This is a genomic window from bacterium, assembly GCA_039961635.1.
In the GTDB taxonomy this organism is placed as follows: Bacteria; 4484-113; 4484-113; order JAGGVC01; family JAGGVC01; genus JABRWB01.
The window spans coordinates 1-57,671 of record JABRWB010000012.1 but is presented as its reverse complement, the minus strand read 5'-3'; the positions used below and the strand labels follow the sequence as shown (position 1 = coordinate 57,671).

General features: G+C 57.3%; 39 protein-coding genes, 1 tRNA gene, 1 pseudogene and 1 riboswitch (1 of these 42 running past the window's edge). Of the genes and pseudogenes, 19 read left to right on the top strand and 22 right to left on the bottom strand.

Translation table 11 applies throughout. From position 1 onward, the window contains the following. Positions 1 to 393, top strand: partial view of an RluA family pseudouridine synthase gene (locus tag HRF49_02120; protein ID MEP0813447.1) — the end only. The gene continues 945 nt to the left of window position 1, outside the view; only the last 393 of its 1,338 coding nucleotides appear in the window; the start codon falls outside the window, past its left edge; it ends in the stop codon at positions 391 to 393. Positions 394 to 447: 54 nt separating this feature from the next. Then, positions 448 to 2,034, top strand: a complete 1,587-nt coding sequence (locus tag HRF49_02115; GenBank protein MEP0813446.1) for a DUF1957 domain-containing protein — start codon at positions 448 to 450, stop codon at positions 2,032 to 2,034. 93 nt (positions 2,035 to 2,127) lie between these two features. Here HRF49_02115 and HRF49_02110 read toward each other — a convergent pair whose 3' ends face one another. Together HRF49_02110 and HRF49_02105 are read right to left on the bottom strand one after the other, a co-directional pair. Next, positions 2,128 to 4,608 (bottom strand): carbamoyltransferase HypF, encoded by a 2,481-nt coding sequence (locus tag HRF49_02110; GenBank protein ID MEP0813445.1) that lies wholly within the window; start codon positions 4,606 to 4,608, stop codon positions 2,128 to 2,130. 136 nt (positions 4,609 to 4,744) lie between these two features. Beyond that, positions 4,745 to 5,482: a YjbH domain-containing protein gene (locus HRF49_02105; protein MEP0813444.1), complete on the bottom strand. Its 738-nt coding sequence runs from the start codon at positions 5,480 to 5,482 to the stop codon at positions 4,745 to 4,747. Positions 5,483 to 5,686: 204 nt separating this feature from the next. On the opposite strand from HRF49_02105, the gene HRF49_02100 reads away from it, so the two are divergent. Genes HRF49_02100 through HRF49_02090 form a run of 3 tightly spaced genes read left to right on the top strand, consistent with a single transcriptional unit; the run spans position 5,687 to position 9,777 of the window. Beyond that, entirely contained in the window at positions 5,687 to 7,501 is a 1,815-nt protein-coding gene (locus tag HRF49_02100) for a carbon starvation protein A (protein ID MEP0813443.1), read from the top strand. Positions 7,502 to 7,537: 36 nt separating this feature from the next. Next, entirely contained in the window at positions 7,538 to 8,524 is a 987-nt protein-coding gene (locus tag HRF49_02095; protein ID MEP0813442.1) for an NAD-dependent epimerase/dehydratase family protein, read from the top strand. A 17-nt stretch (positions 8,525 to 8,541) separates the two neighbouring features. After that, complete coding sequence (locus HRF49_02090; GenBank protein ID MEP0813441.1) at positions 8,542 to 9,777, top strand: ATP-dependent Clp protease ATP-binding subunit; 1,236 nt, start codon at positions 8,542 to 8,544, stop codon at positions 9,775 to 9,777. A 46-nt stretch (positions 9,778 to 9,823) separates the two neighbouring features. On the opposite strand, the gene HRF49_02085 is transcribed toward HRF49_02090, so the two are convergent. Then, positions 9,824 to 10,729 carry a hypothetical protein gene (locus tag HRF49_02085; GenBank protein MEP0813440.1) on the bottom strand — a complete coding sequence of 302 codons (906 nt, stop codon included), beginning with the start codon at positions 10,727 to 10,729 and terminating at the stop codon, positions 9,824 to 9,826. A 118-nt stretch (positions 10,730 to 10,847) separates the two neighbouring features. Between HRF49_02085 and rmuC the strand changes: the two genes are divergently transcribed. The 3 genes from rmuC to HRF49_02070 all read left to right on the top strand — a co-directional run bounded on the left by rmuC (position 10,848) and on the right by HRF49_02070 (position 15,943). Then, positions 10,848 to 12,383: a DNA recombination protein RmuC gene (rmuC, locus tag HRF49_02080; GenBank protein MEP0813439.1), complete on the top strand. Its 1,536-nt coding sequence runs from the start codon at positions 10,848 to 10,850 to the stop codon at positions 12,381 to 12,383. 88 nt (positions 12,384 to 12,471) lie between these two features. Then, a complete protein-coding gene (locus HRF49_02075) occupies positions 12,472 to 13,563 on the top strand; it encodes a glycosyltransferase family 4 protein (protein MEP0813438.1) in 1,092 nt (363 codons plus the stop codon). Positions 13,564 to 13,732: 169 nt separating this feature from the next. Next, on the top strand, positions 13,733 to 15,943 hold the full coding sequence (locus HRF49_02070; GenBank protein ID MEP0813437.1) for a hypothetical protein: 2,211 nt from the start codon (positions 13,733 to 13,735) through the stop codon (positions 15,941 to 15,943). 82 nt (positions 15,944 to 16,025) lie between these two features. On the opposite strand, the gene HRF49_02065 is transcribed toward HRF49_02070, so the two are convergent. The 12 genes from HRF49_02065 to HRF49_02010 form a co-directional block, all read right to left on the bottom strand. Continuing rightward, positions 16,026 to 18,101: an elongation factor G gene (locus HRF49_02065; GenBank protein MEP0813436.1), complete on the bottom strand. Its 2,076-nt coding sequence runs from the start codon at positions 18,099 to 18,101 to the stop codon at positions 16,026 to 16,028. Positions 18,102 to 18,202: 101 nt separating this feature from the next. Then, a complete protein-coding gene (locus HRF49_02060; protein MEP0813435.1) occupies positions 18,203 to 19,123 on the bottom strand; it encodes an NAD(+)/NADH kinase in 921 nt (306 codons plus the stop codon). 4 nt (positions 19,124 to 19,127) lie between these two features. Then, positions 19,128 to 19,934 (bottom strand): TlyA family RNA methyltransferase, encoded by an 807-nt coding sequence (locus HRF49_02055; GenBank protein MEP0813434.1) that lies wholly within the window; start codon positions 19,932 to 19,934, stop codon positions 19,128 to 19,130. Between the two features lie 3 nt (positions 19,935 to 19,937). Continuing rightward, complete coding sequence (locus HRF49_02050) at positions 19,938 to 20,411, bottom strand: divergent PAP2 family protein (protein ID MEP0813433.1); 474 nt, start codon at positions 20,409 to 20,411, stop codon at positions 19,938 to 19,940. A gap of 74 nt (positions 20,412 to 20,485) precedes the next feature. After that, complete coding sequence (locus HRF49_02045; GenBank protein MEP0813432.1) at positions 20,486 to 21,709, bottom strand: hypothetical protein; 1,224 nt, start codon at positions 21,707 to 21,709, stop codon at positions 20,486 to 20,488. A gap of 48 nt (positions 21,710 to 21,757) precedes the next feature. After that, positions 21,758 to 23,662, bottom strand: a complete 1,905-nt coding sequence (locus HRF49_02040; protein MEP0813431.1) for a TonB-dependent receptor — start codon at positions 23,660 to 23,662, stop codon at positions 21,758 to 21,760. Continuing rightward, the gene (locus tag HRF49_02035; protein MEP0813430.1) at positions 23,659 to 24,690 is read right to left on the bottom strand and encodes an iron ABC transporter permease; all 1,032 of its coding nucleotides are present in this window, start codon (positions 24,688 to 24,690) and stop codon (positions 23,659 to 23,661) included. Before HRF49_02035 ends, HRF49_02040 begins: the two co-directional genes overlap by 4 nt. Next, positions 24,687 to 25,724: an ABC transporter substrate-binding protein gene (locus HRF49_02030; GenBank protein ID MEP0813429.1), complete on the bottom strand. Its 1,038-nt coding sequence runs from the start codon at positions 25,722 to 25,724 to the stop codon at positions 24,687 to 24,689. Before HRF49_02030 ends, HRF49_02035 begins: the two co-directional genes overlap by 4 nt. Next, the gene (locus HRF49_02025; GenBank protein MEP0813428.1) at positions 25,717 to 26,577 is read right to left on the bottom strand and encodes an ABC transporter ATP-binding protein; all 861 of its coding nucleotides are present in this window, start codon (positions 26,575 to 26,577) and stop codon (positions 25,717 to 25,719) included. The genes HRF49_02030 and HRF49_02025 overlap by 8 nt, the downstream gene beginning before the upstream one ends. Before the next feature lie 109 nt (positions 26,578 to 26,686). Next, positions 26,687 to 26,853: riboswitch (cobalamin riboswitch) on the bottom strand. Positions 26,854 to 26,930: 77 nt separating this feature from the next. After that, positions 26,931 to 30,923, bottom strand: coding sequence for a PKD domain-containing protein (locus HRF49_02020; GenBank protein ID MEP0813427.1), 3,993 nt, complete (start codon positions 30,921 to 30,923; stop codon positions 26,931 to 26,933). Positions 30,924 to 31,129: 206 nt separating this feature from the next. Continuing rightward, complete coding sequence (locus HRF49_02015; protein ID MEP0813426.1) at positions 31,130 to 32,188, bottom strand: alcohol dehydrogenase catalytic domain-containing protein; 1,059 nt, start codon at positions 32,186 to 32,188, stop codon at positions 31,130 to 31,132. A 173-nt stretch (positions 32,189 to 32,361) separates the two neighbouring features. Then, complete coding sequence (locus HRF49_02010) at positions 32,362 to 33,021, bottom strand: hypothetical protein (GenBank protein MEP0813425.1); 660 nt, start codon at positions 33,019 to 33,021, stop codon at positions 32,362 to 32,364. Positions 33,022 to 33,255: 234 nt separating this feature from the next. Here HRF49_02010 and HRF49_02005 point away from each other — a divergent pair, with 234 nt between their 5' ends. Beyond that, the gene (locus tag HRF49_02005; protein MEP0813424.1) at positions 33,256 to 36,441 is read left to right on the top strand and encodes a SpoIIE family protein phosphatase; all 3,186 of its coding nucleotides are present in this window, start codon (positions 33,256 to 33,258) and stop codon (positions 36,439 to 36,441) included. Here HRF49_02005 and HRF49_02000 read toward each other — a convergent pair. Then, a complete protein-coding gene (locus HRF49_02000) occupies positions 36,438 to 37,169 on the bottom strand; it encodes a redox-sensing transcriptional repressor Rex (protein ID MEP0813423.1) in 732 nt (243 codons plus the stop codon). The two genes, HRF49_02005 and HRF49_02000, sit on opposite strands and share 4 nt — an antisense overlap. A 291-nt stretch (positions 37,170 to 37,460) precedes the next feature. On the opposite strand from HRF49_02000, the gene HRF49_01995 reads away from it, so the two are divergent. Next, positions 37,461 to 38,135 carry a hypothetical protein gene (locus HRF49_01995; protein ID MEP0813422.1) on the top strand — a complete coding sequence of 225 codons (675 nt, stop codon included), beginning with the start codon at positions 37,461 to 37,463 and terminating at the stop codon, positions 38,133 to 38,135. An 83-nt stretch (positions 38,136 to 38,218) separates the two neighbouring features. Here the strand turns inward: HRF49_01995 and HRF49_01990 are convergent, their stop codons facing one another. Further along, positions 38,219 to 39,130: a hypothetical protein gene (locus tag HRF49_01990; protein MEP0813421.1), complete on the bottom strand. Its 912-nt coding sequence runs from the start codon at positions 39,128 to 39,130 to the stop codon at positions 38,219 to 38,221. A gap of 151 nt (positions 39,131 to 39,281) precedes the next feature. Here HRF49_01990 and HRF49_01985 point away from each other — a divergent pair, with 151 nt between their 5' ends. The 8 genes from HRF49_01985 (at position 39,282) to HRF49_01950 (ending at position 48,015) form a co-directional block, all read left to right on the top strand. Next, positions 39,282 to 40,265, top strand: a complete 984-nt coding sequence (locus HRF49_01985) for a M28 family peptidase (protein MEP0813420.1) — start codon at positions 39,282 to 39,284, stop codon at positions 40,263 to 40,265. 40 nt (positions 40,266 to 40,305) lie between these two features. Next, a complete protein-coding gene (gene ychF / locus HRF49_01980; GenBank protein MEP0813419.1) occupies positions 40,306 to 41,367 on the top strand; it encodes a redox-regulated ATPase YchF in 1,062 nt (353 codons plus the stop codon). A 173-nt stretch (positions 41,368 to 41,540) separates the two neighbouring features. After that, a complete protein-coding gene (locus tag HRF49_01975; GenBank protein MEP0813418.1) occupies positions 41,541 to 41,987 on the top strand; it encodes a S1 RNA-binding domain-containing protein in 447 nt (148 codons plus the stop codon). A 23-nt stretch (positions 41,988 to 42,010) separates the two neighbouring features. Beyond that, a tRNA-Leu gene (locus tag HRF49_01970) sits at positions 42,011 to 42,093 on the top strand. A 117-nt stretch (positions 42,094 to 42,210) separates the two neighbouring features. Then, positions 42,211 to 45,528 (top strand): isoleucine--tRNA ligase, encoded by a 3,318-nt coding sequence (locus HRF49_01965; protein ID MEP0813417.1) that lies wholly within the window; start codon positions 42,211 to 42,213, stop codon positions 45,526 to 45,528. Positions 45,529 to 45,558: 30 nt separating this feature from the next. Further along, positions 45,559 to 46,173 carry a hypothetical protein gene (locus tag HRF49_01960; protein MEP0813416.1) on the top strand — a complete coding sequence of 205 codons (615 nt, stop codon included), beginning with the start codon at positions 45,559 to 45,561 and terminating at the stop codon, positions 46,171 to 46,173. 160 nt (positions 46,174 to 46,333) lie between these two features. Then, positions 46,334 to 47,158, top strand: coding sequence for an enoyl-CoA hydratase/isomerase family protein (locus tag HRF49_01955; GenBank protein MEP0813415.1), 825 nt, complete (start codon positions 46,334 to 46,336; stop codon positions 47,156 to 47,158). Positions 47,159 to 47,169: 11 nt separating this feature from the next. Then, positions 47,170 to 48,015, top strand: coding sequence for a fumarate hydratase (locus HRF49_01950; GenBank protein MEP0813414.1), 846 nt, complete (start codon positions 47,170 to 47,172; stop codon positions 48,013 to 48,015). Between the two features lie 488 nt (positions 48,016 to 48,503). Here the strand turns inward: HRF49_01950 and HRF49_01945 are convergent, their stop codons facing one another. The 4 genes and pseudogenes from HRF49_01945 to HRF49_01930 form a co-directional block, all read right to left on the bottom strand. Beyond that, positions 48,504 to 49,703, bottom strand: coding sequence for a site-specific DNA-methyltransferase (locus tag HRF49_01945; protein ID MEP0813413.1), 1,200 nt, complete (start codon positions 49,701 to 49,703; stop codon positions 48,504 to 48,506). A 51-nt stretch (positions 49,704 to 49,754) separates the two neighbouring features. Further along, positions 49,755 to 50,102, bottom strand: a pseudogene (locus tag HRF49_01940) (type II toxin-antitoxin system PemK/MazF family toxin). Next, positions 50,065 to 50,361, bottom strand: coding sequence for a hypothetical protein (locus HRF49_01935; GenBank protein MEP0813412.1), 297 nt, complete (start codon positions 50,359 to 50,361; stop codon positions 50,065 to 50,067). Before HRF49_01935 ends, HRF49_01940 begins: the two are co-directional and overlap by 38 nt. A gap of 35 nt (positions 50,362 to 50,396) precedes the next feature. After that, positions 50,397 to 53,720 carry a methylmalonyl-CoA mutase family protein gene (locus tag HRF49_01930; protein ID MEP0813411.1) on the bottom strand — a complete coding sequence of 1,108 codons (3,324 nt, stop codon included), beginning with the start codon at positions 53,718 to 53,720 and terminating at the stop codon, positions 50,397 to 50,399. 121 nt (positions 53,721 to 53,841) lie between these two features. Here HRF49_01930 and HRF49_01925 point away from each other — a divergent pair, with 121 nt between their 5' ends. Then, positions 53,842 to 55,392 carry a glutamine synthetase gene (locus HRF49_01925; GenBank protein MEP0813410.1) on the top strand — a complete coding sequence of 517 codons (1,551 nt, stop codon included), beginning with the start codon at positions 53,842 to 53,844 and terminating at the stop codon, positions 55,390 to 55,392. A gap of 896 nt (positions 55,393 to 56,288) precedes the next feature. On the opposite strand, the gene HRF49_01920 is transcribed toward HRF49_01925, so the two are convergent. Beyond that, the gene (locus tag HRF49_01920; protein ID MEP0813409.1) at positions 56,289 to 57,365 is read right to left on the bottom strand and encodes a hypothetical protein; all 1,077 of its coding nucleotides are present in this window, start codon (positions 57,363 to 57,365) and stop codon (positions 56,289 to 56,291) included. Positions 57,366 to 57,671: the final 306 nt, after the last annotated feature.

Genomic DNA, 57,671 nt, shown 5'->3' with positions numbered 1-57,671 from the left:
TCGCTCCTGCGATGCATTCTTCATACAGGCAGAACGCACCAAATCCGCGTCCACCTCAAATCAATCGGGCTGGAAATCGTGGGCGACGTGCTGTATGGAACAGGCATAAATGCGCGGTTCGTTCGAGCGGTCGACACCGGAAGAAAGCGCGATATCGAAGCGCTGCCTCCCGCGCTTTCCGGGCTTGTTTCAGATAATGAAGAAAGGATTCGGATACGAGGGCTTCTAGGAATCGAGGACGGCTATCCCTACGGCGGCCATCTGTTGCACGCGTGGAGGCTGGGATTCATCCATCCGGACACAGGAGTGCACACCGTATACACAGCGCCGCCGCCGCCCTCGTTCGGGATAACCCGCTTCCGATTTCTCCATCCCGACCCGGACGACGATTGACAGGCCGGTGGTATCATACCTTGCCCGCCGCACCATGCACCGGGCGAATCTCTTATGCCGAAGGATAATTTGCCCGGCCTTCTTATGTTCGTGCTCCACGCGCACCTGCCTTACGTGCGCCATCCAGAGCACGAGCACCACCTAGAGGAACGCTGGCTGTACGAAGCTATCACGGAAACATACATTCCGCTCCTCGATATGATGGAGCGCTTGGAACGCGACGGCATCCCCTTCCGAATCACGATGTCGCTCACGCCGACGCTTCTCGCGATGCTCGAGGACGAGCTTCTGCGCATGCGCTATCTTCGATTCCTCGACTCGCACATCGAGCTTGCAAACCGCGAGGCGGAGCGCACATGGAATAACGACCGCGAATTCCACAACCTGGCGCTGATGTACCGCTCCCGCCTCGAGCATTGCCGCGCGGTATTCGCGGAGCAATACCAAACCTTCCTCGTCCGCGGCTTCCGCCGCTTCAGAGAATCCGGCGCGCTCGAAATCATCACCTGCGCGGCCACCCACATGTTCCTCCCGCTTGCGCAGCCCACCCCGTCCGCGATACGCCGCCAAGTGGCGGTCGCGTGTGCGTATCACGAGCGCGTCCTCGGTGAGCGCCCGGAAGGCATCTGGCTGCCTGAATGCGGCTACTTTCCCGGGCTCGAGAGCTTCTTGTTGGACGAAGGCTTGCGCTATTTCTTCCTTGACACGCACGGACTGGAACATGCGTCCCCCCCGCCAGTATACGGCGTGCATGCGCCCGTCTACTGCGAAAACGGCGTCGCCGCGTTCGGAAGGGACAAGGAGTCCTCCAAGTCCGTGTGGAGCGCGCAGGAAGGCTACCCCGGCGACCGGAATTACCGCGATTTTTACCGCGACATCGGCTTCGATCTGCCGCTGGAATACGTCGCTCCCTATATTCACGAGGGACGAGTCCGCATCCACACCGGTTTCAAGTACTACGCGATAACCGGCAAAACGGCGCACAAACGCATATACGATCCCGTTGCCGCATGGAACAAGCTTAACGAGCACGCGTCCAATTTCCACTTCAACCGCACGGAGCAGTTCAAGCATCTCGCGGCGGTGATTGACCGCCCCCCCCTTGTGGTGGCGCCATACGACGCGGAGCTTTTCGGCCACTGGTGGTACGAAGGCCCGCTGTGGCTGGAAGCCGTCATCCGCCGCTGCGCGGAGCATCCCGGCGCCGTCGCTCTTTGCACCGCGCCGGACTATCTCGACGCGTTCCCCGCGAATCAAGTTGCGGTGCCGGCGCAATCAAGCTGGGGGGACAAAGGCTACTGCGAGTTTTGGCTGTCCGCATCGAACGAGTGGATATATCCGCACTTTTTCCAACTGGCGCGCAGGATGGACGAACTGGAAGTCCATTTCGGCCACTGGGAAGACGGGTTTGTCCGCCGCGCGCTGGCCCAGGCGCGGCGGGAGCTGCTTTTATTGCAGGCCAGCGATTGGGCGTTCATAATGCAGACGGGAACAATGGTGTCCTATGCGGTAATGCGCACGAAATCGCATATCGCCAATTTCAACCATATATACGAAGGGCTGCGCACGGGCACGCTTTCCGACGAGTTTCTTCGCGATTGCGAATGGAAAAACAACATTTTTCCTGATGATTTGATGTGATGTTTATGCATTTACTTGCTGCACAGGTTTTATAAATTAATATAATCAGCTCGTACCACCGTCGATATGCCCCAATTAAAACGTCTTCTCAAATCAACCCTGCGCACCGGATTTACCAATCGCCGCACGCGCGGATGCCACTTGACCGAGAGATACTCCCGCGTCGTTGGGCGGCACGAGCGAGCCGGTGAGAACGCGGAACCGCGTTTTCGGCAGGCGGCGCGTTATTTCTTCCACCAAAAAGGCGTTCTGGAAACATCCGCCGGAAAGCGCGACGATTTCCGCTCCGAGAACGGTGTGCGCGCGAAAAGCCGCGTCGCATACTATGTCCACAATCGCAAGGTGGAACCTCGCCGAAATGCGCGCGAGCGACAATCCCGAAAGCAGATCCTTGCAAGCATCCTCGACGAGCGGGCGCCAGTCCAGCACTATCGGCGGCGGATGCCCGCCTCCGTCTTCGCTTGAAAGAAAGCCGGCGATGGCCTCCGTCGGCCGCGCCTCCCGCCACCGCCAGCGGTACGGATCAAGTTCGCCCCGCCAGGCCAGCGGATCGCCCATCGCCTCCTCCAGCAGCATCGCCGCCTGACCTTCATAGCTTGCGGTATGGCATAACCCGACGAGCGCGCTGATGGCGTCGAACAAGCGGCCGCAGGACGAAGTGGCAACGCAGTTCGCGTTTCGATCGATCATCCGGCGTACGTCGGCGATTTTGTCAACGGGGATTGCGTCCGCAGAAAGCCGCTTTTCCAGAAGCGACCGCGCGGCTCCGGCGAGTTCCCCGTCGTCGAGCGTGGACAAAGCCGCGAGCGCGACGCGCCATGGCTCCTTGATTGCACCCTCGCCCCCCGGCAGTTTGAGCGGAAAAAACTTGCCGAATCGACGGTAATCCGAAAGACCGCCCCATAGAAACTCCCCCCCCCACAGCGTACCGTCCGGGCCGTAGCCGGTGCCGTCGAATGATACGCCCAGCGCGGGGCCGGCCTCGCCATGCTCCGCAAGGACGGACGCCATGTGCGCGTGGTGGTGCTGGACGCGGTAAAGCGGCAGCCCGTTGCGTGCGGTGTATTCCTCCGCCCACTTCGTCGCGAGGTAATCCGGATGAAGGTCGCACGCGACCGCTTCGGGCTCGATTGAAAAAAGCGATTTGTAATGTTCCAGCGTTTCCTCGAAAAACCGCATCGTTTCGAGATTTTCCATATCACCCATGTGCGGAGAGAGAAAACCGAAGCGGCCGCGCGAAAGCGCGAAGGTGTTTTTTTTCTCGGCGCCCACTCCCAAAACCTGCGGTCCGTCCGATGCGAAACTGACTGGATGCGGCGAAAAGCCCCGGCTGTGGCGGATCAGCTGGATGCGTCCCGAAACCACGCGCGCAACGCTGTCGTCGCATTTCGCGTGGATGTCCCGGTTGTGCATAAGCAAAGCGTCCGCAAGGCCGGAAAGTTTTTCCAGCGCTTCGCGGTTTTGCGAGACCAGCGGCTCTTCGGAAATATTCGCGCTGGTCATGACCAGGATGATGGAACGGGGGACACCCGCTTTGTCCAGACGCGTATCCTTGGATTCAAGCGGAGAAACGCGCAATCGCTCAAGCCAGTGGAAAATCACGTGATGCAGCGGCGCGTACGCAATCATAACGCCCAGCCTGGATTGGCCCGGGGCGACTTCGGAAGCGACCGGATGCCGCTCCAAGCGCGCGCGCTTTAGAAGCATAATCGGCGCTGCGGTGGAAGAAATCAGCGACGCCTCAAGTTCCGAAACATCGCAGATTTCAAGCGCGGATTTGAGATCGCGCACCATTACGGCAAAAGGTTTTGCCCGGGCTCGACGTTTGCGGGCGCGCAGAAGGCCGACCGCCGCGGGATTCGACGCGTCGCATGCCAGGTGGAATCCACCGACGCCTTTAATCGCGACGATTTTGCCGTCCAGGATCATGCGCGCGCAGACCGCAATCGCACCGGTTTCATCTGACTCCCCCCCCGCAATTTTAACACCGGTGAAATCCACAAGCTCGACCGACGGACCGCAGGCGGGGCAGCAATCAGGCTGGGCGTGATAGCGGCGGTCGCCGACGTCGGAGTATTCCGCCGCGCACGCATCGCACATCGTAAACGCGGCCATCGTTGTGTTCGGCCGGTCGTAGGGAATCGAGCGGATTATCGAATAGCGCGGCCCGCAGTTTGTGCAGTTGATGAACGGATACAGATGGCGCCGGTCGCCCGGATCGAACAGCTCGGCTTTGCAGTCCGCGCAAAGCGCGACGTCCGGGCTTATAAGCGTAAGCTCGCCGGGAAGCCGCTCGCTGTCGCGGATTTCGAATCCGGCGAAACCGACGGCCGGAAGCTCGATGGCTTCAATCGTAAGGATTTTCGCAAGCGGCGGAGCTTCGTCCTTTAGGGCAAGCAGGAAGCGCGTCAGCTCGTTTTTTCCGCCCCCGGGAGGCGGCTCGATCTCCATCGTGACGCCGCTTGAATTGTTGAGCACCCAGCCGCGGATTCCGAAGCGCTCCGCCAGCTTGTGAACGTTCGGACGAAAGCCGACGCCCTGGACGATGCCCGTAATGGAAACGCGGAACCGCAAGACCCACCAAGATTATTATTTTGCCACCGCTCCGTCAACGCGAGGTTCGGGTCAAAGACCCGGTGCAGACCGCAACGAATCGGCTCCGATTGCGGCCTGCACCGGATTAGTTCTCCAAATGAAACGCCGGCAAGGACTAGATGCTGTTCCAGGCGACTTCCACGACGTACAGATTATCGAACGGATTGTTGTCCCCGTCCACGAAGAAGCCCTTCGCGATGATGTCGAACATCGGGAAGCCCTGCCACTTTACGCCGAGGCCGAACACGCCCTGGTCAAGCTCGTCGCCGTCGTTGTTTTGCCAGTCGGCCATTAGTTCCAGCATGCCGGGGATAACCTTGGCGTTCGCGCCGGCGAAGAACTGTATGTCGTCGTCCATGCCGAAGGTGTTCCCCTGTGCGCCTGCATGCAGTCCGACCAGCTCGGTGAAGTGCTTGGAAACGACGACGAAGTAATTGGCATCCGCGTCGCTGGCTATGTTGCGCATACCGACCGAAACGCCCGGCATCGTAAGGCTTTCCTCGATAACGTTGAACTTGAACTCGAACTGCGCGTCGGTCTGGGAAGGCGCCTCCGGCCAGAAACCCGCTCCGATGTCGAATTCTTCGAACGGGACGGTGACTCCCACTTCAAGCTTGGGGAAAACTCCCGCAGTCGCGCCGAGAAGGAAGCCGGTGCCGTCCTCGGTGATGCTGCCGATGGTGTTCTCGCCGCCTGTGAAACTCACGTCGAAATTGATTCTGAATTTGGCGACCCCGATTACGTCCGCAGTCGGAATCTGGTTCAACTCGGTTATTTTCGCCTGCGCGGGCCTAGGCGCGCATACGGCCCCGATAACGGCGAAAAGCACTGCAACAAGGGCAAACTTCTTCATCAACCACTCCCGGAATGAGCATATCCCCGCGGGGATGCCGCATTTTAGCCGAAGACTGCAGCCTCGTAAAGATACCGGAGCGCCAAGTCCGGAATTGGCAGGCCGTGCGCTTTTCAGTGATAAAATATGGGACGGCCGCCGGATAAGGCCGCTGGAACCGCTGTTCCGGCGACAGATGGGGGGAGGCGCCCATGGAGGTGCTCGGTGAACATCGGCTTGATTTTGCTAATTTCGATCGCGATCGGCGTAGCAGGATACAAGTTCTACGCCCGCTTCATAGCCCGCCAGTTCGAGGAAAACGACGGCAATCCCACCCCCGCAAAAGCCATGGAAGACGGCGTGGATTACGTTCCTACCCGTCCGACGATTCTGTTCAGCCACCATTTCGCGACGATCGCGGGAGCCGGGCCGATTGTCGGGCCGACTCTCGCTCTTGTTTACGGATTCCTTCCCGCGTGGGCTTGGATCGTCGTCGGCAGCGTGTTCTTCGGCGCGGTGCACGACTACACGGCTTTGTTCGCAAGCTTACGCGAGAAGGGCAGAAGCGTTGCGGAAATAACTGGCAAAACGACCGGCAAGCTGGGATTTTTTCTTTACATCGCATTCACGATATTGCTGATACTGCTCGTGACGAGCGCGTTTCTTGATTTGACCGTCGTTTCGCTGACTTCGATAGTTGACGGAAAGTATTTCGGAAACGCCGAGGGTACCGCTCTTTTCCCTTTGCACAAAACCATGGTTGACGGCGCGGAAATGGTGCGCATCGGCGGCATCGCGACGACGTCCGTGATTATCATCACGCTGATTGCGCCCATAGTCGGATTCATAGTTTACCGGCGCGGGATTAAAACCTGGGCCGCGGTTGCCATCGCGCTTTGCGTTTCGCTTGGAAGCATCCTTGTCGGAATGCAGCTTCCAGTTGTCATAGGCGACGGGACATACGAGCACATCAAGCTGCCCTGGATGCTAATTCTCACGGTATACACATTCGTCGCCGCGGGCATTCCGGTCTGGATCGTTCTTCAGCCGCGCGATTTCATCAACAGCTTCATACTATACACCGGCGTCGCCGTGTTGTTGATTGCAGGATTGGCTGGCGGAGTTATGGGCATAACAGCCGACCCCGAGCTGTTCAAGCTCGGCGACAACGTAGCCAAGGGAACCGCTCTGCTCGGGCCGATCTGGCCGATTTTGTTCATCACAATCGCCTGCGGCGCGATAAGCGGATTCCATTCGCTGGTCGCCGGCGGCACCACTGCAAAGCAGTGCGCGACCGAGTCCGACGCCAAGCGCATCGCGTACGGCGGGATGCTTCTCGAAGGGCTTTTGGCGACCGGAGTGATCATCGCGCTGGCAGCCGGACTGGGGCACGGCGGATATATGGCGAACATGTATCCCGAGGCGGGCAAAGGAAACCCGATACTCACATTCGCCCTGGGATTCGGCGGCCTGGCCAACAAAGCTCTGGGAATCCCGCTTTACCTTGCGACAATTTTCGGCATACTCGCGGTCGAGGGATTCATTGTAACGACGCTGGACAGCGCGGTCAGGCTCAACCGGTATCTTTTCGAGGAATTGTGGCGGTTCATCTGGAAGACGCCGCCCGCGTTATTGATGAACTATATGTTCAACGCCGGATTGAGCGTGGGACTTATGTTTCTGCTTGCGGTAAACAACGGATACAAAATCATCTGGCCCGTATTCGGCACCGCGAACCAGATGATGGCCGCGCTCGCGCTTATAGCGATAAGCATCTGGCTGGTCAACAGAAAGAAAACCGCCTGGTATACGCTCATTCCCGCGGTGTTTATGACCGCGACCACGCTTTATTCGCTCATTTACCAGCTCCAGGGGCTGTTCAAGAAGGCGCCCGCGGACCTGGTGCAGCGCAACGTGCTCGCCGTGACCATCGTACTTTTAATCCTGTTCAGCGTCGGCGTGATAATCGTCGGCGCGACAAGGTTGATACAGCTCGGCTCGCACAAGCCCGGCGGGCCGAAGCTCGAGACGGCACGTTAGCCTGCCATTCCGGATGCAATGCGGTAGAATCGGGCCGTGCGCGTTGCGGTAACCGGCGGAGCTGGATTCATAGGGAGTCATCTTGTCGACGCGCTCGTCGGCCTGCGGCACGCGGTACTGGTGATTGACGACCTTTCGACGGGAAAACGGGAAAATCTTAACGCCTCCGTGAAGTTCGAGCAGGCGGACATCCGCGAGGATCGCCTTTCGGATTTGCTTTCGGCATTCAAACCGGACGCAGTATTTCATCTCGCCGCGCAGGTGAGCGTCCCGGACAGCATCCGCGATCCGGACAGGGATTTCTCGATAAATGCCGGCGGAAGCCAGAACGTGCTCGCGGCGGCCATTCTGTCAGGCGCGGAATATTTCGTCAATGTTTCAACCGGCATCGTGTACGGCGACCAAACTCCGTTCGTCGAATATCCGATCTCCGAAACCGCGGACAAGCGATTGCCGTTTCCTTACAGCCGCTCGAAGTACGAGTTCGAGAGGGTGCTCGTATACGCGGCGGAGCGCAAGAAAATCCGCGGCGTATCAGTCAGACCCGGCAACGTTTACGGCCCGCGACAGGATCCCTGCGGAGAAGCCGGCGTGGTGGCGATTTTTTGCAGCAGGATTATCGCGGGAAAGCCGCTCGTGATCCACGGCACCGGTGAAGCTACACGGGATTACGTATACGTTGATGACGCGGTCGATGCATTGCTGCTCGCGTTGACCTATCTCGAAAGCGGGCGCTGGCGCCCGCCGACCTCGATAAGCGATCTGGCGTACAACGTCGGCGCTGGCGTCGAAACTCCCGTAACGCAAATAGCGGCATTGCTGGAAGATGTTGCAAGGTCACGCGGCATCGAGCCCTCGGGAAGAGATAACGGCCCGCCCAGATCGGGCGAAGTGATGCGGATCGCGCTCGATTCTTCAAAGGCGGCGCGGGATTTCGAATGGAATCCCAAAACGGATTTGAAATCCGGACTCGTGCGCACATTCGACTGGTTTTTGCAATCGAGCCCAAGCGGGGTAAAATGAGCGCGGTGGAAAACTGAATGTACGAACCCGAAAAAGCGCCGGCCGAGCCGGAGAAGGAAAAACCCAAGCCCGGCCATCCGGCGAAGCACAAGGATGAGGGCGAAGCCCCCGACACCGCTTTGCCCGGCGGCCCGACCGAAGGCGGCGGCGGGAAGCGCGTGGACATTATCCCCAAAGCGACCGTTCCGCTGAAAATAAAAGAAGACCAGCCCGGCCCCGTTGACAGCATCCGGCGTATTTTGACGGAAGAAGTCATTGGCCAGGAGCGCGCGATCGAAGCGATATGCCGCGCTTTGATTAGAAACTATGCCGGATTCCGCAATCCTTACAAGCCTATAGCGGTCATGTACTTCGCCGGGCCGACCGGGGTCGGCAAAACCGAAACCGCCCGCGCGCTGGCGCGCGCTTTGCACGGCGACTACCGCAAGATGATCAAGGTGGACTGCAGCGAATACAGCGAGCCGCACGCCATTTCGCGTCTGATCGGCAGCCCTCCGGGATACGTGGGAAGCGACCTTCCGGTGATTTTTTCAAAGGAGGCCGTCGAGGGCAAGCCCAACACGATCGTTCTGTTCGACGAAATCGAAAAGGCGCACTTCCGGCTGCATAACCTTCTCTTGCAGATTATGGACGAGGGCAGGCTGACTCTGGCCAGGCGCACCAAGGACGACGACGGTATCGTGGATTTCACGAATACGATCCCGATCATGACCTCCAACGTAGGCGCGCCGGAAATCGACCGGCTCATGAAGGAGCAGCGCATCGGATTCAAGCACCAGACCGTTTCGATGGACAAGGCCGACCAGGACATTTACGAAACCGTCAAGGAAGCGATGAAACGCGCCTTCACGCCGGAGTTCCGCAACCGCATAACCGACTTCATTGTTTTCCGCGCGTTAAACCGAGAAGCGCTGTATAAAATCCTGCAGAAATTGCTGAACATAAGCGCGACGAGGTTCGCGCATCTCGGATTCCAGGTGCAGCTTACGCAGGCCGCGCGCGACTGGCTGGTGGACCGCGGGCTTGACCTCGAAATGGGCGTTCGGCCTTTGGTCAAGGCCGTAGAGCGTTACATTGAAACGAAGCTGGCCGAGCACCTGGGCTACGGCAATATCAAGCCGGGCGATTTCATCGTGGCCGACGTCGCGTTCGACGCGCAGCATGACGAGGACAGGATAGTCTTCAGGCGCGCCAAGCGCGTTGGAAAGGCCAAGAAGCCGTCAAAGACGGAGATTACCGTCGAAAGGTATTAGGCGGATTTTCGCGGAGTAACCGCAGCGCAATCAAGCAGTTCCACGTTCATTCCACGCGGCATCTTCCAAATCGAGCGATGAAGCTTCCGTAGTTTGCACGCCACAAAAATACGTTGATGATCGTTTGCCCGGCGAATGCCAACGCAACTTTATACATTGGATACAAGGCGGACGGCGCGGTTCCAGGAGACAAAAAAGGCTGACTGCGGAGAAAGGATGCGGATATCGCGGCCGCGCTCGAAAAGGGATTCAAAATCCTGAGTGCATCTAATAGGGAATAGGATTCAGTCGACGCGCCGCTAATATTCGTGGTGACCGCGAATGCAGTCAACATCGTGCACACAAGAATCGCCCTGGCCCAAGGAAACGGAATGTACATATGCGCCAGCACCGAATATGAAAGCAGCTGGAATCCCGCCAATAATGCCGAAATCGAAACAAGCACATTCAGCTGAAATATATTCGCATAACCCGTGTCCAATCTCCATGCCGCCGTCCCATATTCATACATGAATATTGCAATCGCAAAAAACGGAATTACGGCAATCCTTGGAAGAAGCCTTCCCCAAAAAACGCGCCGCGAAATCGACTGCGCAATCGGGGGATCGGAATAAATCAAGTTTTGAGTGCCATTTCCGAGAGGGCTGACCAGGCTAAGCAGCACAATCGAAAAATAATGCAGCAATGCGATTGCGGCGACCGCATACGTCAACATGTTTAGGCAGCTTGTTAAATATTCCGGCGGCATTTGCGTGTAACCTGCCGCCAAATAGTTTTGATAAACGACAAACGCAGATACCGAAGTAGGAAAAACCAGATACATAATCATTGTAAGCAAAAAATAATGAAGGCGCTTTTTGCGAAAATCGTGCCTGAACACCCTCCAGTCCGCCACAATCACCGGATTGAATCCGACTTCCGAATCGTACAGATACGGGATGCGCCGAAGCACCGGGGCGAATAATCTCTCAAGTCGTTCGGCGAAGCGCACGGCCAAAGTATAGCCTCATTTCGCGGCGCCTTGACATGGCGCCTTGATATAATGGATTCCCGTATTTTAAGAGGAAAAAATGGACTGGATATTTTACTTGATTTTTCTGATCGTCGGTTTGGCCGTAGGGTATGGCTCATGCTGGCTCGGCTCCAAAGCAAAACTTGACGCGGCGGTCAGGAATGCTGTTTCCAGGGCGGAATCGGAAATCGTTTTGCTGAACGAAAGGCTTGGCAGCCGCGACGCGGAGCTCCAGTCGGCGCTCAATGAAAACCAAGAACGTATTCAAAGAATAGACGAACTGACGGCCGCCGCCAAAGCGGACGCGGAAGAAATTTCGAAGCTGCGCGAAAGAGCATCGTCCCAGGAGGCGTTTTTGGAGCATTCTCGAAATGAAGCGCTCGAATGGAAAACCAAGTACGCGGAACAAATCGAATTAACCAAAAACCTGGAAAAAGCCCTTGCCGCGGCGAGTACCGCGCTTGACGACGAAAAAAGAAATTCGGAAGAAAAACTTGCGCTTTTGGAAGCGGCCAAACAGCAACTGAAAGACGCTTTTTCAACCTTGTCGGCGGACGCGTTAAGCAGAAACGCCAGAAGTTTCCTGGAACTTGCCAAGGAAAATCTGGGCAGCTTTAACGAGCAAGCCAAAAACGAGCTTGAATTGGGCAGGGAAAAAGTGGAATCGCTGGTAAAACCGCTCAAAGAAAAACTTGAGGAATTTTCGGCGCATGTCAGGGAGATCGAGGAAAGCAGAATCAAGGCGTACGCCACTCTTACCGAGCAAATCAGAAACCTTCAAGAAGCCGAAAAAGATTTGCACGCAAAGGCCGACAGTTTGACTTCAGCGCTGCGCGGCAAACCTACCATGTGGGGGAGCTGGGGCGAAATGCAGCTGAAAAGAGTAGTCGAACTGGCGGGAATGACGGCTTACTGCGACTTTGCGGAACAGGTCACCGTGTCCGCGGGCGAGGCCAGGTTCAGGCCCGATATGGTTATTAAAATGCCGGCTGGTCACGGCATTCCTGTCGATTCAAAAGCCCCGCTGGAGGCATATATTTCAGCCTACGAAGCCGAAAGCGAGGAGATGAAGGCCGAATGCCTGAAAAGGCACGCGGCCAATTTGAAAACCCATATCAACCAGCTTGCGTCAAAAGGATATTGGGATTTCGTCCAGGGCAGCCCCGATTTCGTAATCATGTTTTTGCCTTTCGAGGATTTGTTGATGTCGGCGCTTAAGGTTGACCCTGATTTGATTTCATATGCCCTCGACAAACGGGTTCTCCCTGCGAATCCTGCAATGCTTATGGGGCTGCTCAAAACCGTTGCGTTTGGCTGGCGCCAGGAGCAGATTGCGGAAAACGCAAAGCAAATCAGCAATCTCGGCAAGGAGCTGTACAACCGGATAAGAGTTATGGCCGAGCACTTCAACGGAGTCAAAAAGGGGCTTGACGGGGCGGTTGAATCTTACAACCGGGCGGTAGGCTCCCTTGAATCCAGGGTTTTGCCGCAGGCCAGGAAATTCAAAGAGCTTGATGCGGGAATCAAGGACGATATTTTGGAACTCGAGCAAGTGGAACGCACACCGAAATCCATTTCGATTCCGGACGCTTGAAAGATATGTCGTTCCGCCTGAAATCTAACGGCGGGCTGCCTTTTCGCTTATAATCCTTCTCGTGCGCGTCGGTTTTTTCACTATCAGGATGCGCAAGGGATTCGGGGTCGATCTAGTCGTCGACCAGTGGGCGCGGCGGCTCTGCGACGACGGCCATTCGGTCCGCGTCTACTGTTTCGACACGGACAGCGACACATACAAGGGCGCTCCATACGCAATCGTCCCGCTTCATCTGGAAAACGACCAGGCCAACCGCGTGCTGCAGGTGTTCGAGGCGGACGCGACGAACACGCTTAGAAAGCTTAAAAGCGATTTGGGCCAGTCGGGAAAGCTCGACCTCGCCCTGCCCGCTTCGTTTCCGTTTTACGGCGCCGGAAAGGTGCTGGGCTGCCCATCCATTCATCTGCATTTCGGCAATCCTCCGACAACCGGGTTGCCCGCAGCGGCGCGGCTTAACCGGGCGTACCTCGACATAAGCGACGCCGGGCATCTTCGCCGGGCCGGCAAAATCCTCGCGATATCCAAATTTCTCGCGGACGGCCTGCCGCGCGAGGCCAAACCGAAAGCGATCGTGATTTATCCCGGAGGCGACCATCTTCCGAAGCCGGGAGCTTACGCGAGAAACCTTATGCGATCGCGGCTGGAATTGGACGACAGCCGCGTGATGTTGTTTTCGATTTCGCGGCTGGATTACAAATCGCATCCGTACAAGGGAGTGATGGAGCTGGCCCAGGTTGCGGCCAAACTCAAAGAAGGCGGCGCGCCGGTTGAGTTGGTGCTTGCCGGAATGGGCCGCGCCGACCAAATCGCGTCTCTGAAGCAAACCGGCGCGATCATAGTGGAAGCGCCGGATTGGAACGAACTTGCGCAGCTTTACGCAGCCGCCGACATTTTCGTATCGCTGTCCCGATGGGAAGGATTCGGACTGCCGGTCGCAGAAGCGGCTTTCGCCGGATTGCCGACGGTCGCGCTGAACGTGGCTGCGCACAGGGAAAACGCGGTTTCCTGTCCCGCGGAATCCGATTTGGACGCGGCGCGCATCATCGGCGAACTTGCATCCAGCACGGAGCTGCGGAAGCAAAAGGGCGAAGAAGCGCGCAGCTTGGCCGCCAGGTTCACCTGGAACGAATCCCGCGAGAAATTCGGATTGCTGGCCGCCGAAACCGCCCGCGCCGGATAGTTGAAAGCTTGCTGACGGACGCGCCGAATTTCGGTCCGGCGGGATGTTCCCAGACGGCAAATTATGGGGTAGAATCTATCCGGATGCACGGCGCGGACGTGAACAGCGCGCCCGCCGGTGCGTCTTTGAAAATGTTTGCCATTTCAAGGCAAGGAGCTGGGCGCAAGTGATGCATATCAGGAATTATTTCAGGGAGCATGCGACGAAGTTCGCTGGTTCCGCATTGATTCTGGCGTTTTCGGCCGCGGTCGCGTACGGTTCGGCCTGCACCTCGTCCGGAAGCAACCTTCAGACGAATCCGAGTTACAACCAAAACATGAATACGCCGAACCGAAACTCGCAGAGTTACGGCAATCCCTCTGGGCAGTCCGAGACATCCGGCCAGCGCGCGCCCGAGCGGCCGGTCACGATTATGCAAATCAGCTTCGAGGTCGGCCAGGTCGAGGTTAATCAGCCTTACAACGTTTACGCCATAGTGGACAACCCCGACAAAAAAGACATCCGCTACGAATGGCACGTGACCGGCGGCAAGCTTTTGCCGGTCAACGAATCGGATCGCGAAAGGCTGAAAGCGCTTGCAGTCCCGCCGGCTTCGTCCGCACCAGAAAGCGAAACTCCCGCGGCGCCCGCGGGAACCGATACGGGCGCTCCGGTTCCGGCCGGCGGCGCTCCGGCTACGGTGGATGGCAAAACCATCCCCGCAACGGTATCGCCGGACAAAGTTATGGACCAGAAACCGGCCGCGCCCAGCGGCGGCAACCAGCAGTTCAAAACCGGCGAGCCGGTGCCGCCGCCGCAGCTTGCGCCGAAACCGGCCGAGCCGACCAGAACCGAGCCTGCTGCGCCGCCGGTCACCGTCGCATCGAGGAACGAACGCAGTACGATTTTCGCAAGCCTGTTCGGCAACTACAGCCAAATCAAGTATGCGGTATTGGCGCTTCAGGACGATGGCGTGGTGAATTCCGTCGAAGCGGTTGACTCCGCAGATGATACTGCGGATGAAACGGCATCCGATACCGAAATTGAATCCGGGTCAACGGAACTTGAGCGGCCCGCGGACGGGATGGAATCCGGCGAGGCGGCTTCCGCCGAAGCGGAAATAGCACCTGCAGAGGAAACACCTTCGACCGAAACCGATGCAGCAAGCGGAGAAGATGCAAATGACTCCGATTCCGTCGCCCCCGAAACGGCTTCGGACGACACCGGCGCGGGTTTGAAGGAGCGAAACTCCTGGCCGACGCCTTGGGAATTCACGATGCCGGGCAAGCGGGATGCAGGCGAAAAGCTGATTGACGACATTCAAAAGCAGATCACCGACGAAATTGCCGCGAAGGAAGCCGAAGCCGTTGAAGTCAAGGACAAGCCGACGGTCACATTGACGCTTTCGGAGCCGTTCGTCCGGTTCATTCCCGATACCGCGGAATCCGTCACGGTCAGCCTGATAATCGTAAATCCGAAAGGAGTTCCTCTGACGGAGCCCACGGTGCTGGATTTGGAGGTGAAAACACCTCAACCGGCGGCGGAATTGAAATATGATAAGCCCAAGTCCGGAATGGATCCCGGGGATTCGTTGGAAGTTTCACTCGATGTCCGCAATATCCCCGATTTTCGCCGCGGACTGTTTGGAGTAACGTTCGACGTGAACAACTTCAGCCTTACAAAAGTCAAAATCGGCTCTATGTTTGACGGCGGGCGCGATGCAACGATGTTTTATGCCCAGCCGGACAAATCCAGCGGATTGGTCACAATCGCTATTTCGCTTGACGACATCATACGGACTGTGCGGGGCAGCGGCCAGGCGGCCACTCTCACATTCGAAGCTCGTGCGCCGATTCCGGGAGACATTGAAGATCTCGGATTCGGACTTACAGACGATCCGAATTTCAGATACATCCAGGACAGCGCCGGGGAGAATCAGCTTCCGCCGCCGGCATCCGGCCTGCCAAAGCTTCAGACTGAACTGAAACAGCCGCCGGCGCCCGAGACTCCCGCAACGCCCGCTGCTGGAGCCGGGGAAGCCGCTCCCGGCGCGCCGGTTGAAGGCGGTCCGGTCACGGCCGGAACCCCGGCGCCCGCCGGCCAGGGTCCCGTCACGCCAGGGGCTCCAGCTCCGACTTACGGCGGCGGCGAGATGGGGCCGGTTGTACCCGGCCCAGACGGAAGCGGCAAAGTCGTTCCGCGCGGCGCGCCCACACCCCCCGTCACCGGCGATGCGACCGCCGCTCCTCAGCAGGCACCGGTCAACACCGGAGATCAATCGAATGTCCAGCAGGCTCCGCCCCCGGAGTCCGGCCAGCAGGCGCCTCCGCAGGATTCCAGCCAAAAAATCCCTCCGCCCGCCGAAGGCGCGCAATCGGCTGCCGGCAGCCGGAACAGATGATTTCGTTGGTAAATATTTGGGCGATGCGGTTGTACGCATCGCCCGTTTTTTTTCTTGGCAATCAGCGACCGGTGACAGCCGGCTAGCCTTCCTCTTTGGAACGCTTGTAGTCTTCAATCACCTTTTGCGCGACGTCGCTGGGAACGTCCTCGTAATGTGAAAACTCCATTTCGAAGCTGCCGCGGCCTTGCGTCATGGAGCGGAGGTGATTGACGTACTTGTACAATTCGGCGAGAGGAACATTCGCCTTGATCACCTGCGCGCCGTCCTTCGAATCCATACCCTGAAGCCTGCCCCGGCGGCTGTTCAAATCCCCCATTACATCGCCCATAAAAGCTTCCGGAACCGTAACCTTTACGGCGTAAATCGGCTCCAGCAACACCGGATTGGCCTTTTCGAAAGCGGCTTTGAAACCGAGCGCCGCCGCAAGCTTGAACGCCATTTCGGACGAATCCACCGAGTGATGACTTCCGTCAAACAACTTCACCTGTACGTCCACAACCTGGCAGCCGGCCAAAATGCCGCCGGCCATCGTTTCAACCACGCCTTTTTCGACGGCGGGGATGAACTTGCCCGGCACTACACCGCCGACGATCGCATCAATGAATTTGAATCCTTCGCCGCGGGCAAGCGGAGATAACTCCAGCCAAACGTCGCCATATTGGCCGCGCCCGCCCGTTTGCTTCTTGTGTTTTCCTTGCGAAGAAGCGGTTGACCTGATTGTTTCCCGGTAGGGAATCTTGGGCTCGACATAAGTGAAATTGACTTTAAACTTGTCGGAGACAAGGGAGCGGGCGACATCCAACTGCAGCTCGCCCATCGCCCGCACAACCATTTGGCGTGTGTCCGAGTCCTGCCCGAAATTGAGCGTCGGATCTTCGAGCGCTATCGCCGACAATCCGGCAGAGATTTTTTCCAGATCGCCCTTGCTTTCCACGTGGATCGCTTCGAAGGCGAGCGGCGTCGGATATTGAATCGGCTGAAACAAAAACGGGTGTTCCTTGTCGCAAATCGTGTCGTCGCGGTGGGTATCCTTCAGTTTGACCGTCGCGACGATGTCGCCCGCCTCGGCCTCGTTTACATCCTTTCTGTTTTTCCCGGTCATTTCCAGCAAAGTGGAAATCTTTTCGCTGGATTTGCGCACGGGATTGTAGAACTGGTCACCTGCCTTAATCTTGCCCGAAAAAATCCGGAAGTAGGTGATCGAACCCATTGGGGATTCCTCGACCTTGAAAACGCGAGCCGCAAAAGGCGCACCCGGATCGATCGGCCTCGAATCCTCGCCCGAACCATCCGGTTTCAAGCCGACAATCTTGCCACGATGCAGCGGACCGGGCAGTAATTCCTTAACAAGGTCGAGCAGCGGATGCACTCCGATTAGCTGCTCGGCAACGCCGGCAATGCACGGCACGAGACTTCCCGCCAGGGTCGCCGCGCGCATCGCCTGTATCAAGCGCTCGTCCGGGATTTTTTCATCCGCAAGGTACATCTCCATCAACTCGTCGTCGTTTTCGACGATGGCTTCGAGCAGGCTCTGCCTCGTTTCCTCGACGCGGTCGGATTCGCCGGAGGGCACCTCGCCGCTTCGCGCGTTTTTGCCGTCCACGAACCACGCCTTGCGGGCCATGACGTCAATCACGCCGTTTATTCCGTGCTGCTCGCCGATTGGAATGACAAGCGGGGCGACTTTTGTTCCGAGCCTGGAGCGAAGCTCGCCCACGACGCGGAAGTAATCGGCTCCTTCCTTTTCGAGTTGCGAAATAAAAATCAGCCTCGGCAGCACAAGCTTTTCACAATATTCCCAGGCCTTCTCCGCCTGGCTTTCCAACCCCGCATGCCCGTTGATGACGAGAACGGCCGCGTCCGACGAATAAAGCGCACCAATCATCTCGCCGATGAAATCCTGATAGCCCGGCGTATCCAGAATGTTCAAACGGAATCCGCCGTCGTCCACAGGAATCACCGTGGTGAAAATCGAGTACTTGCGCTTGATTTCTTCGGGATGGTGGTCGCTGACGGTGTTTCCGTCCTGGATTTTGCCCATTCTAGTGGTTGCGCCGGTGGCGTAAAGCAGTGCTTCCGCGAGGGTGGTCTTACCCGACCCGCCGTGCCCGACGAGGGCGAAATTGCGCTTGTTTGCTATCGAAACGTGCGACATGACATCTCCAACAGTGATTTGGGAACGACGATATTAGCACAGGGGATGCCCGTGCGCTAACCTGCGCGGCGGCTTGTGAAGCTCGGCAGGCAACCTTCGCTTCAGGCTCCGCCCGAAGTATATTCGTTTGAGTACTTGAAGCCCCATTTAAACTTCTTCATTAACGTGTTGATAAAGTTGAAATCGCGCAGTTTGATCATTTTTAGCGGCTTCGAATAGCGGGAGATCCTTACTTCGTCGCCCTCTTCCAGGTTGTAAAAAACCTGTCCGTCGAATGTCGCCATCAACGGAGGGCCGCCCGGCTCCGGCAGGATGCGCACGGTTTTGTCTTCGGGCACGACCAGAGGCCGGATGTAAAGCGAGTGCGCGCAAATGGGCGTAACCATTATCGTACGCAGCGTCGGATCGATAATGGGGCCGCCCGCCGCCATCGCGTACGCGGTGCTGCCGGTGGGGGTGGAAACGATCAAGCCGTCCGCGTAATAGCTGACCAGAAAATTGTCGTCAATGTAACAATCCAAATCCAGCATCCGCGGGATTGTCGCGTTGCCTATAACCACGTCGTTGAGCGCTATGTCGCTTGCGGCCTTCGCTCCCCCGCGGATAATCGAGCCTTGAAGCAGTATCCGTTTCTCGGTCTCGTAACCGCCGCTGGCCAGCAACGCGGCAAGAGGCTCCAGTTCCTCGAGCTTCGCCTGACAGAGAAAGCCCATTTTGCCCATTTCGACGCCGATAATGGGAATCCCCGCGCGCGCGGCCAGCCTGGATGCTCCCAAATATGTTCCGTCGCCGCCGAATACCATCAAATACGACAGGCCGTGATCTTTCGGCAGCGCGGCGGGCCGCGGCGGATTCGTTTCGTTCAGCGTTGGCGACAGAAATTCAGGCGCGAACCCGTGGCGTTCCAGCACGGGAAACACCTTCCGCTCGATGAAGCTGCGCTTCACCCTGAACGGATGAAGGACTACGCCGATTTTGGATGTTTTTCTCAACTTGCCTGTCCGGGCATTCGCCCCGGCCATTGAATCATATCACCGGGGGTTTTCCAGCATGAGCCAAAGCGGGCTTGAGAAGCGCGAAATATTCGCGGTTTCCTTTGTGGCCGGCAACCGGACATTCGAACAGCCCTTGACAAGACAACCCCTCGCGTTCCAGCCTTTCCACCGAGTAATCCAGAATCCGTTTTCTAAGCGCATCGCCCTTGACCACTCCGCCTTGCCAATCCGGCTGGACGCACCACTGTTTCGGGATTTCGAATTGGGGTTTGACCAGCGCCAGTACCGCGCCTCCTTCGACCAATAGCTTCGCCGGAGCGGGCAGCGCAACCGCAAGCGAAATGTGATTGAGATCTGCCGTGATCAAATCAACCGATTCGCCCACCTGTTCAGCCGTAAGAAACCTTGCATTTGTCCTTTCGTGAACGGCCACCCTGGGATGATTTCGCAACACCCAGTCCAAAACTCCGTATCCCACGTCAACAGCATGCACTTTCGCCGCGCCGTAAGCCAGCAGCACGTCGGTGAACCCCCCCGTCGAGCAGCCTAGATCCAGGCAGACCTTGTCCGCGGGCGATACTCCGAAATGCAGCAGTGCCGCTTCCAGCTTCAATCCTCCGCGGCTCGCCCACTCGCCCGGTTTGCAAAGAGCCTTTATTGCGGCATCCGGATTGACCGGCATTTCCTCGTCGTACGCGTTTTTTCCGTTTACCGTCACCCTGCCCCTGCGAATCAGCATTCGGGCCGCCTTCAAATCATCCGCGGCCCCGTTCGTAACCAGGAGTTGCGCCAGATTGTCCACATTCATTTCAATCGGGCGGCGCAGATACCCGCGCACGGATTATCGAACCACCCCGTAGCCGTAGAGAAACAGCAATGTGACGATTGCGCCCAGTATCGAGCCCACCACGACTTCCGCGGGATTGTGGCCCAAAAGCTCCCGGTATTCCTCGCGGAACTTGGTGTCGGGCTTTAAGAACTTGCCCGCAAGAAGCTGCGGAATGATGTCGTTCAGCGCCGCCGCATGCTCCCCGGCGCTGCGCCTGATTCCGGTGGCGTCGTACAAAACGATTGCGGTGAACACAGCTGTGATAGCGAACTCGATGCTGTCCCAGCCGCGGATCAGCCCCACGCTGGTGCAAATGCTCGCGACGAGCGCGCTGTGCGAAGAGGGCATGCCTCCCGTGTCGATAAGCTTGGCGACGTTGATACGCCCTTCCTGAACGAGCGAAATCACCAGCTTTATGCACTGGGCGAGAACCCATGAAAACAGCGCTGCCCAAAGCGGCGCGTACTTCACGAATAATTCGGCCATCTGTCTTCCTTGCGGATTTAGACGGCCGATATTAGCCCAAAAACCGCGTTAATTGCAAAACAGGAACATGGGAGCTATTCAAGCCGAATCCTGTTCCACAGTTGCGTAAGGTCAACCGCACCGACCTTGTTGGCGATTCCCTGCAACACGAAAATCTTGTGCTTTTCATTTTCCCGGAAATACAAGACATCCTGGACGCCGCCGAAGAAAGTATCGCTTTCTCCGAAATCGAACGGCTGCGTAAAGGGTGATTTGCCGACGCCGTCGTCGTTCGGATCGATGAAGAACACCTCGTCGGTGTTGAAGCTTCCCGCCAGAACGCCGAGGCCGGGAAGACCTGCAAATCCCGACACGAAGCTGAATTCCTGCGTGAGAACGATAGGGTTGTCCGGGCCGCGCTGAACGATGCCCGTATCCAGCCGCACCCGGTACACCTCTGCCTTCAGGTTGCTTCCCACGTAGGCGACATCCTGATTGACCAGAATAATCGTGCCCGGCAGCGTTTCGCCGAGCGACAGAGAATAAACGACCTGGCCGGATGCTGGATTGAACGCGACAATTCCGCCCTCGCTGCCGGCATAGGCCTCGTATTCCGCGGTGAACTGGCTTTCGCCGGTGCAAACGAAATAGATAATTCCGTCGGGCGATGTGTAGGCCGCGGTCGGATTCACAAACGGAACATTTATAAAACGCTCGAATGCGAAAGCCGCAAGGTCTAACACAGCGATTCTTCCGGGCGCGTACTCGGCTTCTATTCCGCTCGATGGGTCACCAAACGAAACTATCCCCGAAATGGGGACGTACAGTTTTCCGCCGTACGCTGCCATTTCTCCCGGGCCGATGTACGCAAGCGCTTCAAGACCACCTAATGCGAGCGAAACAGACTCGCCGTCAACAGCGTCCTGCCCGGCCCGGTAGCGGTAAACCGCGTTCGTGCCGTTAGCACAGATGTAACAGGCATCTCCGACCCATTCCAAATCGAACGGCCCGGCGCCGACCGGAAACGAAATCGTGCGCACCGCGGCGCCGTCGTACGCGGAATTGACGGTCATCGTGTTCGAAAGTGAGTTGAGCGTGTATATTTCGGCGCCCCGCGCCTCGAATCTGGACGGCGCGCTTCCGGTCGTGAAAAACCCCTTTTTAAGCGCGGCCTGAAGCTCGGCCGGAGTGACCTTGTTGGTTCCGGGCGGCAGCGGCGGATTTGCGGAACCGGAGCCGCCTCCGCATCCGGATGCAATCAGTATGGCCAGCGACGCCGCCGTTGCAATGAACATATTGATAACAACATTCTTCTTCATTTCCTAACCTCCGAGATTATTCACTTTGCATCTGGAAAGATGCGGACACTACACCTCGCGATTTACCGAAAGAAAAAACGAGCGGCCGGGCCGGGGGAAATCCAGGCTGTCCCGGATATCTTCGTCGAGCAGGTTGAATCCCGACACCGAAATCCGCCAGGAATCATCGGGCCTGAAAACAAGAGCCGCGGACAAATCGCCGGCCGCGCCCACATACAGCGAGCCGAATCTGTCGACGGGCGTGGAAGAGCGGTGAAGGAATGAAGCCGACACTTGCCAGTTGGCGGACTCGCGCGATATGCCGACACTCCATTTGCGCGGAGACCTCCCCGCAAGCGGAAGTCCGCCGTCCAGGTATTCCGCGTCAAGGAATGTGAATGAGCCGTCCAGCTTCCATCCGTCCGCGGGAGCCGCTTGTATGTCCAGCGATACGCCCCGGCTTCGCACCCCCCCCGTGTTTTCCGCGCGAAGCCGGTATGCGGATACGGGCACGAATTCGATCGATTCCGAAAACCGGTGGATAAATCCGACAAGTGAAGCATCCAACTTGCTTCCTCGAAATCGCGGGCCGAAATCGAACGTGTATCCGGTTTCCGGGAAAAGCTCCGGGTTGCCGCCGATGAATCCCGATTCGGGATAATAAAGCTCCGCGAAATCGGGCCGTCTGAACGAGCGCGCCGCGCTGCCCGCTAATGACAATCCCGCACCCAGTTTACGCTCCATTCCCAGTTTGCCGCGCCAGCCGACGGGGCCGTCGCTCGCCGCCTCCCCGGACAGTGCGGCGGAAAAAGCCGCCTTGCCGGCGTAAAACTCGCGCCATAGAGTCGCGGCGATTGTTCTCCGTTCAGGATTCCCGTAGGAATCGTCGGAAAGAACCGCTCCATCGATAGATATTTTTGCACCGAAGATACCCCCCCCCGACGGACGCCTGAACGATACCGCGGCGCCGGCGGCGTATTCGGATTGATCAGCATACACCGCGTTTCCAAGATAAGGCGAAGGATCGCCGAAGCCCGTGTGTTGGACGCGCGAGTAGCCGGTCCACGTCAACTCGCCCTTTTCAAACGATTTGTCCGTCGAGGAAAAACCGGCGAGAAAAAGCGTGTCGTCCTGGTGCGCCGAAGGCGTCGGAAATTCCGACAGCCCCGGCACACCGCCGGAGCGGTCGGCGGCCAGCAAAAATGCGGAATCGTCCCGCGCGGCGTTTTTGGTTTGCCAAGACAGCGCGACCGCAACGCGCTCGCGTTCGTTGTTCGAGCGCGTGTAGGTTTTCCCGTCGCGCCGCCCGTAGGTGAAATCGCCGTCCGCAGAATCATAGCCAATGGCCATGACAAAATTCGAATTTCCTGCGTTCCATCCGCCCCTCATCATCGCGGAATAAGTCCCGAAACTGCCGCGGCCGGAGCAAAATGAAGTTCCTGTATCGTTCGCCAGGCGCAAATCCAGTTCTCCCGCGAGCGCTTTCCCGCCTATCGAGCCTGGGCCGCGGGTGACGAGAGCGGATTGCACAAACCAAGCCGGCAACAGCGAGAGGTCGAAAACGCCGCCGGTCGCGGGCGAAAGCGGCGCGCCTTCAAGCAGAATATCGGTTTGGTGCGCGCCCGCGCCGCGGATCGAAAACGTCGTCATATCCAGTCCCCCCCCCAGGCCGCGCACTTCGACGCCCCCGAGCGTATCAAGGACATCGCCGAGCGACTCTCCGGGAATCAAGAAATCCTCGATGTCAATCAACAAAAAATCCTCGCCGGGCAGCGATTCCGCGGACGCGGGTTTCTCGCCTTCAACCTCCACTTCGCCGACTTCGATTTCTTCGGAATCGTCCCGCCCCGAATCGGCTTCGGCGGCAGATTCGGAATTTCCGCCCGAACCTTCATCTTGGCATTCGGCCGCCCCGATCCACGCGGCATTTAGCGAAAGTATCAACCAAATAGCGGCAAGCAGCCGGAAAATCATCCCAAATACCTCCCCCTGCGCATCAGCCAAAGAAAAAACGGAACGCCCATAATCGCGGTCGCCGCTCCTATCGGCAGCTCGCCCGAGGGGAGAGCCGCGCGCGCGCCCAAGTCGCACCACACAAGCGCCGATGCTCCGATCGCGGCGGCCACCGGAACGAGCCGCCGCGCGCCCCCCCCCACGATCAACCGAGCGATATGCGGTACGACCAGGCCGACGAAACCCACGATTCCCGCGGCGGAAACCGCCAGCGCGGCCAGCGCGGTCGCCGCGCCCACGACCCACAGCCGCACCGCGCGCACGTCCACGCCGATGCTCTGCGCGACGGTTTTGCCCAAAAGAATCGCATTGAGTTCGCGCGAAAGCGCAAGCGAAATCGCAAGCCCCGCAACCGCGCCCGCGGCAAGCCACGCGACCTCGCGATATCCGACGCCCGCGAGCGAGCCCATCAGCCAACGCATCACAAGCCCCACTTCGCCAGGCCTGCCCCACAAAACGAGCACGCTCAAAAGGCTTCCCGCAAGAAGCGATAAGGCGACTCCGGAAAGCAGCAGCGTAACGGTCTCATCTCCCCGTACGCCTCTGGCGATAAGCCATACTCCGGACACAAGCGCGAACCCGCCCGCGAGCGCGAACACCGGAAGGGGAATCGGAATATTCGGCAAGAAAATAATTTTTACGGCCGCGCCGAGCGCCGCGCCGCTGGACACTCCCAAGATGAACGGATCGGCAAGCGGATTGCGGAAATACGCCTGTAACAAAAGCCCCGAAAGCGCGAGCGACATTCCGATAAGCCCCGCGCCGAGCGCGCGGGGAAGTCTTAGCGACCATACTATCGTCGAAAGCGCCTTACGGTGGGCGTCATCGGAATATGCGCCCGTAAACAGCGATATCGGATTGACATACTCCTTTCCCGCGGCCAACGAAAGAACCAATCCGAGTGCGAGAAGGGTGAGCGCGATTGCAAGAAGCCGCACAAGCCTCGCATCTCTGGAATTCGCGTTCTCTTTAATAGGGGGGGAGGTCACTCGACATCCTCCAGTCCGTCGAGATATGCGGAGAACTTTTCGAGCGCGTTGAAAATGCGCGGTCCCGGACGCAGCAGCTCGTCCTGATCTATTACGCAAATCCGTCCGTATTTCACGGCGGAGGTGTTTCGGAACGCCGGATTTTTGCGCGCCGCGGAAAGAATGGAATCCGTTGCATCTTTCCCCGCGACGAGCGGAGAATGCCCGACGAGTATAACCTCCGGATCCGCGGAGGCTATTTCCTCCGGCGAAAGCTGCGGCCATCCCTGCGACGATTTCCGTTCTCTTCCCTCCCCGCTCGCGATGTTCCTGGCGCCCGCAAGTGAAATCAGGTCGTCTATAAACGTGCCCTCTCCCGCCGTGTAGTACGGCGCTTCGACTCCTCCGAAATACACGCGCCATGCGTGCGCGCGTCTGCGCGACTTATACTCCGCCATAAGCGCCGATTTTTCGAATTCAAGCCGAATCGCATTATCGCGGCTTGCGCACATAATTCCGATTATCCGGATCGTCTCCAAAACGCCATTGAGAGATGTCGCCTCATCGACCGCAAAAACCGCGACGCCCGCCTCCCCCAGCCTCTCCACGATTTCCCTCGGGCTGACCTTCTGCACGAACACCAGATCCGGTTGAAGAAGAACGATGTCTTCAAGCGACGGGTTGAGCAATCCACCAATTGATTTTATGTATGCAACTTCAGGAGGATAGTTGCAGAAATCCGAGCGGCCCACGAGCCTCCCCCCCGCGCCGAGCGCAAATACCGTTTCCGTAATCGCGGGAGAGAGCGATACGATGCGCTCCGGCGGTTTCGCCAATGTCACTTCGCGTCCCAGTGCGTCGAATTTGGTCAGAGGCCATTCGGCATCGCTTTTCGCCGCCGGGGATTCGATTCCGGCGTTCTTGTTTTCGGGTATGCGTGAAAACGTCGAGTACGCCTGGCGCAGATACGGCAGCGCGATCAGCAGGACGAACACAACCGCCCAGAAGCAAAACGCAAAGTATGCCGTCCGCCGTCCGCGGTATCTCTCAACCATTATGCGCCTCCAATCCTTGGCCGGAAGACGCGGGAAGCACCGCCCTCCCCCCCGAAACGAGCGCCTCGATTCTGAATCCGCCGCCGTAAAGCGACGCAAGCCGCTCTTGCGTCAGCATCTCGTCCGCGATTCCGTCTGCCGCAATTTTCCCGCGCGCCATCAGAACCAGCCTGCCACCGAGCGCCAGCGCGAAGTTGAGATCATGCGTGACGGCCGCGACCGCCGCCCCCCCCTCCGCGAGCCCGCGCAATGTCGCTATCATCCCGCCGACGTGCTGCAAATCCAGATCGCCCGTCGGCTCGTCCGCCAATACAATCGAAGCGCCCTGCGCAAGCACCCGTGCCAGGTGCGTCCGCCGCAGCTCACCGCCGCTTATTTCACCCGACAGCCGGTCCGCGAGATGCGCAATTCCGGCCTTCTCCATCGCCTCCGCTACTTTCCCTTCCGATGCGTCATCGCCCCGCTCCCACAGCGAAAACGCCGCAGGCATATGCGGATACCGCCCCAGCGCGACAATCTCGCGCACCGTCAGCCAGGGCGAATAAGGAAGGTACTGCGGCATCAGTGCGACGGCCTTTGCAAGCTCCCGGCGGCTGAAATCCGCAACCGCTTTGCCGTTTATCTCGACCGTGCCCGAATCCGGCGCAAGCGCGCCCGAAAGCAGATTCAGTAAAGTCGTTTTCCCGCTCCCGTTCGGCCCGCTAATCGTGACCAGCTCGCCCGGCGCGACCGACAGCGACAGCCCGTCAATCACGCGCCCGCCGTCGTATCCGAACGAAATTCCCGCTGCGTTTACCGCCGCTCTTGCGCTCAGACGCCCGCACCCCCGGCGGGCTTCGGAGCGGGAACACATCCGGGCATTGCAATGCGAACGTGCGCGCATAACCGCACGGGCCGCGCACCCGATACAGATATCGCAATGCCGAAACAGCGAAAGCCGAAAGCCATCGCGGCTTACTCCGAGAAGCCCTGAAGTTTCCGCCCGGTCTCCTGACTCGGTTTCAACCCCGCCCGGCGCCTTCTCGCCCGAAGGCAATGGCGTAGTGCCGGGGAGTCCGCCTCACAGTGGCTGGTCCGTGCCGGATTTGCACCGGCTTCCCGCCGACGGAACGGGAGGAGTATAGCACTCGCGGCAAACGCGGTCAATCTCGATCGCGTAAACTTGTGCGGCTAGAAAGCACCTGTTTCGTCGCGGCCCTATAGATATCAATAATAAATTGCGAACTTCAGCGCCTGTTTCGTGCGATCCTGATACGCGATGCAAGGCCCGACGGAATTTTCGGCGATGGAGGCGAAATGGCCAACGTCGCCCAGGCTGTCGATGATTTCGGGCTCGCCCCAGCTGGTAGCGTCCGCATCGGTGGCGCGAATGATGGCGAGCGCGCATCCGTCGAACATCCCTGGCACATTCAAGTGTTGTGCATATGCAATTGCAGGCACTCCACCAATAATTCCTGCCGAAGGCGAAAAATTCGAATTGGAATTATCTATGAATACCCTATTGCCCCAACTTGTTCCTTCGGGATCCAAAGCGCGCATATAGTAAATTCCGCTTCCATTGAAATAAACAACAGCAGGACAACCCGATACTTCTATCGCTGCCACTACACGGTTTTCGCTATAGTTTAGTTCCAAATCATCGAGAGTGACAGAGGAATTCCATTCGTCGCCGTTGGCATCCAGAGCCACGGTTGCCTTTAGCTGGTTGTCATGGACGTAGAAAACGCAAGGTTTGCCACCTGCTTCAACCAACGATACCGAGTATTCCCAGTAGTTCATTCCCCCGGGCTCAAGTTGAACGGGTGCTGCCCAAGATATTCCATCCGGGTCGTTTGCATGGATGAACCAAAAGCCACGCGCAAATCGCGAAAAAGCAGCTGCAGGATTCCCGTTTACTTCCTGCAACGAAATACCAAGTGGATCATGATACATAAGATAATCCACCGACACGGGAGGGCTCCAAACAAAACCTGACTGGTCTTCGGCAGTTGCATAAGCCAGGTAATCGTTGAACAGGTCGGAACTGAATGCCATTGCAGGTTTTCCAAGGATCTCCGATGCAGTGAAAACCAAGCCGAAATTTGAAAAACCGGGATCGATTGGCGCATTCCAAGATTGTCCATACGGATCCAATGCCGACAAATAAAAGAGTACGCCATATTTTGAAATAGCGATGCCCGGTTTGTTCTCACTCACAATCATCGATGGTCGATAGTAGCCATTGTAACCGGAATCCAATACCGTTATGTGCCACTCCTTGTCGTGCATGCTTGGCGATGCAGTAACCGATGCTTGAGCATAATCGCTTTCACCGTCGTCGGACACTTTGACTACCGGCGAATAGCTTCCCGGATGCGTGTAGGTATGCCTGACTTTCGGCGCGTATCCCGAATTGAAATCCCAAACGCCGTCGCCTTCCACATCCCATTCGTAAGTAAGCAACGAGCCGTCTTCGTCAGTGCTACCCGACGCATCGAGCGTCACCGTAAACGGGACTTGTCCAGTTGATTCCGAGACATCGAGCGCAGCCTGCGGACCGGTCACTTCTCCGCCGAAAACGTAAAGATCGCCCGCGGGTACGAAAAGCCTGCCGTCGGCGCTGATTGCGGGATTGTGGTGGACTTGAACCGAGCCGACCGGATACTCCCAAAGCAATTCTCCGGTAGAGGATATGGAAACTACCTGACTCTGGTCATCGATCTGGCCGAAGAAAAGAAAATACAGCGTGCCGTTTGAATCCATAGCCGGCGCTGAAATCAATGGTCCGTTGGCCTCGCCATCGTACCACCCCAAATTGGTGAACTCCGTGCTCCACAATTGCTGACCTTCTTGCGAAATTGAATCCAGGTAATTGGGATACACTCCATAATATACGGAGCCGTCAATCCCGACTGCCGGAGGCCCGCTGCATGCGGTCAACCCGCCTAGCCATAATTCCGTGCCGAGACGATCAAAGGCAACAAGTTTTTCTTGCCACGCGGCAAGCAGAACTTCCCCGCCCAACCCGATAGATATGCCTCCATCCCCATAATAGGACCAGTACTTTGACCATGAAACGCCCGAATCATAGCCAAATGCCTTGATTCCATCTTCGCCAAAAATGTACGCGGTTTCGTCCGGTGCAATAGCGATGCTTCCCGGCCCTTCCGACTTTGCGGAAATCGACCATCTGAGTTCTCCCGTATTCCAATAGGACTTTACGGAAGGTTCCGAGTTCGGAATCGAAGTTCCTGCAACGACTTTTCCATCTTTGGTGCAAGCCAATCCAAGCGCCGCCCCGCCAATAGGCTTGGACCAAAGCAAGTTTCCATAGCCGCGGCCTATCGCATATAGGAAATACTCCGTTCCATCGCCCGCTTTCAGGAATATCCTGCCTTCGCCGTCCATCACAGGATCGTCAATTATGTCGACGGCTTCGAAAAGCACTTCGATATCGCCTGACCGTTTGGCAGCGCAAAACCTGTCAATCGGGGGATCTGCGGACTCGTCCGCCACAACGACATAAACCGCGCCGTACTCGTCCACAATCGGGCTTGAATCCACCTTGCCCGGCAATCCGAGTATCCTCCCAGCCCGCGGATTCTCGCTGTCCACTGCAACCGGCACATCCGCCCTGCTCCGGTGAGTCGCCCAGCGGCCTGGCTGGGGCCAGTTGCCATACGCGTCGCCGTCGGTGACAGTTAATTCGAAAGTCGTTTCGTCGGTACCGAAGTAATTCGACGCGGTCAGAACGCATCTGTACTTGCCCGGATGACCCAGCGTGACCACCGGGAATCTGTCGGTTGTTGTAGAGGGAGTTGCGGCCTCGCCGAACTGCCAGTTGAAGTCCATCGGATACGAGCCGCCAATCAAGGGTATGAACTTGACCGTTTCTCCTTCTGCCCCCTTTATTGGCGATGCGCCGAAAACTACCGGCGATACTCCTTGGCGAATTATGTGAATTACAATGACAACCTCGTCAGAGCCGAAATAATTCGACACCTTGAGATGCACGCTGTAATCGCCCGGCTCGTCCCATATCACAAGCGGCGCTGCTTCGTTCGAGTACCGTGGCGAAGCTCCTTCGCCGAAATCCCACTCCGCCAAAAGCGGCGCGGAGCCGGTAACGAACGGCATAAACGGCACGAATTCGCCCTCGACCGCGGTTTCGGGAAGCACCCAAAGTATTTCGGGCGCGGTTCCGACCGGCACAACCGAAAGGGGGAATTCGAAAGCATGGGAGCCGAGTGCATTCGATAAAGTAAGCGTGGCCTGGAAATCACCATATGTAGTCAGCACGACTTCAGGCGATGCGTCGGTCGCATTATTCGGCAGTGCGGCGCCTCCGAAATCCCAAAAATACGTGAGTGGTTCGCTTCCTTCGACCTGCGCCTCGAACGTTACCACGCTTCCCTGGTCGCCCGAAGTAGGTGTTACGGACAAAACCCGCGGCTCGATTCCTTTTGGCGCAATGTTGCTCGCCTCTCCATAATTACCAGATCCGTCGAGCGGCCTTACCACGAAAAAATTTCCTGCCTCCGCCGGAACTTCGAACGAACAGCGCTTGGGGATGCCCGCCCCCGTCGTTGTTTCAACGCTTCCCGGAAGCTTGGCCGAAAAAGCTCCGTCGCGGGTTTCTGACGCGAACACGGCGTAGCCCCAAACTTCGCCCAGGTAATTCAAAGCGATCGGGACGATATCGCTAACACCTATTTCGCCATCGCCGTCGCCGTCGATCCACCTTTTAAGTTCCGGATATCCGGCGCCGTCTTCCACCTTCGAGCCGAAATACATGGCTATCGGCGTTATATCGGCCACATTTACTTCGCCGCTGCCGTCGTAATCGCCCCAATTCGTATAAGTCCAGGATAGCGTGCCAGATTCTTCATCGTAAATGAGATCGGATACCGCGCCGAATCCTGCCTTTGGCACGCTGGATGCTTCGCGGAGTCCCGATTTTCTGGAGGATGCGGATGTAACAAATTCAATGAGCTTTGCGCGCAAAATATCGAAGGTTTGAGGATCGGCGTCTTGCGGTACCTCGAACTCGCTTATCTCCGATATTGCATCCAAGAGCGCGCCGGGGTCCGAGTTTTCAATGGCCGGCGGAACGAGATTTTGAGGTTGCGACGACGGATTGGACGCATCGAACAGCCGCCCGGCTGCACGGCAACTGGCAAAAACAATGACGGCGCCGATTGCAAGGAAAACCGCCGGCAATAACGAATTTCGATGATATGCAAAACGAAAATGAAGCCTGCCCATACGGGTCTCCCTTTCCCGCAAAGTGCGCTCCGATAGGGCGGCACAACCCCATCGAGCCGCCACCTTTATTATATCCGATAATTTGCCTTTATGCCGTGAAATTGAAGTGCAACGGAAATTTGCCTATAAAACAGCAGTTGGAATTAGTGCGATGCAAATCCCTACCCCCACGGGTCGATCGTCACCTTGCTGGCCCTGCGGCCTTCTAGAAAAATGGATTTCAGCGCCGCGTCTATTTCTTTCAGCGCGAACCGGTTCGTGATGACCGGAGACGGGTCCACGCGCCCCGCCATAAGAAGGTTGCGGCTCTGGTACCACGTCTCGAACATCTTGCGGCCGTTGATACCCAGAATCTTCGCCCCCTTGAAGACGACGCCGTTGTTCATGGGCCACGAAATAACGTCCTGCGTGCTTATTCCGAACGCGGTGAATGTGCCCGCTTTTTTAAGCACGTTGAAGCCGAGGTTTATCGCAGCTTGAGCTCCGGACATTTCAAGCACAACATCCACTCCCTCTCCGCCCGTGTGATCCATGATAAACGCCTTCGGATCTTTTTCCCTGCCGACATTTATCACGTAATCCGCGCCCATTTGCTTGCAGATTTCCAGCAGGAAGTCAACAAGGCCCGTTACGATAATTTTGGTCGCTCCCACCGCGCGCGCGATGCCCGCGGCGAACGCGGCGATCGGCCCGTCGCCCGTAATCAGGATTTCCTTCGCCGATACTTGCGACTCCATCACCGTGTAGCACGCGTTGCCGAAAGGTTCGAGGATGCTCGCGTGGTCGGGATTCATGTCCGGCGGATTCTTCCAGCAGACGGTTTCCGGGAACTTGGCGTACTGCGCGAAGACGCCGTCCACGTCAACGCCGAGGATCGTGAGATGGCTGCAGATGTGCTGGTTGCCGGTGCGGCACTGGAAGCAGAAACCGCAGGGGATGTGTGTCTCCGCCGAAACGAAGTCGCCGACTTTCATCGAGCGCACGCCTGGGCCGACCGCGACGATTTCGCCGCATCCCTCGTGGCCGAATACCAACGGCGGCTTGATGCGCCCCTGCGCCCACTCGTCCCATGTATATATGTGACGATCGGTTCCGCAAACGGAGGTGCGCACGACCTTGATAAGCACTTCGTTATCCACGGGCGCGGGGATGGCGACGTCCATCAGCTCGCATCCGGGCGCGGGCTTGGCTTTCACTGCGGCAAGCATCGTTTCGGGCATTAGCGGTACTCCGGCCCGCCGGATTGAGCACTCGGCCCGGGCGGGCAAGGCCAGATTATATTCCTATCTCCGCCAAATCAATAGGCCGGGCCGGGCAGCCAGCGTGCTAGAAACGGCACAAGCGCATTCTCCGATGTTGTAATTACTGAACCGTCGGCCGGGAAAAAGAAAGTCTAGCCGCCTGATATCGTCTGGCGGATGGCGGCGCCGAGCGATAGCTGCTCCTCTTCCGTGAGCGGCTCCTCTTCGATTACCGGTTTTTCGTCAGCCTCCTTCCAGTTGGGGAAGGACTCGGCGGGCGTTTCGGCGGCCGCGGCGGCTTCTATTTCCGCTTGAGTGGGTACCGCTTCGCCGGGCTCCGCATATACCCAATCGCTGCGCTTGCCGGTGACCAAATCCATCCAATATGAGTAAACGAGCCGCTTGCGGCGGCGGTTGTTTTGCATCTTGCGCTTGCGGAAGACGTCCTTTCTCATGTAAACGTGGCCGTCCACACCGAAAAAGAAGCGTTTGTCAACGCTTCCGTCCCCGTAGGAACGCGTCCAGCCTTCAACTAGGCCGTTCCCGAATGGAAGGGTAGACCGTGTATAAGAAATCGGCCCCTCCACCCATATCCGGTTGTAGGGATCGTACCAGAGCGGAGCGGACACGCCCTTCGCGCTGCCAACCCAATAGGTGAAGAATTGATCGCTATGAGTTCCCTTGAGCGAAATTTTCGTGTATTCGAACAGCCCCGAAGCGTGCTTCACGGTGCCGTCCACCGTTCCCTGCGCGAATGCCGCGCCCGAAAGAAGCGCAACGGCAAAAGCGAAGCTAATTGCGAGTCTGACCATCTGCGTACACCTCCGCGCCTTGATTATACCCCCCAAACACCTTCCGGCAAACGCCTAAACCGAGCCGGAATGCGTCCGAAAACAAATTGACAGCCATCGAAAGCTCCGTTCGCGGGCCATTCGCGGGTTGCCACCTATTTGCAGCACGGCTATAATCAAAGCCGCCGACCCGATTCGCGCGCGATCCGCGGCGGGTGGGCGCATCCCGACGCAGGAGGCCGACGGAATCTAGTCATGTCAACGGCGAATATATCTTGGAGGCAGATCGCCGCCATTTTCGCCGGATTCCTTCTGCTCGTGACGGTGCTGGACGCGATACTGCATTTCGCCGCGCCGTCCGGCATCGGCCCGATTCCCACCCCAATCGCGATTTCCGCGGCCAATTTGGTTGCGCTTTTTGCCGTCCTTTTTTATATTCTGAAAAGCAACGCCCGGACCCAAATCCCGCCCGTGAGGAAATCGCGCCAGGAGCTTGAGTTTATCTTCAATCATTCGGTCGGCGCGATTGCGGTTTGCGACAAAACGGGGCGCGTGCTGGAAGTAAACGAAGAATGGCGGCGTCATCCTTATCTCGGGCAATATGTGGAGCTGATTCCAACGCGCTCGCTGCTGGTGGCGAACCTGTTTGACGATTCCAGCAGGCAATCGGTCATCGAGTCTTTCAAATCGCTGAAACAGAACAAGCAAAGGTGCAAATTGACGCTTATCCAGCAGCTTCCCAGGGAAAGGTACAGCTTTACCGCCACGCTGGATTTCCTTCCCGCCGGAGGCGGAAAGGTGCTCGTCCGTTTGGAGGATGAGTCCAAGTACCGGGAGGCTCTGGGAATGCTGACCGAGCAAAACCTGGCGCTGTTGGACGCGGAATCGCGATACAGCCAGGTCGTTGCGAAGGCCGGCGACGCGATCGTTCTTATCGACGCGGAAACGCTGGTCATCACCGAATGCAATCCGGCCTTCGAAAGATTGACGGGCTGCAATGCGTTCGACTTGCTTGGCAAAAACATAATTTACATATTCCCGCCGGAGGAAATCGAGGACGCGGCGGAGCTTTTCCGTCCGATGGAGCCGGGCGAAAGCCCGCGCTCGCTGGATCTCGAACTTGTGGGCGCGGACGGCAAACGCGTAATCGCAAACTTTCGGACGGTGCGGCTGGATCTGGGCGACCAGGTATACATCCTCGCCATCGCCCGCGACGTGACGGAGAGATACGAGCTCGAACGCGATTTGATAGCCAGGAATCTGCTTTTCAGCAGGATCGTCAAAATCGGCAAGGCGCTTAATGAAAGTTTGAAGCTTTCCGACATAGTGGACACGCTGGACAGGGAGCTGAAGGATCTTTTCCACTACACCAGGTTCTCGCTGTTGCTTGCCGACGAGCAGAACCTGGGAGCATTCCGGGCCGAATGCCGGCCTCCTAATCCGGCGAGATATCCGCTGGGGGAAGATGTGGGCGTTCACAAAAGCCCGCTTTGGCAGTCTTTCAAAAGCGGAATGCCTTCGCAACTGTTCGTCGGAAAGCTCGACGTCAACACCCTTGAAAGTTTCGGCGTGACCGAAGCATACCCCGGAGCGATTCAGTCGCTTCTCGTGGTAAACATGATTTACAAGAACGAATTGCTCGGCCTGCTTGTGTTTGAAAGCGACAAGCCGGATTCGTTCGATACTCCGACCATCAGCTTCATCACCCAGTTGTCCAGCCAGCTTGCGGCGATTCTCCAAAACGCAAGGTTGCTGGAGTTTGAAAAGCGCAGGAGCGAGCAGTTCGCGCTGATTTACAAGCTCTCCCAGCGCGTTCTGGAGTCGCTTCATATCGACACGATTTTGAAGGAAGCCGGCCGCAATCTCATCGAGTTGTTCGGCTACGACAACGTTTTTCTTTTTCTCGTAGACGAAGCTATAGGAAGCCTTTACCTTTACAGCTCGGTCGGAAAAGATGGAGACTACATAGATGTCGGGCTGCGCGTGCCGGTCGGTGAAGGTTTGATCGGAATCGCCGCCCAAAGCGGAAAGACCCAATTCGCGCCTGACTGCTCCAAAGACGAGCGGTTCGTGAACCACTTTCCCGGTGCGCTGAACATCCAGAGCGAAATCGCAATCCCGATTACCAAGGGCAGGCATATTCTGGGAGTTCTGGACGTTGCCAACCGCGCGGCGAATTCCTTCAAGGAATCCGATATCGCGGTTCTCGAAACGGTCGCGAGCCAGCTCGCCAGCGCGCTCATGAACGCATACAACTTCGAGAACCTGAAAGAACACAGCGAGGCGCTCGAAGCGTACAAGGAGCATATTGCCAACGACCTCGAATTGGCGAGCCGCATTCAAGGCAACCTTCTTCCGGTAAATTTCGTAAATTCAAAACTCGAACTTGCCTACCGATATCTTCCTCACGCAGGCGTGGGAGGAGACTACGCCAAGGTTGTTGAAAAAGACAACTGGCTTTATTTGATTATCGGCGACGTGAGCGGACACGGAGTTTCCGCATCCCTGGTGATGAGCGCCGTAAACAGCCAGGTTGAAAGAATGATATCTTCATCCAAAAGCCCGGCCGAAATCGCCGAAGAAATCAACCGCTTCATTGCGGAAAACTTTGAATTCATGGGTCTTTACCTGACGTTTTTCTGCGGAAGGCTGGACACTGAAACCGACAAATTCGAATACGTCAACGCGGGACATCCCGCGGTCATCGTGCAGAATCCCCAATCCGCCCCTGTGAAGTTGACTTCATCGAATTTCCCGCTTGGTTTGATCGGCAAAAACATTGCCGGGGGATTTGCGGAGGACGTCATTTACATACACCGCGGCGGAAGAATCGTGATGTACACGGACGGACTGCTTGACGAGAAAAACGACGGCTATAACGAGGAAATGCTGATTGCGGATTTGGAGCTGCTTAAAAACGAACACGTAAATTACGTGGCCAACAGAATTGTCGAACTATCATCCGATGCGTTTCCGGGCGAAGCGAACGACGACAGACTGTTGGTAATAGCCGAGTACAGGGAAAAAGTACAAATACTCGAGTATTTTTCCACCATATCCGAAGTGGACAAGGTAATCGCCAAGCTCGTGGATTTGTGTCATGCCTCGGGGTATTCCGAGGAGGAAACCATGATATTGAGACTCAGCTCCTACGAGATGATGGTGAATTCCGTCAAGCACGGCCACAAATTCGACGAGCAGAAGCGCGCATATATCAAAGGCGAATTGCTTGACAAAGGCTGGCAGTTCACGATCCGCGACCAGGGCTGCGGCTTCGACTATGAATCGATCGGTGTCGTTATGCCCGACGACGAGGATTTCTTCAGAACCAGCGGGCGCGGAATCAACCTTACGCGCAGGATATTGGACAAGGTTTCATTCGAAGACGGCGGAAGGTGCGTTATCCTGGAGCGGAATTTTCCGAACGGCAGCGCGCCCTAACTCCCCCCTATGCCCCCCGCTTCGTAATCTTCGTCCAGCAAGTCGAAATCATCCTCCAGTTCGTCGAACGATTCGGTCGAATTGTCGGTTTTGTTGTGAAGCTGAGTGATGAAATGGGAAAGCTCGGTCAGGTAAAAAGACAAATCAAGGTCGATTACCATTACGTTTTCCGGCGTTTTCACGTGGCCGCCGCTCGTATTCAAAATTCCTTCCACGCCGGCGTCAACGAGATCTTCGATCACCTTCGGCGCCTGGTCGCCCGTGACGGCGACGATCGCGATTTTGATTCCCTCCTGTTGAACTATCCGCTTTAGATACTTGGAATTTTGCACCGGAATGCTTTGGATTATGCTTCCCACCTTTGCCGGATTGCTGTCGAACGCGTACTTGATGTTGTAACCCGCCTGTTGGATCTTTTTATTCGCCAAAATGGAAGTGCCGATTTTGCCCACTCCGACGAGAACGACGTCCCATTTTTGATCGATTCCAAGGAGCTCTTCGATCTCCTTGATCAAATCCTTGACTACGTACCCCTTGCCGCGGATGCCTTCGGCGGCCAAATGGAGGCTGAAATCCTTGCGAATCGTGGGCGAAAGAATGCCTGTCGCCCGCTCCATTTCGTCGCTCGTGACGGTTTCCTTTTGCTGGTGCTCCAGGATCCTGAGCGCATAAAGGTAATTGTAAAACCTGTAATCGACCTTTTCCTTGATACGATGCCGCCTAACCATCTTGCAATAAACCTCCTTGCGGGGCTTGTGCCATCTTGCCCCGGCAATCACAACGATTGTGGGACAAAACGCATTCAAAATACCACCATTCTTTAAGCCATGCCACATTGTACCATCCGTCACGAAGAATGTAAAGGCCGGAATTCACATGCCTCGCTCCATTAAAGGACTTGTTTTGGCAATCCGGACGAAGGCTGCGGAAGCTTATTCGATCCATCTTGACTGCAATCCAATCCGTTTTCCGGTTGACTCGCGTGGTATTCTGTCGCGGTCCGTTCAACCATGGATGCAATGAAAATCGGAATTCGGCGGCACATAGAAGACGAGCGCCTTGCGCTCGGGATTGTGCGCGCAAAGGGGCTGACCGTACGCCCCAGCTCCGCGGAGTTTGTTGCCAAAATCGAGCAGCTCGCAGCCGACATCCTTGCCGGCAAAAGTGGAATTTCCGACGATGCAAAATCCAAAGTGCGCAACATGCTGAAAATAGACGGATTCTCTCCGAGCGGCCGCAACCGCCCTGCCAGCGAATACCTATTGAGGGAGCTTGAGCGCACGGGCAAGTTCAAATACATCAACAACGTCGTTGACATCAACAACTACATTTCTTTGAAAACGGCGCTGCCGATCAGCATTTTCGACACCGGCAAGATGGCGGGGGCAATGGTAATCCGAACCGGAAACGTCGGCGAAGCCTACGTTTTCAATCCGGAGGGGCAAATTATTGATGTCAAGCGGATGATCGTCTGCTGCGAGGAACAGCCGGACTACACAAGCATCCCATTCGGCTCGCCCATCAAGGACAGCATGTACTCCAAGGTGAATCCCGGATGCAACCAGGTTCTTGGCGTCATCTACTCCACGCCCCAGCTTTATTCCGCGCCGCAACTGGAGTCGATTTGCCGCGAGATGGCGGATTTGCTGAAAAGCGAAGCGGACGCGGCCGAAACGGCGATCGAAATCCGCTGACCTTCCGGCCGAAAAAAAATGGCCCCGAATCGGGGCCACTTGGAGGAGAGATGTGAGCATTTTCAATTCTTTGGCCAAGGCGGCTACGCCCGTCCGCCCAGGCGCATCGGCTTGTGCTCCTCGATGAATTTCTTGACGCTTGCGATGTCCGCGACCCTCTTTGCAATCACGAACTCCGGCTTGTTATCGCGGCTCCAGTCGCCTTCGGGCAATCCGCACTTGAACACAAGCTTCGCGCCCACCTTTACGTCCGACTTAGAGCCTTCTGCGCCGCCGATGAAATACTGCGTATCATCGGTAAGCTTCACCTTTATCTGATCGGGGAGCTGGCGATGCAGACCCATACCCTCGCCCTGTCCTGCGCCATCACGAGGGGGGCCGAAAAATCCGCCTTCCCCGCCGGGGATGCCTAGCTCTTCACGGGGAAACTGCTCCGGCTTGACGATTACATACTCGCCTTCGATCTTGATCACTTCGCCGTAAATCGGAAGGCCGCGCTGCATCATCCGCTTGCCTTGCTGCCCGCGCCCTTCCATATTCCGGCCCATCCTGTCGCCCCGTCCGCCCGGGCCCATCCGATCGCCCCGGCCATGCGCGAATTTATCTTGCATTTTTTCACGGAACTTTTGGGCGGTTTCCGGATCTGACAATGCCACCAGCAAAGTTTTTCCGTCCTTCTCCAAAATGCAGGCCACTACCTTGTCGCCGGCCTTAAAATCGCCGATAGAGGCTTTTTCGCCGTTTTTGCCAAAGCGGGTGCGCTCCCCGAACTGCACGGTGAGCCTTTCACCCGAAGCGGCCGCTTCCTCGCCGCCGCGTTTCATGTACTTCTCCACATTGATGGTGACGGTGGAAGCCGACGTATTCACGCTGTCAAGGGTGCCGACCGCGAATTTGATCGGCGGCCTTCCTTCGCCTCTTCCCATCTGGGCCGTGGCGGCGCCTGCCACCGCAAGGACAAAAACCAAACCTAAAATCCAGGCATACTTCTTCATCGGGTTCCCAGCTCCTTGTTTGGATCGGCGGCGAGCCGCCGTCGTGGATTATGACGGAATACGGATGCGTCTGTTCACCGCCGAATGCCGAACAAGCAACAAATATCCGCCTCTTCGACGAATGAGCCGCTCCGGTGGTATTCTTAATGCGATGAACAAGCTCTTCTCCAAATGGCACGCGGTGGTTCCCGCAGCCGCGCTCGCGTTCATTCTCGCCTTCAGCTGCCAGGGCGAAAGCAGGGGCAACCCGTCGCCTGCTCCCAATCCAAACCCGCCGGATCCACCGAATCCCCCCGTACAAACAAGTTTCGACGGGGAAAAAGCATTCGACCATCTTGAAGCCCAGATGGCGTTCGGCAACCGGATTCCCGGCACATCCGCACATGTGAAATGCGGCGACTATATAGCCGACACCCTTCGCGGCCTGGGCTTGGAGGTTGAGGAGCAAGCTTTCAGCGTAACGATTCGCGGCCGGGAATTGCCGATGCGAAACATCATCGGCCGGCTGGGCTGGGAAACGGCGCCTCGCGCCAACGTGATACTGGCCGCACACTGGGATACCCGCCCGTGGGCAGACCAGGACATCCCGGCCAACCGCGACAAGCCGGTACCCGGAGCAAACGACGGAGCAAGCGGAGTGGCCGTGCTTCTGGAAATGGCCAGGATTTTCGCCGCCGCGCCGCCGCCGGTCGGAGTGGAACTCGTCTTTTTCGACGGCGAGGATTACGGCCCGGAGCTGTCCGCGATGTTCATCGGAAGCAAGTACTTCGCCGACCGGCTGTCCAATGCGCGGATTCAAAGCTACAAGTACGGAGTGCTTCTGGATATGATCGGCGACAAGAGCCTTCAAATCAAGCCTGAAACTTCAAGCGAAGCTGTGGCGTCCGACGTCTACGCCCGAATACGAAGCATCGCGCAGGAGCTGGGATACGGCGCGCACTTCCTTGGCTCGCCGCTTCAAAGCATCATTGACGACCACATTCCGCTTATCGAAAAGGGCGTACCGATGTACGACCTCATAGACTTCGACTACCCGTACTGGCACACGATTCAGGATACAGCCGACAAGTGCAGCGCCGAAAGCCTGCAAATAGTCGGCACGGTCGTGTCCGCTCTCGTATATATGGAAGACTGATGCAAGGTCGGCGTCCGGAAGTACCGGGCGCCGGAATGGTATGGCGACGACGGTTGGGCTTTTGGGACGGCCGGGATCCGGCAAAAACACGCTCTTTTCCCTGATGAGCGGGCACCGCGCGGAAGCGATTCATCTCGGAGCGGGAGTAAAGCCCCAACGCGCGGTTGTTATGGTGCCCGATTCGCGTCTCGACGCTCTTGCAGCGATCTACAAGCCCAAAAAGGTCACTCCTGTCCATTTCGAAGTGATGAACCTGCCGGGTTTCGGCCCGTCGGACGACCGGAAGCTGGTTGCTTCGATTCTGGCGAATTACCGCAACTGCCAGGCAGTCGCGCTGGCCGTGAATCTGTTCGCGGACAGAAAAGAAGAGGACGCCGCACGGGAAACCGCCGACTTCCTTGAAGAGCTGATGATGATAGACCTGTTGCAGATAGAGGAAATTCTTCCCGCGCTCAAAAAGCGCGCGGCGGGCAAAGAGCCGGACGCCAGGGCGAAATTCGAAAAGCTTTCGGAAATCAAATCCGCGCTTGACGACGGCAAACCGGCGCTGAATGTCCTCGGTTCGGAAGAAGAACACAAACTTGTGCGGGAGTACGGGCTGATTACGACGCGGCCGTTCATGATTGTGGGCAACATCGCCGATTCGGATGTCGGCAGGAATGCGGGGCCGCTGTCCGGGCTTGCGGCAAACTTCGGGGCGGCCTATTTCGAGATCGCCGCCAAGCTGGAAGAAGAGCTTGCATTGATGCTGAATGAAGATGAAAGACGGGAGTTTATGGACGAATTCGGCGTGAAAGAACCCGGACTGAATCGGTTCATTCGCGCTGTTTTCGAGCTGCTGGGGCTCAAAATCTTTTTCACCTGCGGCGATTCCGAAGTCCGCGCCTGGACGGTGGGACGGGATGGCACGGCGCTTGACGCGGCGGCCGAAATCCACACCGACATGGCGCGCGGTTTTATCAAGGCGGACATTATGAAATCCTCGGACCTGATAGAAGCAGGCAGCCCTGCGCCACTAAGGGCAGCGGGCAAAATAAAGCTTGTGGGCAGGGATCATCCCGTGGAAGACGGAGATGTGATCCTGATCCGCTTCAACGTTTGAAAACGCCTTCCGGCCTCGCGCGAAATCGCGTATTGCGAATCGAATTATCGGATTGTACCGGCATTTTGCACGTTTTATATTGACAGCGGCCGTCGCCGCGTTATAATTGGTGGCTCTTTACTTCATCCATCCCATCCCGGGAGCAAAGGAGGTGAATAGATTTGGCGCTTGAGGTGAACGATGTCGTTCAAGGCAGAATCGCGGAGATCCGCAACTTCGGCGCGTTCGTTTGGCTGCAGAACGGAAAGAAGGGGCTCGTTCACATTAGCGAGATTAGTGACAGCTATGTGAAGGACATCCACAGTGCCGTTAAGCCCAACCAAAAGGTGAAGGTCAAGGTTCTATCCATACAGGAAGACGGCAGGATCGAGCTGTCGATCAAGCAGGCGTCCAGTCTGGAATACACCAAGCCTCCTTTACCCGACCCGAGGGACGAACTCCGCGAGAACGTCGAGATGTTCCTGGGCGAGCCGCCCAACATCAACTTTTCACACGACCACCATCGCCATGACGATTTCGAAGGAATGCTCAAAAACTTCAAGAAGCATTCCAGCGAAAACAACTTGGACGTGAAAAGGAGCATCGAGGCTAAACGCGGAGGCATGAAAAAAAGGCGTTAGGCGGTTTGGCGCGTTGCCTGAACGCCGGGGTGGCGGAATGGCAGACGCAAGGGACTTAAAATCCCTCGGGAGAAATCCCGTACCGGTTCAAGTCCGGTTCCCGGCACTGAGAACTTCATCAGGGTGTCCAGACGTAGCACGCGTCGGGCACCCTGTTTTTTTGCCGAATTTAATTTGAAACAGGCTGTTCCGAAATCCCGCATCGCGCGGGGCGAGGTTGAGCATGGGCAAGTTCAAAAAAGTTGATACGGGCTACAACTTTCCCGAATTGGACAGGGAAATGCTCGCGCTTTGGAAGGAGCGCGACGTATTCGCGCGCAGTATAGCCAAAGAAGCGCCCAAGGGAAAGTATTTGTTCTACGAAGGCCCGCCGACCGCGAACAACAGCCCGCACATCGGAAATATGCTCACCAGGATTTTGAAAGACCTGTTTCCCCGCTTTCGCACGATGCAGGGCTTTCACGTCAAGCGCAAAGGCGGCTGGGACTGCCATGGCCTGCCCGTCGAAATCGAAATGGAAAAGCGTCTCGGCCTCACCGAGAAAAACGAAATCGAGTCGCTCAAGCCCACGCGCGAGGAATCCATCGCGTTTTTCAACGACAAGTGCAGGGAAAGCGTGCTCGAATACGTTGACGACTGGGTGGAGCAGACTCACCGCATCGGATTCTGGCTGGATACTGCCGACGCGTATTTCACCATGGACAACAAGTACATCGAGTCCGTTTGGTGGATACTTTCGCGGATGTTCGCGCGCGGCCTCCTATACAAGGGGCACAAGATACTTCCATATTGCCCGCTTTGCGGAACCACTCTGTCAAGCCACGAAGTCGCGCAGAATTACCAGGAAGTGAAGGATCCGTCCGTAACGGTGCGGATGCGAATCAAGCCCGGCCAATCATTCGGCGGATTCACCGCGGACGACGCGACGAGCTTCCTCGTTTGGACTACGACGCCGTGGACGCTTTTATCCAACGTCGCGGTCTGCGTGCATCCGGAAGTCACTTATGTCGCAATAGAGCATGAGGACGCGAAGGCGGGCAAGGAAAGGCTCGTTCTCGCGAAGCCCCTCCTGGCCGCTTATGCTTTGGAAAACGCCCCTGTGCTGGCGGAGTTCCCCGGCGCGGCGCTTGAGCGCGTGGAGTACACGCCGCTTTATCCGGATCTCGGCACGCAGGGCAAAGACTGCTGGTACGCGACGCTGGGCGAATTCGTGACGACGGAGGACGGCACGGGCATCGTCCACATCGCGCCCGCGTTCGGCGAAGACGACTACAAAATCGGATTGAAATACGACCTGCCGGTGAATTGCGCGGTGCGGCTGGACGGCGGGCTTGTGCCCGAAGTCGAGGCCAACCACGAGTCATGGAAAGGCAAGCTGATAAAAAACTTCGGCCAGGGCGAAGGCGTCGATCCGGACGTCATCACCGACCTCAAGTACCGCGGCCTTCTGTTCAAGAGCGAGAAGTACGCGCACCAGTATCCTTACTGCTGGCGACACGACACGCCGCTTATCTATTACGCGATCGACAGCTGGTTTTTCAAGACGACCGCGATAAAGGACGAACTCGTCGCGGCGAACAAGCGCGTCGAATGGCGGCCCGAGCATGTACGCGACGGCCGGATGGGCAACTGGCTGGAAGGCGTTATCGACTGGGCGGTATCGCGCAACCGTTACTGGGGAACCCCGCTTCCGATCTGGATAAACGACAAGACCGGCGAGATGCGCTGCTTCGGAAGCTACGCGGAGCTGTTCGACGCGGCGGGCATATCCGCACCCGCGGATTTCTACGATCTCGCGCAATTCAATCCGCACCGCCCGTACATAGACAAAATCGAATGGAGCGACGGAAACGGCGGAACCTGGCGCCGCGTCCCTGAAGTCATAGACTGCTGGTTCGACGCGGGCTCGATGCCGTACGCGCAGGTGCATTTCCCGTTCGAGCGGGACAAGTTTCCGCTGACCGACTGGTGGCCTGCGAGTTTCATCTCGGAAGGGATAGACCAGACGCGCGGATGGTTTTTCACGCTGCAAGTTATCGGCACGTTTCTAGCGAACGATCCGGAATTTCAAAAGCTCGCTGCGGAAACTGGCGACAAATCGGTGGTGGACGAGCGGCCGCCCGCTTACCGCGTCTGCATCGCGAACGGACACGTCCTCGACGAGCAGGGACGAAAAATGAGCAAGCGGCTCGGCAACGTCGTCAACCTGATGGACGTCGCGGAGCGCCAGGGCGCGGACGCCGCGCGCTGGTACTTCTTCCAGGCCCAGCCGCTCGGACCGATTCGGTTCTTCGACCGCGCCGTGCGCGAAAGCCAGCAGCAGTTTTTGATCCCGCTGTACAACGTGTACAGCTTTTTCACGATCTACGCGAACATAGACGATTTCGATCCCGTGGAGCACCGCGTTTCGGACGGCGATTTGTCGCTTCTCGACCGGTGGATCCGCGGCCGGTTCGCGCACACCGCGAAAAAAGTCACCGATTTCCTTGAAGGCTATCACATCACCGATTGCACCCAGGTGCTTGTCGAGTTCGTGGATCACCTGTCGAATTGGTATCTGCGCCGCAGCCGCCGCCGGTTCTGGCAAAGCGAAAAAAACGCGGACAAATGGGCGGCGTACTCGACGCTGTACGAAATCCTGGTCGGAATGGCAAGGCTTTGCGCGCCGTTCATCCCGTTTTTGGCGGAATCCATATATCAAAATCTTGCGGCAGGCAAACTGCCGGGCGCGCTCGACAGCGTGCATCTCGAAACCTGGCCCGAACCGGACCTTGCGCGCGTGGACGAGGCGCTTGACGCGGACATGCACGACGTGCTGCTCGCGGTAAATCTCGGACGCAGCGCGCGCGCGGTGGGCAAGGTGAAAATCCGCCAGCCGCTTTCCGCGGCGACGATGGTCAGCACGGATGCTGGCAAGCTTGCGCGGCTGGAAAGATATTCGGAAATAATCGCGGAAGAATTGAACGTCAAAGAAATCCGGTTCGCGAGCGATTCCGCGCATTTCGTCGAGAAGCGCGCAAAGCTCAATTTCCCTGTCGCGGGGCCGCGCCTTGGCAAGCTTTTGCCGAAGGCGAAAGCCGCCGTCGAATCCCTGGAAGACGTTTCATCCTTTGTATCCGCATTGGAACGCGACGGAAAGGCGGAAGTGACGGTTGACGGCGCGCCGCTGGAAATACTCGCGAGCGAAGTGGATGTGCAGATAATCCAGCAGGAGGGCACGGCCTGCCAGGCCGCGGAAGACCTCCTCGTCGTCCTCGACACGCACATAACGCCGGAGCTTCTGGCGGAAGGGCGCGCGCGGGAGCTGGTCAACCGCATCCAGACTCGGCGCAAGGAGCTGGATTTGAATTACGAGGCGCGCGTATATCTGAAGCTGGCATTGCCGCCCGAGCTTGCGAACGATTTGCGCGCGCATAAGGATTATATTTGCGCTGAAGTATTGGCCACCGATTGGAAAGAAGAACCATCGCTTTCAGGCGAATACGCGGTTGACACGGAAATAGACGGATATCCGCTTAGCTTTATGATTGGAACCGTCTAAGCTTTACAGCCTGGCGCTACAATACTGCCCGTGGGCGTGCGTTGGGGATTCATCGTGCTTGCGGTCCTCGTCGTCATCGGCGGCATCGGCGGCGCGGTCTGGCGGCTGATTTCGGGAGTCACCTCGGTGCCCGGCCAGATGCAGCGCATCGTGATTCCGGGCGAAGGCGAATTCCATGCGGCCGAGCCGGGCGTGTACACGATATTCCACGAATACAAGAGCTTTGTGGACGGCAAATATTATTCGAGCGGGCTGGAGCTGTACGGCCTTGACGTAAAAGTGACCGGCCCGGGCGGCGAGGAAGTGCCGGTGAAGCCTTCGCAAATGTCCGGCAACTACAGTGTCGGCGCGTTTTCCGGGAACGCGATATTCACTTTCGACGCGGCGCAGCCGGGCGGATACAAAATATCTGCGCTTGCCGGGAACGAGCCGGAAGACGGCCACTCCGACGAGCCGGCGGATGGCGCGGATTCCTCCGGTTCCGCAGCCGCGCATCCCGCCACGGTCCTTGCGATCGGCAAGGATTTCACGGGCAAAATCCTGGGCACCGTTTTCGGCACGCTTGGACTTGTATTCGGCGGCCTGATACTAGGCGCGGTGTTTATGTTGCTTGCGTTTTTAAGATTCGGACGCTCAAAGTCCTGAAAATTATAGGCGCAATCCCATTTCTTTTATAAGAAACCGACATTCTATTTTTTTTATTTCGTTTCCAAATTAATGTAATACGATTCGCTTCCCACATCCCCCGTGCTAAAATACCGCCGCGCAGCGCATATCGCGGCGCGGATTCCGGCAAGGACGCCCGATGGACTTCGATTTCACAACGCTGGAAGTTGACGATTCGCCTCCGGTGGCCCACATCTGGCTGAACCGGCCCGACCGGCACAACGCGTTCAACGCCACCGTGATAGAAGAGCTGACGCACGCCTTCATAGCGCTCGGAATCAACCCGGACGTGCGCACGATCATCCTCGGCGGAACCGGCCGTTCTTTCTCCGCGGGAGCAGACCTGGACTGGATGGCGCAGTCCGCCGAATTGGACAAGGAGGCGAACATGGAGGAGACGCTCAAGATGGCGCGGATGTACTCCTCCATTTTCCGCTGCCCAAAGCCGGTTATCGCCCGCGTCCACGGCGCGGCGCTCGGCGGCGGGATGGGACTTGTCGCCGCCTGCGACATCGCCGTCGCCAGCGAGCGCGCGCTGTTCGGATTCACCGAAGTGCGCCTCGGCATCGCGCCCAGCGTAATCTCCCCGTTCGTGATTTACAAGATCGGCGCGGCCGCGGCGCACCGCTATTTCCTCACGGGAGAGCGGTTCGATGCGGAAGAAGCGATGCGGATCGGCCTCGTCGCGTCCGTCCAGCCGCCGGAGGCGCTGGATACCGCGATTTCCAAAATCGCCAACGAGCTTTGCCAGGGCGCGCCGGACGCGCAGGCGCAGATCAAATGGCTGATCGCGCGCGTTGCGGACTTCAAGCCCGAGGATTTCGAAAGCTACACCGCCGAGCTTATCGCGGCGATGCGCGCAAGCGACGAAGGCCAGGAGGGACTGCGGTCGTTCCTGGCGCGTTCCAAGCCTCCGTGGGTCGAGGCCCGGCCAGCCGCGGACACGGTGGATACCGAAGTTTAGGAGCAGCGATGATCAGGGAGATCGAAGCGTCGAAAATTACCGAATGCGTGGAGCGGCTGTGCCGGGAGGCGGCGTTTTACCTGCCGGAGGACGTGAAGGCGCGTTTCCGCGAAATGCAGGCGAACGAGGAAAGCCCGGTCGGCAGGCTCGTGATGGAGCAGCTTCTGGCGAACGCGGAAATCGCGGCCAACGAGCAGGTTCCGATGTGCCAGGACACGGGGCTTGCGGTCGTCTTCGTCGAGTGGGGGCAGGACTGCCACCTGTCGGGCGCGACGCTGCAGGAGGCCGTGGACGAGGGCGTGCGCCGGGCGTACAAGGACAACTTCCTGCGCAAGAGCGTCTATTCGCATCCGTACAGGCGCGACAAGAACACGGGCGACAACACGCCCGCGATAGTGCACCTGAAAATGGTCGCGGGCGACAAAGTGAAAATCACGCTCGCGGCTAAGGGCGGCGGAAGCGAGAACATGAGCGCGGTGGCGATGATGAAGCCGGCGGACGGCGTGGAAGGCGTCAAGCGGTTCGTCGTCGAGCAGGTTAAGAAAGCGGGCTCGAACCCCTGCCCGCCGATAATCGTCGGCGTCGGGATCGGCGGCAACTTCGAGCGCGTGGCGCAGCTTGCGAAAGAATCCCTCCTTTGCCCGCTCGACGAGGCCAATCCCGACCCGGAGCTTGCGGCGCTGGAAGCCGAATTGCTGGAACTCGTGAACAAAACCGGCGTAGGGCCGGGCGGCCTGGGCGGGACGCAGACCGCCGCCGCGGTCAAGGTGAAAATGGCGCCCTGCCACATCGCGAGCTTCCCCGTCGCGGTGAACATCCAATGCAACGCCGCACGGCATAAGGAGGGGGAGGTGTGAGGATTTGAGTTGGTTTTCACTTGGACATATAGACCGCATTGAATATATTTCAGTTGGAGCGGCATTTCTCTCCGTTGTAGCATTAGCTTTTCTTGGAGTTTGGCTTTGGTTTTTTGATCATAATAATGACGGCTCATGGTCGTATAGTCTCCTGCCAAAACAGATTTGGCCCAAAGGACTTAAACACCTAATATTGAGTTCGACACTGGATTTACTCGCGCTCTCCATTTCATTCTCATTGTTTTTGTGCGTAGGTCCGGGTGGCGTGGTTTTTTTTCTTGCTGGAATATTAACCTCATGGTGCTTTGCAACGACGCATTACCCGTATCGCACAAACTACAACCCAGAATCCGATTGCGATTTGGAAGAACGAGAAATTGATGTTCTTTCATTTCGAATACGAGTTATAATACGCCTGATTGTCTTTGCGTGCTTGGGCTATATTGCGTTCCAATTTTTCATAGACACTCCTATTTACTAGCTATACCCTAATTCGATTGTAAATACGGGCGGCTGCCAGCCGCCCCTACAGCTGAAATGTTGGTCTGAGCCCTCGCGCAATACTCCTCATCCTTATCCACCCCCACATATCCCCGCCGCAGTTTCGCCGCGGCGATGCATGTCGTCCCGCTTCCGCAGAACGGATCGAGGACGATATCCGGCGCGGCGATTAGCTTCTTGGATTGACTCGATTCGCATGGACCGCCGTGCGCGGAGGCGGAAATGTCCGAATACACGCCCGGAAACGTGTACAGCTTGATCAGCCTTGCCGGAAGTTCCTCCGGGAACGGCGCGGGATGCCCCGCCCGCTTTGCGCTGACCGTCGGGAACCGCCAGACCGATTTCGTGTATTCGGTGAATTCCTCGGATGAGATGCCGAATCCGCCGGCGGCGGAAATCGCCGCGGCGTCACCTTCCCGCGGCTCCGAAACTTTGCCTTCAACCGGTTCTGCCGTTGCGTCCCTGCGGCTCGATTGCGGGCGCACGCATTGCGCCCCTACGAGTACATCTCCGCGCCTCTGTGCCTTTGCGGTTCGTTCTTCCTCTCTGCTCCCCTGCGCCTCTGTGGTTTGCAATTGCGGCCGCGCGTCCCGCCGGTACTTCCCCTTGCTGAACACCAGGATGTACTCGTGCACGTCGCGCAGCGTCGGATTCGTAGGCGACCGGAAGCTGCCCCACGCGCAGCTTACGCCGCTGGATGCGCTTTTGTCCCAGATTATCTCGCCGCGCATCAGCAACCCCAAATCGTGCGTGCAAATTTGGCCGATGTAATGGTGCAGCGGGATGTACGGCTTGCGGCCCACGCCGGCGACGTTTATGCACATCCGCCCGCCGGGGATTAGCACCCGTTTGGTTTCCGCGAAGACGGCGGCTAGCAGGTCGAGGTATTCCTTTAGCGTCAGGTCGGCGTCGTAGTCCTTGCTCACGTTGTAAGGCGGCGAGGTGACCATCAGAGCGATGGAGTTGTCGGGGATGAAACTCATGTCGCGGCTGTCGGCGCAGTAGATTTTGTTCGCCCAGGGGGGGATTTCCGCGGGCGGCGGCGGCTCTACGGCATCCTTATCCTCCTTGGGCAGCCCTTCGTAAAGCCTGGATTTGTAAAACTTGGATGCGTCGTGCGACTCCCGCTTGGAGACTCCGAATCCGCTTGTTTTGGTGCCGCGCTTGGCCGATTCCCGCTTCGCCATCGCGCGCATTCTACCGCGCCGCGCGCGCGGGAGGCAAGGGAGGAGAGGAGTTCAGAAAAGCTGCAAGCTGAATTTCAGCGCCTTGTCGACTTCGCGCATCCGGCTATCGCCCAGTTTTCCCAAAGCCTCCCCCATCAATCTCTCGGAGTCTATCGACCTCAGATGAAAGCACATGAACACGGTTTCGCGGCTTAGCCCGCCTTAGCCTGCAGGCACGCGGAAATTGAATTCGAAATCCTGCTTGATCCTGCCAGAAGAAGTCCCCAATGCAACCGTGACAACTAATGGCCTGCTGTTAATAGAGTCGGCGGAAACGACGAGCACGGGCCGGATGCCCTTCTGCTCCCTGCCAACAACTGGATCAATGTCTGCGAAGTAAATCTGTCCACGCCGGATCAAACTCAATCTCCTCTCCTTCCAGAAGCCCGCCGGAACAATCCTTGTTTATCAAGCTAAGCTCTTCGCGGATACCGGGGTCAGCGGACATTCTTTCCGCCTCGCTGTCCAAATGCTCCTTAATTAGGTGGCGCGCGCATGATTCTACCGCGGCAGTAACAAGTTGCGACCATGAAAACGAGCCGCGCTTGAGCGCCGCTTCCTCAAGAAGATTCTGCGCATTTGTTTCCACTTCCACAATTGTGGCTTTTGAACCGGTCATCAGAACAATTATACCCGCAAAACCGCAGCTCCGCGCTACATATTCCTCCTGTATTTCCCCCCGACCTCGTACAGCAGGTTCGTGATTTCGCCCAGCGAGCAGTACTTGACCGTCTCCATAAGCTCGCCGAAGATGTTGCCTCCGGTGAGCGCCACTTCGCGCAGCCGCGCCAGCGCGGCTGTGCTTTTGTCCGCGTTCCGCGCCTGGAACGCGCGCAGGTTATTAAGCTGCTCCGCCTTCTCCTCCTCGGTCGAGCGTATCAGCGGCGGCGTGTCGGGACGCCAGTCGGGGGCAAGCGTCGCCGGATCCTGAAACGTGTTGACTCCGATTATCGGATACTGTCCGCTGTGCTTCAGCTCCTCGTAGTAAAGCGACTCCTCCTGGATGCGCCCGCGCTGGAATTGCAGCTCCATCGCGCCAAGCACACCCCCCCTCTCCGAAATCTGGTTGAAAAGATCCAGCACCGCTTCCTCGACCAGATTGGTCAGCTCTTCAATGATGAAGCTGCCCTGCGACGCGTTCTCGCACTTGACCAGCCCGAACTCCCGGTTGACGATCATCTGGATTGCCAGCGCGCGGCGCACGCTTTCCTCCGTGGGCGTCGTAATCGCCTCGTCGTACGCGTTCGTGTGCAGGCTCTGCGCGTTGTCGTAAATCGCCAGCAGCGCCTGAAGCGTGGTGCGGATGTCGTTGAACGAAATCTCCTGCGCGTGCAGGCTGCGCCCGCTCGTCTGGATGTGGTACTTGAGCATCTGCGCGCGCTCGTCGGCGCCGTACAGATCGCGCAGCGCGATCGCCCATATCCGCCGCGCGACCCTTCCGATTACCGCGTACTCCGCCTCCATCCCGTTCGAGAAAAAGAACGACAGATTCGGCCCGAACGCGTTGACGTCCATTCCGCGCGCCCGGTAATATTCCACATATGTGAATCCATTCGCCAGCGTGAACGCAAGCTGGCTGATGGGATTCGCGCCGGCCTCCGCGATGTGATAGCCGGAAATAGACACGCTGTAAAAGTTGCGGATGTTGTTGTCGATGAAATACTGCTGGATGTCCCCCATCATCTTGAGCGCGAATTCGGTGGAAAAAATGCATGTGTTTTGGCCCTGGTCTTCCTTCAGAATATCCGCCTGCACCGTTCCGCGCACGTTCGACAGCACTGCGGCCTTTATTTCCGCGTATTCCTCGTCCGACGGCGCCCTACCCTTTTCAGCCCTGAACTTATCAACCTGCTGGTCGATCGCGGTGTTGAAAAACATGGCGAGGATCATCGGCGCCGGCCCGTTTATGGTCATGCTCACGCTCGTGAGAGGATTGCACAGGTCGAATCCCGCGTACAGCTTTTTCATGTCGTCCAGCGTGCATACCGAGACTCCGCTGTTGCCTATCTTGCCGTAAATGTCGGGCCGCTTTGCGGGGTCTTCGCCGTACAGAGTGACGGAATCGAACGCCGTCGAAAGCCGCTTGGCTTCGTACGCGCTCGAAAGAAAATGGAAGCGTTTGTTCGTCCGCTCCGGCGTGCCTTCGCCGGCGAACATCCGAGTCGGATCCTCGTACGTGCGCTTGAACGGAAACACCCCGGCGGTAAACGGAAACCTGCCCGGCACGTTTTCCAGAAGCATCCACTGAAGCATATCCCCCCAGCTCCTGTACTTCGGCAGGATCACCTTCGGGATTTTCGTATGCGACAGCGACTCGCTCCACAGGGGGACGCGGATTTCCTTTCCGCGCACTTTGTATACGAATTCGTCGCCGGAATAATCCCGATAAAGCTCCGGCGTCTCCGCGAGCATTTTCCTGCACCGCGGGTCCAGCCTCGCCGTATGCTTCGCCCACTCCGCGCGCAAATCGGAAATCGCGTCGCTTGCCGGCGCGGGCGCGTCCGCGGGATAATCCGCGAGCCTGCACGGAACGTCATCGCCCAAAATCGATAGTGCGGCCCAGATTCCGTAAAGCGCGTCGGCGATGTCGGCCTGCTCCTTCGCCCAAGCCTTGTAACCGCGCACGGTCTGCGCGATTTCGGTCAGGTAATTGACGCGTTCCGGCGGAATGATCGCGCGCCGGTCGGGCATCCCCTGCGGCGCGACTTTCGCCAGCACCGATTCCCAATTCAGATTTCCTTTCGCGTTAAGCTCGCTTACGAGCCTGGCGTACAGCGCGTTGACGCCCTTGTCGTTGAACTGGCTGGCTATTGTCGGAAAAACCGGCATTTCCTCCGGTTTCTTGTCGAACGCCCCCTTGTTGCGCTGCACCTGCTTGCGCACGTCGCGAAGCGCGTCCTCCCCTCCCCTGCGCTCGAATTTGTTGATGACGACGATGTCGGCGAAATCGAGCATGTCGATTTTTTCCAGCTGGCTGGCCGCGCCGTATTCCGACGTCATCACGTACAGCGTCAAATCCGCGATGTCCACGATCGAAGAATCGCCCTGCCCTATTCCGCTCGTCTCGACAATGACGAGATCGAATCCCGCGGCCTTGCAGACCAGTATGGCTTCGCGTATCGCGCGCGATAGCTCGCTCTGGCTGCCGCGCGTCGCCATGCTGCGCATATACACGCGGCCGTCGAATATCGCGTTCATCCGGATGCGGTCGCCCAACAGCGCCCCCCCCGTTTTGCGGCGGCTGGGATCCACTGTTATGACCGCGATGTTTTTGTCTTTGAAATCGCCCAGGAACCGAAGAACAAGCTCGTCCGTCAAGCTGGACTTGCCGGAGCCTCCCGTGCCCGTGATTCCGACGACGGGAATCATCCCCTTCGCGGCTTCGTTCCCCTGGGCTTTTTCGATTAGTTTCGCCGTAAGCTCCTCTCCGATGCCTTCGCCGCGCTCGCCGCACTCCTCCGCATGCGAGATTATCGCTGCCACCGCGCCGACGTTCGTCACCGACAATTCCGCAAGCACCGCTTCCGGCCGCGGCACTGGCGCCTCCGCGCATTCCTTCACGATGAAGTCGATCATGCCCCTCAATCCCATCCGCCTTCCGTCTTCGGGACTGAATATGCGCGCTATCCCGTACGCGTGAAGCTCGTCTATTTCCTCGGGGACTATTACCCCCCCGCCTCCGCCGTAGATGCGGATGTGGCCCGCGCCCCGCTCCCGAAGCATGTCGTACATATACTTGAAGAATTCCAGGTGGCCGCCCTGGTAGCTCGACACCGCTATCGCCTGCGCGTCTTCCTCGATTGCGCTCTCCACGATTTCCTGCACGCTGCGGTTGTGCCCGAGATGTATCACCTCCGCGCCCGCGGCCTGCAGCAGCCGCCGGATGACGTTTATCGCCGCATCGTGGCCGTCGAACAGGCTTGCGGCGGTGACGACGCGCAGCTTGCTGCGCACTTCACATTTGACGCTCGATTCCATATCGCTCCTTGAAACGCGTAAACGGCGCAAAACCGCCGGAAGGGAGGCACGTCGGCCTCGATCGTAGTATTATACAGGCCGGTTTGAGCTGCAACCACTGCACTTTCGAGCGGAGGTCTTTGTGAATCAGGAAGCTCTACACCGGGTGCCGTCCATTCAGCCGCTGTGTGAATTTCTCGGCAAGGATCCGGCCGATTTTCACAAGGCCGACCTCGTCCGCTATTGCGCCGCGAAGCAGATCCGGCGGCTCATTCTCCGCTACATCGCTCTCGACGGGCGCATCCGCGAGCTGATCTGCCCGATATCGGACGAAAATTACCTTTACAAGCTGCTCGCGTTCGGCGAGCGGGTGGACGGCTCCAGCCTGTTTCCCGGTCTATTCGCGCACACTTCGAGCGACCTTTACGTGGTTCCCGTTTACGAGACCGCGTTCCAGGATCCGTTCGATCCCGCGGCGCTTTCCGTAATCTGCCGGTTTTTCGGCAAGGACGGACTTCCCGCGCGGGAAACTCCCGAAGAGGCGCTGCGCTCCGCATTCGAACGGCTCAAGGCCGCAACCGGATTCGAGCTGTGGGCGATGGGGGAGATGGAGTATTACCTGATTCTGGACAAAAAAGACGACAGGTTCACCGGGCTAACCCAGCGCAACTACCATCAAAGCTCGCCTTTTTCGCACGGCGGCGCGATCCTGCGCGACGTCATCGACAAGCTCTCGGCGATTTCGGGAGCGGTCAAGTACGGACACGGCGAGGTCGGCTACCTGGACTGCATCGAAAGCCAGGATCCCGAACTCGACGGCAAGCGCGTGGAGCAGCAGGAAGTCGAGCTTCTGCCCCGCCCCGCGCCCGCCGCGGCCGTCCTGACGACGCTCGCGACGTGGACGATCCGCAACTGCGCCAACCTTGCCGGCGCAAGCGCCACGTTCGCGCCGAAACTCGACCCCCGGCTTGCGGGAAGCGGGATGCACCTGCACCTCGCGCTCGTCAGAAACGGCATAAACGTGATGGACGACGGCGCGGGCGGGCTTTCGGACGTCGCCGTTAAAATGATCGGCGGGCTTTTGAAGCATGCCGACCTGCTCGTCGCGCTGGGAAACACCGTCGCAAGCTCGTTCCTGCGGCTGGGCAGCGGGATGGAAACGCCGATGTCGGTTTGCTGGAGCGCCTACAACCGGGAAGCGATGATCCGCGTTCCTCTGGGATGGCAAGGAGCCGAATCCATGGAGCATGCGGCCAATCCGTTCGAGCCTCTTCCTGCTCCCATGTCGGAGCCGAGACAGACCGTGGAGCTTCGCAGCCCGGACGCGAGCGCGTTCACGTTCCTGCTTCTTACGGCGATTTGCCGCGCCGCGGAGGACGGACTGACCGGCCCGGACAGCACGGCGCTTGCGATGAAGCTTCGCGTAACGCCCGATGGGAATCCGGGGACGCGCAACGATTCCGGGCTGCCGAAGCTTCCGACCTGCTGCGCGGACGGCGCGGCGGCGCTTTCCAAGAACCGCTCGTTCCTGGAGGACGGCGGCGTAGTCTGCCCGGCGCTGATAGACCACGCCGTAAGGAAGCTCGAATCGGAGCGGGACAGGGAACTGCCCGAGGAGCTTTCGAGGCTGCCGCGGAAACAGCGTGAGCTGTTGACGCGCAGGATAATGCACAAGGATCTGCACAAGCATTAGGGGCGCACGGCCTCCCCGCCGTTTGCGGAACCCAAAAGGGGCGGGCGGCGGCTCGCCCGCATCGAACCCATAAAACTCCACCTTTACCTCTCCTTTTGCTTCTTTCAAATCCAGAAACAGGCTCCCCGTGATCCTTGCGTCGTATTCAAGTATCTTCTGCAAAAGCCTCTCCCTTCTTCCTCCAAACCATTTTGCCAGCCAGACCAATGCTTCAAGAATCTCTTCCTTCTTGGCCATCTTTATCACCTCCTTTGGGCCAAAAACAAAAAAGCCCTGCCTCAGAAGCAAAAGACAGGGCCAAGGACAAAAACTGCACTGCACTGGGGAAAACCAAACCTGCCTAACTCAAATCACCATCTCCTTTCTTTGGAATGAAGAATACAAAGGGGGGTGGGCATGACCTGAAGATCAAAGACCAACAAACCCATCCACATGCCCTGGAATTCTGCAAGGAAAATCTGCCATTTATGGGCCAATCCATAGACTGCAATTCAAAGGCTGGAACCTGGACTTATATGAATTAAGGAAAGGGAATTAAGGGAAATTGGGGCTGGGGATGCAACACGGGGGAGATATCTAGGAGGGGGCATAAAGGCTGATGGATAAAGGGATAAGGAAGGCACGGATAACTCTAAAGCATGAAAAAGACTCATAACCTACCATGGGATTCTTGTTGTCCCTTCCTGTTTTGAAAATCAGGTTGATCCTGGGATAGATTTTCTTCTTCATTGCTCCAATCCTTAAACGCATCTACCCAGCCTTTTCTCGATTTCATAGGCTTGGTTGGCTCAGGGGGAGTTGGGATGGATGGAGGCAAGCCTGGGGGTAAGGGCCATTTCATTCCCCCTTGCCTGAAAACCTTATTATACGTCAGACATGAAGGCTAGTTGTACATCTTACAGGTCATTAATATTTATCCTTGTGCAAATTACCTGCTGCGCGTCACTGTCATGATTCACCGTTGTAACAACATATAAGTTTTCATCTGATATTCCGTAACAAAATGGCTCTGGATCGGAAATCCAATTCTCGTATTTATCCAAAAGCATTGACCTCAATGGAATAATCGTCATCACTTGCTTGGTAGGTTCCACCTTTACCAAACGCCACGGACCTCCCAGCAATATTACATTACCAACTCTTTTGGCCATAATTGTATTGCGGACAATTTGAGTTGCCTTGTCAGGTATAATCCAGCCCTTTCTTAAATATGTCAATTCATCTTCGATGGGCCAACTAAACTTCAAGTTCGATAATTTGATTTTAATAACTTTTGATGATATCCATTCGCCGTCTGTTAGGCTGTATGTTTGCAAGATTAATGGTTCTATGTCGGAACCAGGGAGTAGCGCAACGTCAACCACTGTTTTTTCATCACCTGAAGATATACTAATGGCGGGAGCCTTTCGATAACTTGCCATTTCAGCATGTGACAAAAGAGGATATCCCAATTTAATTGCCTCTATGTCATCTTGGGAATTGAGACTTGACAGGATATCAAAATTACCAGCACTAATATTTCGAAACACCATTAATATACTTCCACTATTCCTAATCATGTATACCGACTCTGGTTGGCTTATCGGAACTTGCACAATATCTTCCATGTTGCCAATTGAATAAATTGAGTTATTGGAAATCCTTTTTATGAGTCCAGTGGCCTTGTCCAAAAAATACCAATCATTGTTAAACCTTGTTATGCTGTTTGCTGCTGAAACGGGCCGGGTATCGCTAGGCAAATGCAAAAACAAGGTTTCGATAGGGGCAATATCACAATTATTGTTCTTTGATGCCGGTATTTGATACTCTGAGATGCAGTAAGCATGGCCTGGCCCATTTGCATCGCCCCTCGTATGGCCGTGAAGCAAAGTTGTAACTATCACCCCCGATGAATTCGTTGCAGTTGACAAAATAAAATTGGAAAAGGATGCAGGAAGTATTCTCGGTATTTTAATTTCGTCAGCGCTAGGCATTATCAAAGAAAACTGATCAATGGCTACACTCCCCCTACAGGGGGCTGCATTATATATAAGCAATACGGATAGTAGAAAAACAAAGGCACTCAAAAAACCATGTTTCATATGTAATGTCGATTGCAAATTAGCCCCCTGAAGTTCCGGCGATATCTTCAATAATTGACTTGATGAGATCCATGCAGGCGTTCATCGCACCGCCAACTTGTACAACTAGCCTTCATGTCTGACGTATAATAGGTTTTCAGGCAAGGAGGTATGGAATGGCAGAAGCAGCGGTGAAGGCGAAGGCGAAGGTTGGATCCA

Bases quoted from the DNA above. Each gene is read 5' to 3' on its own strand.
- HRF49_02115 (MEP0813446.1), top strand. From the start codon at position 448: ATGCCGAAGGATAATTTGCCCGGCCTTCTTATGTTCGTGCTCCACGCG.
- HRF49_02105 (MEP0813444.1), bottom strand. From the start codon at position 5,482: ATGAAGAAGTTTGCCCTTGTTGCAGTGCTTTTCGCCGTTATCGGGGCC.
- HRF49_02090 (MEP0813441.1), top strand. From the start codon at position 8,542: ATGTACGAACCCGAAAAAGCGCCGGCCGAGCCGGAGAAGGAAAAACCC.
- rmuC (MEP0813439.1), top strand. From the start codon at position 10,848: ATGGACTGGATATTTTACTTGATTTTTCTGATCGTCGGTTTGGCCGTA.
- HRF49_02075 (MEP0813438.1), top strand. From the start codon at position 12,472: ATGCGCAAGGGATTCGGGGTCGATCTAGTCGTCGACCAGTGGGCGCGG.
- HRF49_02070 (MEP0813437.1), top strand. From the start codon at position 13,733: ATGCATATCAGGAATTATTTCAGGGAGCATGCGACGAAGTTCGCTGGT.
- HRF49_02065 (MEP0813436.1), bottom strand. From the start codon at position 18,101: ATGTCGCACGTTTCGATAGCAAACAAGCGCAATTTCGCCCTCGTCGGG.
- HRF49_02060 (MEP0813435.1), bottom strand. From the start codon at position 19,123: ATGGCCGGGGCGAATGCCCGGACAGGCAAGTTGAGAAAAACATCCAAA.
- HRF49_02050 (MEP0813433.1), bottom strand. From the start codon at position 20,411: ATGGCCGAATTATTCGTGAAGTACGCGCCGCTTTGGGCAGCGCTGTTT.
- HRF49_02045 (MEP0813432.1), bottom strand. From the start codon at position 21,709: ATGAAGAAGAATGTTGTTATCAATATGTTCATTGCAACGGCGGCGTCG.
- HRF49_02040 (MEP0813431.1), bottom strand. From the start codon at position 23,662: ATGATTTTCCGGCTGCTTGCCGCTATTTGGTTGATACTTTCGCTAAAT.
- HRF49_02030 (MEP0813429.1), bottom strand. From the start codon at position 25,724: ATGGTTGAGAGATACCGCGGACGGCGGACGGCATACTTTGCGTTTTGC.
- HRF49_02025 (MEP0813428.1), bottom strand. From the start codon at position 26,577: ATGTGTTCCCGCTCCGAAGCCCGCCGGGGGTGCGGGCGTCTGAGCGCA.
- HRF49_02015 (MEP0813426.1), bottom strand. From the start codon at position 32,188: ATGCCCGAAACGATGCTTGCCGCAGTGAAAGCCAAGCCCGCGCCCGGA.
- HRF49_02010 (MEP0813425.1), bottom strand. From the start codon at position 33,021: ATGGTCAGACTCGCAATTAGCTTCGCTTTTGCCGTTGCGCTTCTTTCG.
- HRF49_02005 (MEP0813424.1), top strand. From the start codon at position 33,256: ATGTCAACGGCGAATATATCTTGGAGGCAGATCGCCGCCATTTTCGCC.
- HRF49_02000 (MEP0813423.1), bottom strand. From the start codon at position 37,169: ATGGTTAGGCGGCATCGTATCAAGGAAAAGGTCGATTACAGGTTTTAC.
- HRF49_01995 (MEP0813422.1), top strand. From the start codon at position 37,461: ATGAAAATCGGAATTCGGCGGCACATAGAAGACGAGCGCCTTGCGCTC.
- HRF49_01990 (MEP0813421.1), bottom strand. From the start codon at position 39,130: ATGAAGAAGTATGCCTGGATTTTAGGTTTGGTTTTTGTCCTTGCGGTG.
- HRF49_01985 (MEP0813420.1), top strand. From the start codon at position 39,282: ATGAACAAGCTCTTCTCCAAATGGCACGCGGTGGTTCCCGCAGCCGCG.
- ychF (MEP0813419.1), top strand. From the start codon at position 40,306: ATGGCGACGACGGTTGGGCTTTTGGGACGGCCGGGATCCGGCAAAAAC.
- HRF49_01965 (MEP0813417.1), top strand. From the start codon at position 42,211: ATGGGCAAGTTCAAAAAAGTTGATACGGGCTACAACTTTCCCGAATTG.
- HRF49_01955 (MEP0813415.1), top strand. From the start codon at position 46,334: ATGGACTTCGATTTCACAACGCTGGAAGTTGACGATTCGCCTCCGGTG.
- HRF49_01945 (MEP0813413.1), bottom strand. From the start codon at position 49,703: ATGGCGAAGCGGGAATCGGCCAAGCGCGGCACCAAAACAAGCGGATTC.
- HRF49_01935 (MEP0813412.1), bottom strand. From the start codon at position 50,361: ATGACCGGTTCAAAAGCCACAATTGTGGAAGTGGAAACAAATGCGCAG.
- HRF49_01930 (MEP0813411.1), bottom strand. From the start codon at position 53,720: ATGGAATCGAGCGTCAAATGTGAAGTGCGCAGCAAGCTGCGCGTCGTC.
- HRF49_01920 (MEP0813409.1), bottom strand. From the start codon at position 57,365: ATGCCTAGCGCTGACGAAATTAAAATACCGAGAATACTTCCTGCATCC.